We start from the raw sequence: 56357 nt of genomic DNA, 5'->3' as shown, positions 1-56357 counted from the left end.
GGCGAAGATCGCCGACCAGCCGCCGACGAAGGAGGCGACGGCCGTCATAAAGAGCGGCACGCCGGCGCGACCGGCCTTCGCCATTGGGTATCCGTCGAGCGCGACGACGGCGGATGCCGGCGTTCCCGGAAGGTTCAGAAGGATCGAGGCCGTCGAGCCGCCGAAAAGGCCGCCATAGAAAATGCCCGAGAGCATGATGATCGCGGGGATTGGATCGAGACCAAAGGTGAACGGCAAGAGCATGGAGATCGCCGTGACCGTGCCGAGGCCTGGTAGCACGCCGACGAAAGTGCCGAGCACCACGCCGACGAGGCAATAGAGCAGATTTTCGACCCCGAGCGCGACCTCAAAACCGTGGGCGAGATTGGCGAGCGACTCCATTCTACCACCATGTCCGGAACGGCAGGCCGAGAAGCAGCTTGAATACGATCACCGAGAAGGCCGACATGCCGATCGCGATCAGCGCGTTCTCGGTCCATTTCGTCTCGCTCGAGGCAACGCCAGCAACGATCACGGTCGCGATAGAGGTGAGCACGAGCCCCGCCTCCTCAATGAGGAAGGCGAAGGTGCAGATCGAGAGCGTCAGCCCAGCGAGGGGGCGTAGATAGAGCCGCTCGATCGGAACGGGCCTGCGCCGGATGATCGACTTGACCATGAGCGCCAGTCCGATCAGCGCCAAGAGGCTGCCGATCATCAGCGGGAAATAGCCTGGCCCCATGCGGCGCGCCGTGCCGATCGATAGATCGAGCGCGCCGAGGGAGAAACCACCACCGATGGCAAGGAAGAGGAGACCCGAGAGAAGATCGCGGTCCTTCAGCATTCCAGACATTCTCGGGATCTCCTATCGAACGTAGCAGGGTCCGTCGATGAGGGGATGGCGGGCGACGAAATCCTCGTCGACCTCGACACCCAGCCCCGGTCCTTCGGGCGCGACCAGATAGCCCTCCTTGTCGATCTCAAGCGACGCACCGGAGACGAGATCGGTCCGGAACGGATTGTAGCTCGTCGCGTCGGCTTCGAAATAGCCCGGATTGTCGATTGAGGAGAGAAGGTGCAGCGAGGCGAACATGTTGAGCGCCGTCATCGAGCTGTGCGGATTAACCCGCTGCTTGCGCGCCGATGCCATGGCCGCGATGCGATAGACCTCGGTCAGGCCACCAGCCTTGGAAAGATCCGGCTGGAGGACCGTGACGACATCGTCCTCCAGAAGGCGCTGGAATTCGTAGCGTGTGTAGTGGTTCTCGCCGGTCGCGAGCGGCGTGCGGCCGAGTTCGGAGGCCTTGCGATAAGCGTGATAATCGTAGGGCGGAAACGGTTCTTCCAGCCAGCCGACATTCGCCGCGTCGAGCGCCGGCATCAGCTGCCGAACTTCCTCAAGCCCGTAGGCGGCGTTCACGTCGGAGAGGATGTCGATGTCTTCGCCGAGGGCGTCGCGCACCGCTTCGACCCGCGCCGCGTCGAGCTTCGGCGTGTCGCCGAGCCTGAGCTTCAGGGCTTTGTAACCCATGGAAACGTAGCCCTGAGCCTCCTCGACGAGCGTCTCCGTCGACTGGTAGCCGAGGGTCAGCCCGCCCGCATAGGCCTTGATCCTCTTCGCTCCGCCGCCCGCGAGACGGAAGATCGGCCAGCCCGACGCCTTGCCGCGCAGGTCCCAGAGGGCCAGATCGATACCGCTCATGGCAATCGCGGTGCCCGCGCCGAAACCATGGGTCGCGAAATGGCCGAGATAGAGATGATGCCAGATGCCGATATTGTCGCGCGGGTCCATGCCGATGATCATCGGCGCCAGCGTCGTCTGGATGAGCTTGGCGATCGCGCCCGGCGAGCGGCCGTGATGGGCTTCGGCCCAGCCGGTGATACCGTCGTCACTGACAATCTTCACGAGAACGGCATCCCGCTTGACCATCCGCCCGACACCCATGCGGAAATCGGTTCCCTCCGGCACCCGGTAGGACACCGGATGGACGGTAATTGCGCTGATCTTCATGGTCCTCCTATCCACCGACCGACTCCCAGCCATTTCGGTGTCATGCTGACGTTGTGGTTTTCTGTAATATGAAGTAACAGAAATTCGCAAGCTGTATGCAAAAATTTCATCTGCCAGACTGACAGGAGCTTTCCTTGAGCCTCGACCTCCGCACCGGCACCGCCGATCCGCTTTGGGTTCCGATCCTCACGCACTACATGCCGGACAGCGGCATCGACGCCCAGAGAATGCTCGCACATTGGAACAGCCTGATCCCGCATGTGCGGCAGGTGATGCTGGCAGGCTCCACAGGAGATGGCTGGGAACTCGACGATGCCCGCTTCGACGCCCTGATCGATCTCGGCGATTCGCCCGATCTGCCGGAGGGTGCCGCCCTTCTCTTCGGTATTCTGCGGCCAACGACAGACGAGGTCATCGCCCGTCTCGAACATCTCGAAGACCGGCTCGAAGCCCATCCACGCCTTAAGTCCCGCCTGCGCGGCGTCGCGATCTGCCCGCCGGTCGATGCGAATGCGGATCAGGACCAGATCCGGAAGCATTTCGAGGACGCTTTCGCGGCGAGCACCCTTCCCGTTGCGGTTTACCAGTTGCCGCAGGTCACGCAGTGCGCGATCGCGCCGGATACGATGGCGGCTCTCGCGACAAGTCCGCGCGTGACAATGTTCAAGGACAGCAGCGGCGAGGATGTCGTCGCCAAGGACCGGGACGGCTATGACGGCGTCGTCATGGTGCGCGGCGCCGAGGGCGGCTATCTCGAAGCGCTGAAGCCTGCCGGGCCGTATCACGGCTGGCTTCTCAGCACCGGCAATGCGCTTGCCACGCCGCTCCGCCGGGTCCTCGATCTCAACGAAAGCGGCGACGGCGAGGCGGCTGCCAAGCTCTCCGGCGCACTCTCGGAGGTCGTCGAAAAGGTCTTCGCCGCGGCCGCGAATGAAGGCGGGGCGAATGCCTTCTCCAACGCCAACCGGGCAATGGATCACCTCCGCGCTTATGGTAAAGGCTGGCGCAGTGCCCCTCTTGCATTCAAGGTAGATGGCTCGGAACTTTCAGCCGACCTTGTTGCTGAGGTCGAATCCCATGCCGCTAGTCTCCTGGAGATTGGGGACACCGGATATCTCCACTCTTGATGCTGGCCCGGTCATGAATCGGATCTCGACGCAGCCCAAACGCTTCGATCTCAGCTCGATCGAACATGCGATCCGCCCGGCGCACCAGCGCAGCCTCAACGACGAGGTCTACAAGGCTCTGGCAAAGCTCATCGCCTCCGGCGAGATGCGCAGCGGCGACCGGCTGCCCGCCGAGGCCGAGCTCTGCCGGCTCTTCGCGGTCTCGCGCCCCGTGGTGCGCAAGGCCCTTACCCGGCTGCGGGACGAAGGGCTGATCGTCTCGCGCAAGGGCTCGGGCTCGTTCGTCGCCGATACCGGTTCACCCACAAAGCCGAAAGACGCGGAAAGCCGGCTGGCCGTGATGCTGCACGCGCTCGAATATCGCCGCAGCATCGAGCCGGACGCGGCGTATTATGCCGCGATTCGCAACGGTCCAACCGATCTCGCCGCCATCGAAGAGGCGCTCGAAGATTTCCGGCGGTTCGACGACAAGGACGCGCGGCCCAATGTTGATAAGGCTTTCCACCGAGCGATCGCGAAGGCCGGCGGCAACGAGCACTACGAGAAGGCGCTCGATATCATCGGCTACGACATCGATCTCGGCGTCTCGCTCGCTTACCATCTTTCGAAGCTCGGGCAGGCTGAGCGACGCGCCGCGATCTTCGCCGAACACCGGAGTATCTTCGAAGCGATCAAAGCTCAGGATCCAAAGGCTGCGCGCGAAGCGATGCTGACCCATCTCGAACGTTCGCAGGTTCGTGTCATCGCCCGCGGCCAAGAAATGATGCGGCGCTCGATCACGTGATTATGGTTCAGTTGGCTGACAACCCTTGACCGACAAAGCTGTAACATATTATGACAGATATGTCGGACCTGATAACCTGTGGGAGGCGTCGGGTTCAGCCGTTTTCTTGGGAGGACCTAAATCATGCTCAGAACACCCCGTATCCTCGCGTTCGCCGCCATGGCCGGCACGCTCGCATTCGCAGCGCCTGCAGTCGCGCAGGACAGCTATCCGTCCGACACGATCAACATCGTCGTCTCCTATCCACCCGGCGGCTTCAACGACACCGTCGCTCGCATGATCTCGGAAGATTTCAGCGAGCGCTGGGACCAGTCCGTCGTGGTCGACAACCGTCCTGGCGGAGGAACGGTCGTTGGCACCGAATATGTCGCAAGCTCCGATCCAGACGGGCACACAATGGGCATTTCGCCCTTCGCATTCGGCGTCAATCCAGGCCTCTTCCCCGAGCTGCCCTATGACACCGAAAAAGATCTGAAGCACGCTATTGTACTGGGCGAGGCCTTCAACGTGCTGGTCGCCCATCCCGACTTCGGACCCAACACCGTCGAGGAACTCATTGCCTACGCCAAGGAGAACCCGGGCGAGGTAAACTATGCCTCCGCCGGCAACGGCTCCTCAAACCATTTGTCGGGTGAGCTATTCAAGTCCCTCGCGGATGTTGACATGGTGCACATTCCCTATGGCGGCAGCGCACCGGCCCGGACTGACCTGATGGCTGGCCGCGTGGATATCCTGTTCGACAACTACACCAACGTCGCGGAGCTGGTTGATAGCGGAAAGGTGAAGGCACTCGCCGTCACGACAACCAAGGAAACCCAGCAGATGCCGGGCGTACCGACAGTCGCCGACTCGGTCGACGGCTACGAGGTGAGCACTTGGTGGGGCGTCTACGTTCCAGCCGAAACGCCAGACGAGGTCGTAACTAAACTCAACGAGGCGCTGAACGAATTTCTTCAGAAGGACTCTACCAAGAAGGTTTTCGAAGAGCAGGGCATCACGGCCGTCGGCGGCAGCGTGAGTGTGGCCGAGGCTTTCGTGAAACGCCAGCTGGAGCAGTGGATCCCGGTTGCCGAGAAGGCGCAGATGCAGGTCGACTAATCTTGATTCGAAACGTTCGATGATTCTATCAACACCACTGCCTCGCGTGCTGCTTACCGATCCGATCGATGCATGCGAGGCGGCCCGGCTCGGCGATCATGCCGAAGTCGTGACCTTCGATGAGGGAGGGCCTGTAAGCTTCGAGCACGAAATCGCAGGAGCCTCCTTCGTGGTTGTTCGGCGTGCCATCCCAGCGGCCGCACTTGAAAGAGCCACTCATCTTCGAGCCCTTGTCCGCCATGGCGCTGGGCTCGATTTCATTCCGGTCGAGGCAGCAACCCGTCTTGGCATAGCGGTAACGAACACGCCCTCCGTCAACGCCCGAAGCGTCGCCGAACACGTCTTCGGTCTCGTCATCAGCCTTGCGCGCCGGATCGCCGAAAACGATGCCGGTATCCGGAGCGGCAAATGGCAGACCCTACGCGCTGCCGCGCCACGCTCGGCGGAAATTTCAGGCAAAACTCTTGGCCTGGTCGGCTTTGGCGGCATCGGACAGGCGATCGCACAGATCGCGAAACATGGCTTTGGCATGAATGTCCTCGCAGCGACCCGCCGGCCGCGCGAGGACGAAAACGGCATCTTGTTCCGACCGCTCGTCGAAGTCGCCGCCAAAGCCGATATACTCGTCGTCGCTTGCCCGCTGAGTGAGCATACGCACAATCTCGTTTGCGAAGAGATCATCTCGGCGATGCCCCCCAATGCCATTCTAGTAAATGTTGCCCGCGGCCCGATCATTGACGAAGCCGCCGTCGCCGCTGCGCTCCACTCAGGCCAACTCGGCGGAGCCGCCCTTGATGTGTTTGCCAATCAGCCGCTTCCGGCAGACTCGCCACTGCGCTCAGCGCCAAACGCGCTTCTCTCCCCCCATGTCGCAGGGGTGACCGCCGAAGCCATGGCACGAATGAGCCGCACAGCGGTCGACGATATATTGAAAATGATACTCGGAGACGAGCCACGTCATTTGGTAAACAGAAAGGCGTGGCCGCTTATTGCGAAGCGCTGGGACCAGCTTGAACGGTACGACAGAGCTCCGGACTCTCGGCAGAGCTAAGCTGGGTAACAGATTATCAGACTGAGCTTTAAGGACGTTCGAGCAGTACTCGAAACCCCACCTCGCGTTTGATCGTATCGAGCTTAGCGCAACGCCTCTTCCATAAGAGCTTCCGCTTTCTCATGGAGCGCCCAGAAGTTGGGTACGCCTTCGCCCTTGATGCGGCTTTTGAGGGCGGCCAGATGGGAATGCCAACCACCGCCGAAATTGATCGCGTCGGCGCTACCGCGCAATCCCGTGTGCGTCAGGACAAGGAGAGTCTGTGCCCCCTGCTGGCTCAGTTCGAAGGTGACCTCGCCGGCCTCCCCGTCCTCCCATGTGAACGCAAGAAGGAACGGCGGCTCGAAGCGGGTGATGCGTTCTTTCCAGCTATGGCCGCTGTAAGCGCGGTATTGTTCAGGCGCCGGCACGTCTTGATCGGAAAGCCGTTCGTGATTCATGGTAAGACCCAGCGTTCCACCGGCCCTCATGTCGCTTGGCCCTGCCATGAACCATTGTGCCCTCAGGTCTGGCTCGGTCAGGTAGCGCCAGACTTTCTCGATGGGCGCATCAAGCAGTCGTTCGAAGCGCAGCGCATTCGGAGCAATCCGGTCTTGCATCGCATTCTCCTCCTCAGTCCAGGTTGAGCTGCCACGAAACACCGAAGCGGTCCTCGACCCACGCAAAACGTGTGCTGAACCCGTAGTTGCCGAGCGGCATGAGTAGCTTGCCACCTTCGCCAAGCCTGGCTGCGAGACTTTCGATCCCCGCCTCACCGGCACAGTCGATCCAGAATGAGATTGCGGGCGTGAACCCGAAATCATGAACAATCGGGCTATCAAGCGCTTTGATCGTCAGCCCTGCGATGGTCGCAGTCGCCGTGCGTACGGAACCGGCGGGAGCGATCCCCTCTTCGCCATACCTGTCGATGGTGTCGATGCGGCTCTCGGGAATGGTCGTCGCATAGAAGCCTAGCGCTTCCTCGCAACGTCCCGCGAACATCAGAACTGGCGTAGCGGTCAAGTTCCATCCCTCCTCACGGCCGCTTCAAGAGCATCGAGGCGGGTATTCCAGAAGCGTTCCCACTGGCGGAGCCAGTCGTTGGCTTCTTTCAGCCGCTCTGCACGCAGGCGGCAAAGCTGCTTGCGTCCCACCTTACGCCGATCAATCAGCCCCGCGCGCGCCAAGACAGCGACGTGCTTGGAGGCCCCCGCGAAGCTCATTCCGTATGGAGCAGCAAGTTCGCCCACGGACTTCTCACCTTGCATCAGGTCCGCCAGCATTCCGCGCCGCGTTGGATCCGAGAGGGCAGTGAACGTCGTGTCGAGATTATCTTCAACCATGCGGATTAATAATGTCGGTCGAGCCTATTGTCAACCACTGGGTTAAGTATGCAGGATCGGAGGGCCTCTACAGGAAGCTCTGTCCGGATAGCCGAACGCCTAGCCCTCTCAATCCAGCCCGGGGATGGCCGTCTGGGCGAACCGGTTCACAGCCCGGCGGCACCCGGACGCGATGTTTGCGGAAACAGGCGAACACGGACTTGCGTCCAGCATCGAAGATTCTCCTGAGGTCATGTCGATTATCGGCGGTCCCGTTCGTCGTTCTCATATCAGGCTATCGAGCCTGACCTGAATAAGGAGACAGACAATGCGTGTAGTAGTGTTCGTGAAAGCGACCACCGACAGCGAGGAAGGCCGAATGGCGCCGCCGGAGCTACTGGAGGCGATGGGCAGGTACAATGAGGAACTGGCTAACGCGGGCATCATGCTGGGCGGCGACGGGCTCAAGCCCTCCTCGCAGGGCAAGCGGATTGCCTTCGACGGACCCAGCCGCACGGTAATCGATGGGCCCTTTGCCGAGACGCGCGAACTGGTCGCCGGCTACTGGATATGGGAAGTAAAGGACATGGATGAGGCAGTTGCCTGGGTGAAGCGCTGCCCCAATCCAATGTTCGGACCGAGCGAGATCGAAATCCGGCCAGTGTACGAGATGTCCGATTTCGAAGAGATTATGACTCCGGAAGCCGAGGCCGTTCACGAGCGGGTGCGCCAGAAGCTTGAGGGTCGGTAGGTCGTCGGCTTGCGCGCTGTCGCGCTGCTTGCCTCCAACGACTATTGCCGCAAGAATGGACGCATGACGACATGCGAGACCCACTCGGCGATCGAGGCGGTGTTCCGGATCGAACGGGCGAGGCTCATAGGGAGCCTTGCCCGCATGGTTCGTGATGTAGATCGGGCAGAGGAGTTGGCGCAGGACGCATTGCTGACTGCGCTTGCCGAATGGCCCAGGACCGGCGTCCCGCGCAATCCCGGAGCTTGGTTGCTGGCAGCGGCAAAGCGACGCGCGATAGATCGCATGCGCCGCGAACGGATGCTCGAACGCAAGCACGCCGAACTGGCTCGCAGCCTCGACGACGCCGTCGACCCCGTAGAGGCGATCGAAGCGGCAATGGATGACGATCTCGGAGACGAACTGCTCGCGTTAATTTTCACGGCGTGCCACCCGGTTATCTCACGGGAAGCCCGAGCAGCGCTGACGCTACGTTTGGTCGGGGGACTGACGGTCCAACAGATCGCGCGGGCCTTTCTGGCGGGGGAGTCGACGGTTGCACAGCGGATCGTGCGCGCAAAGAAGACTATCGGCGAGGCCGGGCTCGCTTTCGAGGTGCCGCGCGGAGCAGAGCGTGCCGTACGGCTCGGCTCGGTTCTCGAAGTCGTCTACCTGATCTTCAACGAAGGTTACGCCGCCACCTCAGGCGGGGATCTGCTGCGCCCGGCGCTCTGCACTGAAGCGCAGCGGCTTGGCCGCGTCCTCGCCGCACTCCAACCGAACGAGCCCGAAGTGCTCGGCCTGCTTGCGCTGATGGAGTTGCAGGCCTCGCGACTGGCAGCACGGACCGGGCCTGACGGAGCGCTCGTAACACTTACAGAGCAAAACCGCGCGCGCTGGGACCAGTTGTTGATCCGCCGCGGGCTCCAAGCGCTGGAGCTTGCCGAAGGTATCGGCGGAACGGGTCCATATACCCTCCAGGCCGCACTTGCCGCCTGCCATGCGCGCGCACGGCACGCCGCCGACACCGACTGGAGCCGCATTGCAACATTGTACGACCGGCTGAGAGTGGTGATGCCATCGCCTGTGGTCGATCTCAACCGAGCAGTTGCCCACAGTATGGCGTTCGGACCCGAAGCAGGCCTGCGGTTGATTGACGAACTGGCAGACGCTGCGGCCCTTCGCAGTTATGCTCCGTTACCAGCGGCGAGAGGCGACTTTTTGTTTAGGGCCGGTCGCACGGACGAGGCTCGTTTGGAGTTTGAGGCAGCGGCCGTGCTTACCCGGAACCAACGGGAACGAGCTTTTCTCTGCGCTCGTGCAGCCGCGTGCAATTGACCCCTACCGCGGTCTGAACTGTCCTTCTAGAGGTCGGCGGAGAACCAAAGGACGCAGTAGGCTTGTCGAGAAGCCGGCCCGCTGGTTCGGAGCAGAAAAACGCACACGCCGAATGGACCCAGTTTAGATACAGGTACATGGATGTCAGGACGTCACCAGGCTCCTCGAAGCACGAACTGGGAGAGTTCGCGAGTTGGAGTGCCAGGGGATGAACACCTGGACCAGAATTAATTCCTGATTGCAGAAGCGGGCCGAAAGCGGACCGGCATCTTTCGAGCCTCCACGACGAGAAGGCTGCCCTCCGGCTCTCGACCCTTCTAGGGTCGATACTCGTTCATCCTGTTGAAGCTCCAGAGCAAGTCAGATTCCCTCGTGCGCAGAGGAGCCAAGGGAGGATCAGATGGCACGACTGTTCTGGCTGAACGACGAGGCTTGGGCCGCTCGTGATTGGGTCAGTTGCTAGCAGTCCGTTAGAACGAGTCGTCGGCCGCCTTCGTGTAGCGACACTGAGGAAGCGACTGGCGATCGAGGCGAAAGCGATTAGACGTCCAGCACAAATTGCGCTTCGCGCCAGTCTTGCTATGAATAAGCTGTCGTGGCTGCTGTCCTTCCAAGGCCAAACCTCCTAGCCGCGACAGGCCCGGCAGCTTCCCTTGGGTCGACAGCGTCGCTGTCGGGCCGCATCCATGATGATGCGGTTGCCATACGCGCGAATCCCAGCCATGGGACGAACAGGGCTTTGGCGTTGGACGCGTTCTTGCTATGAACGATCCGTCACGGTGGCCGTCCCTCCAGGGCGCCCCCACACGACCGTGACGGGCCCGGCGGCCTGTTTCCCAAAACTCCCCCGCCGGGCTGCCTTTCTCGACGAATGGACGCCACGCTATCGGTGTCGGCGATGCTTTTGGGTCCGTGACCCAACCGCGATCAGGCTCGGCAATGGTGGGTTTTCTGACGCCGCCTGCCGAGCCGCCGCGCGCTCCCTATCCGATGGCAATCCGGCGCCTCGCAGGCGCCGGTCATTATGTTACAATGGGTTAGTCGCGGTGGGGAGAGATATGAGCCGCGATCAGGCCCGGCAGCTCCCAACAGTGGACGTTGCCGGGCCGCCTTCAATTGGACATTTTGAGTATACTACCATCGCTCGGTCGTGGTGTTTTGAGACGCGCCATGATCAGGCCCGGCAGTGACCTTGCCCGCGATGCGATGCTGTCGGGCCGCCTGCAGAAAATACTGCAAGTATGAGCCTCGCACCCCCAATGGCGTGGTACTCTGGAACAGTCGCGTGCCGGACCATTCCCCGCTTGCGATTAGGCTCGGCGATGGACCACGTCCCGGCGCCATTTGCCGAGCCGCCTCAATGATCGCCGTATAAAAAAGCCGCCTCAGCGGGCGGCCGGGGCAGTCAAACAGAGGCTAGCGGCGCTACTCCGCAAAGGTCAGCACATCGATCGGCGGTGGTCGCCAGCATCTCGTTGATCATCTTGGCATTTGCAGTCTCGTCGACTGAAACCACGTACTGCGGGTGGCGCATAGCGCCCTACGTTCGGGATCGCCTTCACCGCGCCGTGCTGTCATTATTGGCATAGTACCAGATTTTGCTTTGAGAAAGCAGACAAACGGAGCTTGTACGGACAATCCGCCACCGCTCGCGTCTGTAGCGGTCAGGTCGGGATCGCGCAAAATACGCCTTTCAGGCGCGATTAAACGCGTCGGGCGCCAGCGTGATGCTCGACCTCGGAACCAGAGCGTGTGCCGAGCCTTCCTCGAACTGAAACAGGAAGAAGTCACGATGTCCGAGATCAGCAAGACAACGAAGGACGGTGCGGAGCATCGCAAGGACGGATCGAAGGTCGCCACCGACTCCGACGCGAACGGCGAGACGGAAACTGATCACGTAAATCGGGTAGTGAGCGAGCGGCTTAGCGGTGGGCCATCGCCGGATTATTACGAGTCTGCCGAAAGCGACATTGTAGCGCCGTCGCCTTCTACTGGAGCGAATTGCCCCTCGCCCTTTTGAACCAGATGGATCCGCAAAGCCATGCAGGCCCGTCCGCGAGGGCAAGCAGGGTTTCGCGCTTTGGAAGTCTGCCATCCATCATAATTGCATCCGACGCCGGATCATGGTCGGATCAGTAATGCCGGTAGCGGCGATCCCTATATCGATAATCGCGACCCCAGCGGTCGCGGGGGTGCCGTCTCCAGTCCCGATGACGGTAATAGTCGTGATGGCGATAGCGCGGCCGGTCATCGATCACGATCACCGGTTCGGCATAGACCGGCTCCTCGTAGATCACCCCCGAATAGGTCTCACTGTAGTAGCCGCTCCCGGCAACACAGCCGGTCAGCATCAGGGCGCCAAGGCCGATGGCGGCGTATTGTAGTAAGCGCTTGGTGGCTCTCATTTCCCGCATCCTGACAGGCTCCACGCGCAACGCGCTGCGAGTTCTGACAAACTCGTCAAGGGACGAAAATCAAGTATGCGCACGCAAAAGCAAATACCGTAGCGGCAGCGTAACAGCCATAAGTGACGACGTCGTGGGCACGGTCTGTCTTCAGCTCGCGAACGGGTCGGTCACGCATCGTCATTGCTCCTCTTGGTTGCCATGAGGAGTAAGCCCCGGACTGGGCGCAATTTCGACGGGCCAGGAAAAAGCGAACGACCTGGTTAGCGAAGCGTAAACGCTGCGCGCGGAGGCTCGCACAACCGACAGCTTATCTTATAACGCTCTGCCTGTGCCGAGTGCACGGTTTTCGGCAGCGCCAACGCGAGCGGAGCGCAGCGATGGTTATCGATGGTCGGCAGAACAAAGCGGCTCGGGCCATTCTCAGGTGGAGAGTGAGAGAAACGGCGGACGCTTCCGGGGCCCATTGTTATTCCGCCCTTTTATTGCGGCTCGCTGTCAACTCCCGCTTTGATGTCTGCGCGGGGGTCAGGGTCCTTCCGAGGTCGCTGCCTCATGATGGTTTTTGGGGGGAGCCTCGATGTGTGCAACGACATCAGATACCTGCGTCAGCCGAATGACCGAGGTCGAGATTCGTCCTGTGACCCAAATAAATCATGCGGCCTGAACGGGGGTGCGCTCGACACAGGCCGTTTGCCAATCATACTAATCTGGGATGTCGCCAGATTGCTGCTATGTTGGCTGTTTCTTTTCCGGGCTGATGCGCTGAGCTGCGACCACCTCGTCGAGCCGGGCAAGCTTTTCGGCGAAGATGTCCGGAGAACTGGACTCAATGTTCAAGCCAGCACGGGTCGTCAAGAAGCGGCGGACATCCGGGTTTGCTGCGAGGACCAAGACTGCGTTTCGTAGGGTCGCCATCGTATTTTCCTAGCGCATCGCGCTACACAATTTCTGTTCGCAGCTAATCAATGGCACGCGATCGCAACAGTTCCACGTATCTCTGATAATTCGCCAATAATTATACCCATTTGGGTCGTATGGCTTGCTCCGTATCAAGCGGCTCTTTGTTGGCGCCACCATCAGATGCATCGCCTGCACGAACAATATCTATAGCCGTCAAACTGCGGCATTCTCTTCGGCAATCGTCAGGTCACGAAGGATCTGATGGATACGATCACCGTCCATGCGACTGGGATCGAACGCCGTTGCTCGGGCAACATCCGCAAATCGCGCCGCATCGTCCAGCGATGAGCCTACGAAGGCCATCGACCAATTCTCGAAGGTGCGAGTGGTCGTCGGCTGGAAGGCCAGCAGCGAGACGTCGCCGTGCCTTTCGTCCTGTTGGATACGCTCAAACGTCTCTTCGAGAGCGTCCATCGGACCTTCTAGAATCTGGGCGAAGCAGCCCGAGTTGAACATCAGCGCGCCGGTGACCCCGGCTTGCAGATTGTTTTCCTGGCTGGTTGCAAGGATTTGCTGGACCGCGTCACGCAGTTCCGTATCGTCCGCCACCATACGGTTGCGGCTGTAATAGACCAACTTGTGGAGGTCGTTGCTCATGCGCAGAGGTCTTTCGTCAGCTTCTTTTCGAGGAACGAGTTGATGGCACCAGCGCCCATTGGACGTCCGGTGAGATAACCTTGGACCTGCGTGCAGCCCTCGTTCCGAATTCGGGTTAGTTGGTCTTCAGTCTCGACACCTTCAGCTGTTGTCTTCATACCTAGACTGGCGCCAATGCTTGCGATGGCTTTGAGGAGGGCTCCGCAATTGTTGCTCTCATCCGCGCCGCGGACGAAGGACTGATCGATCTTGATCTTATCGAACGGAAATTTCTGGAGGTAGCTGAGCGAGGAATATCCCGTGCCGAAATCGTCCATCGAAATCCGAACGCCGATTTCCTTGAGTTGCCGCAGGGTCGACAACACCATCTCCGTATTGTCGATCAGGGAGCTCTCGGTGATTTCCAGTTCGAGCAGCTCCGGCCTCAGACCGGATTGGGAAAGCGCGGACAGGACCGTCTCGACAAGGCCGCCGCCGCGGAACTGTACGGCGGAGATGTTGATGGCTATGGAGATGTCACCGGGCCAGGATGAAGCCTCGTGACACGCGGTTCGGATCACCCATTCGCCGATCGGCGTTATCAGGCCTGTTTCCTCGGCCAGCGGTATGAAGGCGAGCGGCGAGACGCGGCCACGTTTGGGGTGGTTCCACCGCAGGAGTGCTTCAAAGCCGACAGGGCAATCGGATGAGAGGTCGATCTGCGGCTGGTAATCGAGTTCGAACTCTCTCAGCGCCAGCGCCCTGCGCAGATCGATCTCGAGAGTCCGCCTCTCCTGCATTGCCATGTCCATTGACGGCTCGAAGACCGCGAAGCACCCTCGGCCCGCGCTCTTCGCCTGATAGAGAGCAAGGTCTCCACTTCGCATCAATGTGTCTGGATCCGATTCCCCATCGGACAACATGACACCGATACTCACACCGATATTCACCGTATGCCCACGCAGGACGTAGGTTCGACCGACGAGATCAACGAGACGCTTGGCCAACGCCTCTGCCGCTTCAACGGTTTGTACACCCTCTTGGACAATGACGAACTCGTCGCCTCCCACCCGCGCGATGAGATCACTCTTCCGGCATGCGGACTGCATCCGTTGGACGACCTTTCTGAGAAGCGCGTCACCGATGGGATGGCCTAAGGTATCGTTGACGATTTTGAAGCGGTCGAGGTCGAGACAATGCACGGCGACCTGAAGCTCGTCACGACGAGCATTCTCGAGAGCGGTGCTCAGCCTCGTCAAAAGTTCCTTGCGCCGTGGGAGTCCCGTCAGGTCGTCTGGAACCTGGTGCTCCTCCAGAATGGTCTGAGCCAATTCAGGGTCGATCGTAAGAAGGAACCCTGCTTCACCGAGAGGCTCGATGCGGACGGGCAGGACACTGCCAATGACTGTACGGATCCAGTCGTGCCGCGCCGGACCCGCTGTAGAGTAATCGCCGGCGGCGTTAGCGAGGAGAAGTGATCCGACATCGTCGCTGATGACATGCTTCCCGAGTACCGCCTCCGCTCCTGCACTGGCAGCGACAACGGTGCCGTCTTCGTCGAGAACGAGAACGGGTACCGTCAGCCGAGAGATTGCCGCGTCAAGAAGCCCTTCGCGTGCTGGGATAAATTGACGTGTTTGCATTACGGCGGAACCCCGGAATTCGCGATACCGCACCTTGCAGGGATAACAGTAAAAGCTCGGCTAAGATTACGACCGAAGCAGTGAGCTTCACTTCACCCACGGGGTTGCGCCTAGCCAGTCGTCAGATGTCGATGGCCGTCCATGAGTCCTCAGCCTTTGGCAGCCGTCCTTGCGTCCGGTTGCGCTTCGCCAAATCATCGAAGTACAGCTCGATGAGCCCTGAACGGGTGAAACGATCATTCAGCCTGGTTGAATGTCTTATATTTATTGCCACAGGATGCAGTCGAAACGTACTACTGCCCTTGCAGGTCGTACGTGACCGCATCCAGGCCGCATCTGGTTTAGGCTTCGGCTGCCTTTCGCAACCAACCATCGGATCGAAGCTGCCCCCTATCGGATTGTCACTCGGTTTCAAACCAACGTCCGCTTCTGGGATATTGTCAAGGTTCTTCGAACGACCGGAAAGGGCGCTTAGCTGCCGCCCCCGCCGCAATCGAGCCTTGGAACTCTACCCTTTACCGATTCAATAACCAGGCGCGGAACTGCGGCGTTCACGCACAAATTTTCCATCAGGCTGGCGGACGGAACGAGGCGGCTGCCGTACGAGTGCGAGGAGCCCCGGTACAGGGATTGCGCAGTTTATATGCGCAGCAAACCCCGTTCGGTGTCGGGCGTAATGCGTCATAGCGGTACGATCGGACGCATGACCTGCCAGTGCGGCGACCTCAACTGGCACCATGATCTGCTTTGCGGTTGCGAGCGCGATATGCCGCGTCGTGTAGAGGGCGATCCGCTTGATCGCGAGGACACGACAAGCTCTGGCAATTCGTGACGCGATCCGCGACCAGAGCGTGGGCCAGCCTCCTGCCGCCTTCTCGGCCAAGACAAGTCTGTTCAAAAGGCGCTGAACCGTCCTAACGAAGTCGCCCCTCTCAGGGGGAACGATGACCGGCTTCAAATCGAGTCCTCTGAACTCGGCAATCCCACGATCGTTTGTAAACTTCGCGCAGCGCACGACGAGGACTTTCCCCCGGAGAGTTACAGACTGCCATTCGATGGGGCGCAACCCGATGCGGATGTTACAGTCGAGGAACAGGCTTGCAAGCTGATCGAGTTCGTTCCCGGACTCCAGAACTCTCACCACGCGTTCGAACTCCGCAAATGGCACGTTCTTGCGCTTTCTCGCTGACGTCCGTCGAACTGAGCACTTCGTTTTTGGCGATGGGTCCTTCGTCAGCGCAGCAAGAAGCACTTCGGCATTGGCGACGAGACCGCGTCTGTACCCATGTTCTACGGCAAACCGAATTGCGGCCCGATACTGCCGCACCGTGCTCGCGGACCAGCGGTCCTCCTGACTGGTGAACCAATCGACCGTCTGAGCAAGCGTGAAGATGGTCGGCGCACACATCTCCCTCGCGCCCTGCATGCGGAGCTTATCCACGCGCCGCAAATACGCCTCTTCCGTTAGTGCAGTTCGTGTTGCCGGTGCATAATTTTTGGTCATCGTTCAGTGCCCCTGTTACTCGATATAAAAAAACGATTCATTGAAAGAGAAAAGTGTTTTGTTGTTTCACATCTGCGTTCCCGGAATTTGGGCGTTACCCTCCACTATTGGCTTTCGGGCGCGGTTAAGAACGGAGAAGTCACAAGCAGGGCATAAGCTTCGGCTGTGGCCTGGTCGGCATGCCACTTCGACCACCCGGTTCGCATCGAACCCCGCCGCCTCGTCGGCACGGCCAAGCGGGTTCGCGACTATCCGCGTTTCCGCAATCCTGTAGTCGCGGGCCGCATGGATATGCCCGTGGATCCAGATCGGTGGCCGCCACGTCTCGATCGCAGGCTCGAGGTCCGACGCGTAGCAATGGTCCAGCGGGTCATGCGGAAGCGCCAGGGAGCGCAGGCTCGGCGCATGATGCGTCACCACGACTGTACGGCGTGGATCGATGCCACGGGCGAACGCGTCGCCGAGGAACCGGCATGAGGCACGGTGCCAGGCGAGCGTGGTTGCGGGCGTGATCCGCCGCGAGCGCCGGGTTGACGAGGCGCGGTGGATGCAGCGGTAGTCGTTCATCCCACGTCTTGCTGCCGCATGGGCCTGCGCGCGGCTGACGTGGGAGTCCGACCGCAGATCGGTCCACAATGTTGCGCCGAGGAATGTCACGCCCCCGATCGTCGCGGCCTCGTCGGACAGGAGCGTGATCCCGAGCCTGGCTGCCAGATCGCGGCCCGCCTGAAGCTCGTCCTCGACGGTGAAGCCATACGCCGAGCCATCGCGGTACCAGTCGTGATTGCCGGGGACATAGATCGTCGGCACGCCGGCAAACCGCTCTCCCAGCCAGGTAAGCGAGGCCGTCAGCCTGCCAGCGCAGTCGCCCGCAACGACCGCAATGTCGAACGGCGTGGTGATCTCGGTTGCCGGATCGAAGGAGCGGCCGCCGTCATTCTGGTGAAGGTCGGACAGGACGAGCAGCCGGGTCATGCGGGCCCTCCATGGTCAGGATCCATGAAGCCGTGGCCCCTTGCGAACTCTGCGAGTGCCGCCCGTCCGAGAACACGCCGCTTGAGCGCAAGATGGGCCAGCGCCTCGATCGCGGCCCGGTGCCGGCGTACGAGAACGATCGTCTCGGCATAGAGCCGTGCCAGCCGACGGTGGACCGCCGCGCCGTCGATCTGTGCGCCATGCACGAGCGTGCCGCCGAACCCGAGGGAGGTCTCCGCGTTCGCAACGATGCGGGTCACCTGGGCAAGGTCGGAACTGGCAGAGCCACCGGCACCTGCTGAGGGCGAACCGAGGATAACCTCTTCGGCGGCACGACCGGCCAGCATGCAGACCGCTTCCTTGACGACATCACCGGGAAGGCCCTCGAACGACGCCTCGTCGACATCGAAGACAACGGCGCCGCCGCTGTGTTCCGTCTCGACGAGCGAAAGCGATGTCGGCACCTGCCCGAAGTTCATGCGGGCAACGGCGTGGCCAGCCTCATGGATGGCAATGCGCCGGCGGACAGCCGGCGCACGCTCGTCGCCGGGAACCGCAACCGCGATCAGATCCTCGGTCTGGAGGGGCCGGCCTGCAAGCCGCGCCCAACGCCGTGCATCGCGGGCAATGCGCACGACATCGGCGCCCGACAGCGTTCCGGCAAACAGCGTCGCGACCCGATCGATTGCGGACGGGTCGATGCCGTCGCCAAGATGGTGGCGGAAGATGCCGGCCAATGATGCTTCGTCCGGGAGGTCGATCCAGAACCGCCGGTCGAGACGTCCCGACCGGAGGAGCGCCGCATCGAGGTTCGCATCGTCATTGCAGGCCGCGATGACCACGACGCCTTCGCGACGGCCAATCCCGTCCAAACATTCCAGGAGGCAGGTAACGATCGCCGTGAACCAGGCGTCGGCGGACCTGTCGGATCCGCCGCGGCCCTGGACGGTGTCGATCTCGTCGATGAAGACGATCGCCGGCAGGTTCTTCGCGGCCGCCTCGAACACGGCACGAATGGCCTTGGTGACGTCCCCCAGATGACCGGACCTGTTCGACTGCCATTGGGCATATGAGGTGGCGATGAAGTGGACGCCGGCAGAGTTCGCGATGGCCTGGGCCAGCAGGGTCTTGCCCGTCCCGGGCGGCCCGACGAAGAGAGCACCGGCATCGACGTCCTCCCAGCCGATCGTGCCCTTACGATAGGCGGACAGGTCGGCAACGAGTTGCAGGGCCCATCGCCCGGCGTCGCCGTAGCCATGCAGGTCTTCGATGCGCGGCCGCGCTTCCACGCTTGCGCCAGAGCGTCCAGCACCCTCGCGTGCCTCATCCGCCAGCCGCAGTTCACGGATCTCCTGCAGCAGGCGCAGACGCTCGGCAGGGGAGCGGCCGCGCCCGACCGCAAAGTCGAGTTCGAGCGGCCGGTAGGCCGAGCCCATCGTGCCGTCCGGCAGATGGGGCAACGCGTCCCCCAGGCCGAGCAGGCGTTCGATATCTTCGCGTGCAGGATCGGCGATCTCGACCACAGCATCCGAGATGGCGCGCAGCATCTCTTGCGGTTCATGGTCAGGCGGAAAGAGGCAGAGGCAGGGTGACGCCTCGGCCAGCATCTCGGGCAGACGCTGAAGCTCGAACGGATAGCCGTGCTCGAGCCGGCTCTCGGACGTCGCCGTCAAAACGGTGATCGTCAGGTATTGATCGGGCCATGCGGCGCGGATCGACGCCTTCACCGCTTGCCGCGCCGTATCGAGCCACTCAGACGAGAACACCCTGACGGTGACGAGGAGCGTCCGCTCGCCTCGCGAGCGTGTGGCGGCCGCCACGTTGCCGTCGATGGCATCGAACAACAGGCGCGCGGACGGGCTCAGCGCCCCGACGATCCGATCCCTGTGCGAACCCGAATCCGCGATGTCTTCCAGTTCGCCTTGCATGACGTATTGTTCCCTTCGCGCGCGCTCGCGCAGCTGTTCGAAGCCTGTTCGCAGATCTGTCGGCATCGGGGCCTTCCTCGCGTCTTCGGGCCGGTCGGCACGGCACGCCGGTTGCTGTGATCGGAGAGGGAGGAGAGCGCTGAGGGCAGCGCCCTCCCCTTTGGTGTGACGGCACATCACGCAGTGCTATCCGGTGGCGCCTTTGGTCACGGCGTCTGCCTCATCCGGATGCGCCGCAACTGCTCGAGATGATCGGCAAGGACAGCGGCCGTTGGATCATCGACCTGGCGAAGTCGACCGATCAGCGACGCGATCTCGCCGCGCGCCGCACCGGCGCGGCTGCGGCGGATCGTGTAGGCCACCAGGGTGGACGCCGGCATGGCGCAGATCCGCGCCGAGACCGCAGCCGGATCGCGCCCCCGCCTCTCGCGCGAACCCTGCCGGTCGCCTCGGGCAAACGGCACCATGGTCATGTCCGACCCCGTTTCCGGGAGCGACTGCTGCTTCCAGACACCAGTGCCAGCCGACGGCGTTCATGCGGACCGATCAGGCGCTGCGGCAGACGGGGAGCGCAACCGACCGACCTGACCGTGAGCTCCCTCGATGTCTGGCCATCGCTCTCGGTCCATTCGTCCGCGCCGCCTTGTGTCACATCCGGCGTGTCAAACACTCGGCCGACCAATCGCTGCATCTCGGCCGAGTAACCCGTCGCGATCGTCTGGTTGAACAGCTCGATCAGGGGCGTGATGGGGACATCGAAGAACGTGTCGATCTTGGCGCCGGACACGCAGCGGTCCTCGGCAAAACCGGCAGCCCCTCCAAGGTCGATGATCCCCCATGACGCCGTGGCGATCGAGACGTTGATCCGGCGAAGGGCGGCAGGCGCGGTGAGCGCGCAGGCAGCCATGGCAGTGCAGAGATCGAGGCGCCCCCGCGAGGAATAGAGCGCACTGCCGCGCTTGACGTCGAGCAACGTCGCATGACCGGTGGTCCGGTCGATGACGATAAGATCGACCGCAAGGTACCGGACGGTGCGATCGTCATCGCCGAGGACGACATCCCTGGCCGTGTCCTGGTCGCCGATGGAGAGTGCGGTTGCTGTGATGGGCAGGCGCGTTTCCTGGAGCACCTTCAGCCGCGGATCGGCTTCAAGGCCGATGGCGATGACGCCCGGCAGCGCCTGCCCTGTGCGAGTCGTGACCGAAAGCCCGAAGGCCTGCAACGGCGTCCATGCACCGAAGCATGGATCTTCGGGGGTCGGACTTGCAGCGGCCTTCGCCGCCTTGGCGACGATGTCGAGCGCGAGCTTTTGCACGCGCGCTTCCGGTGTCGACGCGGTGCGGGGTTCATCCTTGGCCTGCCGTGAGCGGCGGCCGTCTGGTTTGCTGGTTCCAAGTTTGCTGGTTCTGGGCATAGCGGTTCCTCCGCATCCGCGATGACGATCGGCGGACGACGTGTCTGGAATGATGGGATGAGCGAGAGCAGCGCCGATCGACACGCGACACGTGACGATCGCGCGTCGGCCACCCCGCATGGCGGGATGGTCAGCGTCGGCTGTCTAGGCGGAGGTGACGAGGATGCCGAACGGGCCTGCGTCGACCCTGCAGATCACGCGGATCCGGGCGAGCCTGGTCAGCAGACCGTCGTCGATGACGCAGCCGGGGGCATTGATCCCCTCAGGCGGGACCAGAAACAGCTGCTCGTCGCTGAGCGTCTTCAGCAGCCACCGCGTCGCGGTGATCTCGTTGGCAGAGAACACCGGGCCGAACGGCGTGGAGACGGACGCGGTCGCTCGTGCGTCGGGGACGCGCTCATCAGGGACAGGACGCGGAGCGGCCGCCGGCGAGCGTTCCAGTTCGCAGGGAGCGTTGGGAGGGCCCGCCCTGCCCTTCGAGACGCTGGGCACCGCCGCGCCGGCAAATACTGCTGGGACGACCGGCGGCTCATCGCCGGGCTCGATGCGATTGTGCTGCGCGGAGGCGATGTCGGCGAGCAACACGGCATGGCGTGAAACGTCAGGCCTCGGCGCCAGGCTTGCCTGATGCTGAAGGAGCGGACGGATGGACGTGATAGGGGTATTGCAAGACGCACGGGTGCGCGGCATCACAGTGTGAGCCATTCTGATCTCCTTACCTGAGTCAGTGATGGTCAGGCTGCTGGGGGAGCTCCAACTCCTCCGGTAGCCGCTCTACCAGCTACCTGCATTCCGACCGATGTTGCGACCGCGTGATTGCGGACGTATCAGCGATATTGGCGCGAAATCGTGGATGACAAGTAAATGCCGGAAGCAGTCGAGATTCTACGGTAAACGCTCGGCATTTGAATATCATTTGAGGGAGCCGATGCCTCATAGCTGCTTGGATAGATGCCGCAACCACATCTTCGATCTGTCCGCGTCACTTCCAATTTATAACAAGCTTGGCCTGTTAAGATAAGACCGACACGGTACCGCCCAGACGTTGCGGTGCATGCGGTCTGCCGCCACTTATCTCCAGATCGGCGATTCTAGAATGTTCTAGAATCGCGATACGTGATGAGGACCAACAACTTGGCAACAGGCGATAAGGCGGCTGCTGCTGCTCCCACTGATCACACTGCAGGAGCGGTCTTGGGACGCTCGATCAGGAACAGGGACCTTCGGGCTGCTGGCCTCAAGGATGTACGCGCCTGGATCCGTGCTTCGCGGGACGCGCGCGTCCCCACCAATCAGAACGAAGCACCGCCCAAGAAGCGGCAGCTCAATCTCTATCTCACAAATGATGACGACACGCGCCGGACCGCCAAGGCGGCCGCAATGTTGGTCGACCGGTCGGCCGCCGGTCGCGAGATCATCGAGGCTGTTGTCACGGCTATGGAGCACTCAGTCGCAGACGCTGAGGGAAACGCCGCGGACGGCCCCGCGCAGACCATACGCCCGGAGACGCTGAGAGCACTCGCGGCGGATGAAAATCTCGCCGACATTGTCAATCGCCTGGCAGCTATGCCCGATAAACAACGGGCCGGTACGCTTGCGTTGGTTGCAAAGCTAGTGCGCCACGACCTCAAGGCCTCAGCTGGTCTCCGGTTCAGATTAAGGCTGGTCTGGAGCTTCATCGGAAGGAGGTGAGCTGTGCCGCGGGATCCGCTGTTTGCGGGCCAGGCTAAGTTTCCACCGAGGAAGGCGCTAGAGGCCCTTTTCCAACGTTGCTCTGATCGGGCGATCGATCCGCATGCAATAGGCATGCAGTCGCTCGAACGCCCCCTCACCAAAGCGCGGTTCAATTGTCGCGTCGGCGGCTGCCGTCTAAGGAATCCAGCGCCAAATCGCGCTCTTGCCGAACCTCCTGACTCGCGCCACGGCTAGCATCTGCTTGCTTAACATTACAGCGAAAGCGTCGCTGGCGCGGGTTCGGCAGAGTTCGCCGCGGGGATCTATCCGCTTAATACCCTTGTCTGCATCAACGGTTCTCATCGTCCTTCAAACGTCCCTCATGAAGACTAGGAACCGTAGTCGATGCAGCTAAGGAGCGGGCTGGTGCTACTGAACGGAAGTCGCCATGCCCAACACCGTTTGATGCCAGTCAGCAAAGGCATGGCGCTCCGTATTATCCTTCGCCGGACGCAGCAGCGGAACGATCCAGACGCGTGATGTCGGAGATTGCGCATCTCAACCCCTTCAAACGCTCGGCAACTTCCGACGTCACGTGCTGCGCGCATCACGCGCCGCTTTGCTCCAAGGCGCCATTTCATTGCGCATCACCCACGGAACAAGCTGCACAGGGGCGGGTGACAGATGCGACGTTACGACTGCCACTTTGGCCAGATCTTCCTGCTGCACACTTACGTCAATGGGGTTGCAATAACGTTCTGTCGTCTCGGTTGTTCCCCCGTGTCCCATAAGGTCCGCCCTAAACTCCGCAGAAACTCGCTTCTGCTTGAGATCATTGTTGAAGAAATGTCGGATTTGATGAGGGGTGACCCCGCTTTTTCGCATCGCAGGCGTAAGCTCATCATACATGCGGTCTCCGAGCGGGCTTTTGCTTGATGCTGAATACAGATCCGGAAACAACCTCACATAGCCAAGGCTTCTAATGGTTTGGAGATACTCAAGAAAATTCAAGCGAATGAGCTCAGGGTGCAGAGCGAGATTGCGAACCGATTGCGAATTTTTCAGGCGATGAAATCCGTTCTCGCAGACATGGATATACGGCACATCCCCGTTGTCGATGATGACGTCATCAACCGCCAGACCGCAATATTCCTCTCTTCTCATCCCCTGATAGTGCGCGATCATTGGACCGAAATAGGCCGCTCTATGGAATATATTTGCACCCGAATCCTCGAGGTTATCCCAATCCGCGCAGCCGGTGAAAACTGGTTGCTTGAAGAACGTCTCAACCTGTGAGATCCTAGGTATCGGCCGATCATTTCGACTACGCCCGTTCTTGGGAGAGCGCAATTCTGTGAGATCGAGCTGCGCATTGACTTCTATTCCGGAAGATTTTGCCCGACGAATCAACTGATTGATAAACGTGAGATGACGATTCCGCGTAGCGCCGGTAAGCCCACGATCAGATTTCGCCCGCATTTCACTGTCACGTCGCAACTCGTTTATTGAGCTCTTCCGATCCTTAGGGCTTTTTCCGTACGACTTATGGAGCTGACGGAGAAACTTCTCAAACGCGTCCAGGTGGTTCTGCTTGATATCGGATATCGAAGAGACGTTGGCTTCCTCCCTGAGGAATCGACCGAAGAGGTCGAATATCATCCGAGCTTGCCGGGCGGTCTTAGGGTCCCACCGCTGATCAGTGCATCGCTTTGCAATCAGCTCTGTGCCGACTGCTTCGATGGTCGATGCATTTATCCTCGCATCTGTAGCCGCGTAAGGATCTGTAACTGCAGCGCCGCCCCCCATGAAAGCCTTCCCTCCATCGGGGTCATCTCGGTTAGTGCGCTGCGTATCGCTGTTAACACCGTCTATTGAAAGTTGGCTTTCCGTCGCAACAACCAAGCTGGTAGCGGAAGAATCGCAGGAGGCTACTAGTGACGCGAAATCGAGAGGATCCTCTTGGTAGCGCTTTCTTGCGAGCAAGAGAGCTTCCCCCATTGCTTGCAGATAAATCGGCCTCGCGGTCGCCATCGTACCTGCAGTGACTTTAGCTCCAACCGCTTCGACGTTTCTCATCAGGCGGGCTTCTGAAGGTTTAGACTCGCCGTTCGAACTCATATCATCAACAGCTGCTTCGATACGCTCTATGGCATCCTCGGACAAACCTTTTTCGCGGAAGCGTTGCCGATCTTCGTCATCGATTGTCGCATGCGGTCCTTTCTTAGAGAAAATGCAGAAAGCCCAACCCTTCGCCTCTTCATCAGCAATATGTACTGCAGCGGAAAAGCTTCGTTCGTCGCGCGAGAAATTCGCTAGCATCGTGAGTTTTTGGCGGTGCTGCTCGAAAGTGATCCGAAAAATCTCTTTGAGCTCGTGCTCTGTGATGCTCATCAACTGGGTCATGAGAAGATCTGCAGCCTTGGCGTTCAAACACGCGCCAAGAAATCGCGCCGTCTGAACGTCTTTCGTTCGAAGGCTCAACCTAACATGTGTCAGCCCGATTCGCTCTGCGAGATATTCAGGCAACCGCTTTCGCCAGTAGTAAACTGCGCCGCGACGTTCGAGACCTGTCGCAATCCCCATTTCCCACACTCCGTGTCATACGGTTGTGCCACAGTCGTGTGTCCCAGCAGGGAAAACACTTTCCCAGCCCGGCTTTTCAGGTCAACGATTTCAACGGGTTAAATTGTTCTGGCTGGGGCGGCAGGATTCGAACCTGCGAATGGCGGCACCAAAAGCCGCTGCCTTACCACTTGGCGACGCCCCAAGGCGCATGGCGGTCCTATAGCCTCTGGCCAGCGTCCATGCAACGACCCGTGACGGGGTTCGCACGCGGTGCGGCGCGCCGGATTGTCGCCGGACGATCGGGGCGGTTTCGGCCGGCTGCGATGGCGGGTGTGGCGCCATGCCCGCGGCCCGGTGGCCGGGGCCGGCAGCCCCTTTGCCGACCGTCGTCCCACGCGATGATCGCCTGCGCCCTTGCTTGCGGCGCTCCCCGCGCGATGTCCTCGAGCATCCGCAACGACGAGACGCTGTCATGGCCAAGAACCGGCGCCCCCGCCTGCCCGCCGCCGAGGCAACCGCGATCGACAAGTCCATGGCCCTTGACCGGTCGCGGTCCGGCACCGTCGATCTCACCTTCCGCGCAATCGATGAGCTGGCCCATGTCCACGACCCGATCTGGGAGGACGTCTCGGCGCTGGCGGTCATCGGCCGGTCGATCTTCTGCACCTGCGACGAGACCGCGACGATCGAGCGCGTGGTGCTCGACGAGGCCGGGACGAACGCCGCCGGGCACGCGAATTTCCCGCTCGGCGAAGCCTTCGACCTGCCCGACGGGCCGTCCGGCGAGATGGACATCGAAGGCCTGGCGATCGCCGATGGCTATCTGTGGATCTGCGGCTCCCATTCGCTGAAGCGCGACGACCCCGAAGAGGGTGGCCTGGCGGACATGGAGGACATCGACTGGGACCCCAACCGGGGCTTTCTCGGCCGGGTGCCGCTGATCGATCGCGGCGACGGGGTCTTCGAGCCGGTCGCGGCCATCGATGCGCTGGACGGCGTGCCGGGCCGGCGCGCGGCGATGGTGAAGATGTCGAAATCGTCCAGGACGCCGATCCGCAAGATGTTGTCAAAGGATGCGCTGATCGGCCCCTTCGTCGACCATCCCTGCAAGGAGAACGGCCTCGACATCGAGGGTCTGGCCGTCCAGGGCGACACGGTGCTTCTCGGCCTGCGCGGGCCGGTGATCGGCGGCCATGCGATGATCGTGCGGCTGGAGATGAAGGAAACCGGATCCGGCGCCCTCAAGCCCCGCAAGCTGGAGAACGGCCAACGCTACCAGTTGCAGGCCGTCGATCTCGACGGACAGGCGATCCGCGACCTCGAATGGCGCGACGACCGGCTGCTGATCCTCACCGGCGCGACGACCGATCTGGAGGAGATGCAGTCGGTGGTGGTCATCGACGACTACGATCCGGGCCGGCCGGTCTACCAGGCCGGGCTCCTGGCGCGGATCCTCGACCTGCCGGTGATCCGCGGCTCCGATCATGCCGAGGGCCTTGCCACGATCGGGATCGACGGGCAGGACAGGCTGCTGGTGGCGTACGACTCGCCGCACGAAACGCGGACCGACGCCGCCCTTCGCCGCCTGACGACGGATCTGTTCGAGATCGCCGAAGCGGCGGCGCAATCCGATCGCCCTGCCCCGGCGGCGAAGAAGGGCGGCAAGAAGCGAAAGGCCCGATCGCGCCAACATGCCTGAGTTCCAGACGGATTTCGATCCCGCCTATGGCCGGCTGGTCCCGGTCGCCGCCCATATCGGTCGGGTAACGGCCAACAATCCCAGCGCCTTCACCTTTGCCGGCACCAACAGCTACGTCGCCGGGCGGGACGGTTGCTTCGTGGTCGATCCCGGACCGGACGACGACGCCCATCTGGACGCGCTGGTCGCGGCCATCGCCGGCCGGCCGGTCGAGGCGATCCTTCTCACCCATACCCATCGCGACCATACCGGCCTCGTGCGGCGACTGGCCGCCCTCACCGGAGCGCCGATCGTCGGCGGCGGACCGCACCGCGCCTCGCGCCCGCTGCGCGACGGCGAGGCTCACCGGCTGGAAGCGGCCGGCGACACCGATCTCGCCTTCGACCGGATCCTGTCCGACGGCGAGCAGCTGACGCTCGGCGGCCTGCCGGTTTCCGTCGTCGCGACGCCGGGCCATTGCGCCAATCATCTGGCCTTCGCCGTCGGCGAGGACGGCGTGCTTTTCTCCGGCGATCACGTCATGGGCTGGTCGACCTCCATCGTCGCGCCGCCGGACGGGGCGATGCGCGACTACATGGCGTCGCTCGAGCGCCTCACAGCGCGGGACGACCAGCTCTATCTGCCCGGTCATGGCGGCGTCATCGCCGCGCCCAAACCCTTCGTGCGCGGGCTGATCGGCCATCGCCGCATGCGCGAGACCGCGATCGTCAGGCGCCTCGCCGATGGCGACCGGACGATCCCGGAGATCGTCGCGGCGCTCTACAAGACGGTGGATATCCGCCTGCACGGGGCGGCCGGCCTGTCGGTGCTGGCGCACATGGAAGATCTGGTCGCGCGCGGCGTCGTCGCCTGCGACGGGCCGCCGACACTGGCGACGACCTACACCGCCGCCTGAGACCGCGGGGCCGCGGGGCCGCGTCTGCGACCTTGCTCAGCCGGCGTCGATGGTTTCCAGACCCGACATGGCGAGATCGAGATCGGCCAGGAACGCCTCGATGAAGCGGCGGTTCTGGCCGAGATCCAGCCCTGTGGCGCGCGAGACGGCGCGCAGGTCGACGAAGGTCTCCCCGCCCTCCTGCACCAGCCGGATCGTCACGTCGCTCGGCAGGGCGAACAGGCGGTCGCGCGCCACCGCCGCGACGCGGTACTGGTCGCTGTCGGGACGGTCGAGCCCGTCATCGGCGACCATCGCGTCGATGCCGGCCCGCGGCGTCGGCAGCGGGACCGCGCCGGTGCTGACGCCGAGATCGTCGGATTGCCGCTCCGCCTCCGCTCCCGCCAGTGCCGGGTCGCCGACGATGACCTCGCCAACCGTCCAGCCGTGATCGGCCAGAACCGTGCGCGCGGCCTGGTAGACCCGCGGGGCATCGGCGAGATAACGCCGGCCCGGCACCACGCTGGGCATCTCCGTCGGCGCGGCGAAGGCCGATGCCGGGGCGGTCGCCGGCGCCAGCGCCGGCGCGGCGGTGGCCTCGGGGGCGAAGCCGTCCGTATAGGCGGCATTGGCCTGCGGATTGACGCGGGCGAGATAGGCGCCGGTGGCGAAGGGGGACAGCGCGATCAGCGACAGGACGAAGCCGGCGAACACCTTGTGCCCACCGCGCACGCCGGCGAACCAGACGCGCAGCAGGCCGTAGCAGGCCACCACGAGAGCAAGCGCGGCAAGACCGCCGACCAGCAGCAGCAGGCCGATCAGCGCCTGGGGCACGATCCAGCCGAGGCGATAGAACACCACCGCCGCCACCATCAGCGCGATGGCGAAGGCGGCGAGCCCGCGGGCGAGCCCGGCGAAGCGCAGCCGCTTCTGAAGATAGTGGCCGGAAACCGGCAGGCGTCCGTAGATCGAATTCATGGGCGGGACCTTGGCAGGGGTTCCGCGAACATAGAGGAAAGCCCGGGCGGCAGAAAGACCGCCCGGGCGTCCGTCACCCGATCAGATGGTCGGCAGGCGATAGTCGCGGAACTGGTCGCGCAGCGTCATCTTCTGGATCTTGCCGGTCGCCGTATGCGGGATCTCGTCGACGAAGGCGACGTCGTCGGGCATCCACCATTTGGCGATCTTGCCTTCCAGATAGGCGAGGATGTCCTCCCGGGAGACATTGCGACCTTCCTTGCGCACAATGACCATCAGCGGGCGCTCGTCCCATTTGGGATGGGCGAGACCGATCACCGCGGCCTCGGCGACGTCCGGATGGCCGACGGCGAGGTTTTCCAGGTCGATGGTCGAGATCCATTCCCCGCCGGACTTGATCACGTCCTTGGCGCGGTCGGTGATCTGCATGTAGCCGTGCTGGTCCATATGGGCGACGTCGCCCGTGTCGAACCAGCCGTCCTCGTCGAAGGCCTCCGCGCCGGTGCCCTTGTAGTAGGACGAGGCGACCGCCGGGCCGCGCACCTTCAGCCGGCCGAAGGTCTTGCCGTCCCAGGGCCGCTCGACATTCTCGTCGTCGGTGACCTTCATCTCGACGGCGAAGGGCGGATGGCCCTGCTTCTCCTCGATGTCGAGCAGCGCGTCGCCGGTCAGGTCCTGATATTCCGGCTTGATGGTGCAGAGCGAGCCGAGCGGGCTCATCTCGGTCATGCCCCAGGCGTGGATGACCTGCACGCCGTAGACTTCCTGGAACTTCTGGGTCACGGCGCGCGGACAGGCCGACCCGCCGATGACGACCTTCTTGAGGTCCGGCAGTTCGCCGCCGACCTTCTCCAGATGCTGCAGCAGCATGAGCCAGACGGTCGGCACGGCGGCGCTGAAGGTCACCTTCTCGTTGGTCAGGATCTCGTAGACCGACGCGCCGTCCATCCTGGCGCCCGGCATGATCATCGCGGCGCCGGCCATCGGGCAGGAGAAGGCGAGACCCCAGCCATTGGCGTGGAACAGCGGCACGATCGGCAGCACCCGGTCGCGCGACGACAGGCCCATGGCGTCGGGCTGCTGGGCGATCATCGAATGCAAGAGGTTGGAGCGATGGGAGTAAAGGACGCCCTTCGGATTGCCCGTCGTGCCGGAGGTGTAGCACATGCCCGCGGCGGTGTTCTCGTCGAACTCCTTCCAGGCGAAGTCGCCGTCGGCCTCGGCCAGCCACTCCTCATAGGCAACGACATTGGCGAGTTTGGTCTCGGGCATGTTCGCGGCGTCGGTCAGGACGACGATCTTCTCGAGGCTCGGCACGTTCGGCGCGATGGCCTCGAGGATCGGCATGAAGGTGACGTCAGCAAAGATGATGCGGTCTTCGGCATCGTTCATGATCCAGGCGATCTGCTCGGGGAACAGCCGCGGATTCAGCGTGTGGTAGATCGCACCGATGCCGACGATGCCGTACCAGCATTCCAGATGGCGCCAGGTGTTCCAGGCCAGCGTCGCGACGCGGTCGCCGAGCTTGATCCCCTCGCGGTCGAGCCGCTGCGCCAGCTTCATGGCCCGGGCCCGCACCTCGCGGTAATTGGTCCGATGCATCGGCCCTTCGACCGAGCGGCTCACCACCTCGCGTAGCGGATGATAGGTCGCGGCGTGGTCGATCACCTTCGAACAAAGCAGCGGCCACTGCTGCATCAAACCCTGCATTCCGTCCTCCCTGACTGCGGGCCGAGACATGGCCCCGCGCGACAATCGGAAAAGCCGGGCCCGATGTCCAGCATGCAAAAGGCGCCCTGCCATAGTTCAGCCGTCTCGCCGCGTGACCATCGCCGGCAAGGGACGAACGGATTGAGTGGTGGTGCCATGCAGATTGCAGAACAGACCGTCGCAGTGCCGGACGTCGACGGCGACAGCTTCAGCGCCGTGGAGTTCGAGCTGGCCCTCGACATGCAGGACCTGACCGAGATCGACTTCGCCGACTGCGTGCGCGCGGCCGCCGGCAGCGTGGGCGGGGAATTCCTCTTCGACATGCCGGCCGACGGGACGCTCGACAATGTCTCGCGCATCGCCGCGGTCCGGGTCGAGAGCCAGAACCGCGACCGGATCGCCTTCGCGGTCCTCAACGACGAGGGCACCGAGATCCGGGTGCCGGACGACGACGAGGTGGACGAGCGCCTGCGCGGATTTGCCCGTGCCTTTGTCGGCGTCCTGACCCGCATCCGCGACGACCTGCCCTTCGGCTCGGTCAGGCCCGAAGGCACGGCCTGACCCGGCGCTCCGGCGACCGCCGCGGGGTCGCGCCGCGGCGTTTCGGGCGGGCCGGGGCCGATCATTGGCGGGCTTTGGGCGGGCCAGGATGAGCGCGTGATCAGTATATCGCCAGACTGATCATACGCGCCCCTTGCAAAAGCCTCGGGCTCCTGCAGATCAGCGTTCCTGAACCAATATTGCATGGGTTACATGGACGCCTTCCTGACGGATTATTCCGCATTCATCGCCCTTGCGATCGTCGCATTGGTCTTCGTGGCGTTCGCGCTCGAACTCTATCCGCCGGAGGTCATCGCCACGGGCGGGGCCGTGTCCTTCCTCGTCCTCGGCTACATCAAGGACGACGAGTTCACCTCGGTCTTCCAGAACCCGGCGCCGATCACCATCGCCGCGATGTTCGTCCTGTCCGGCGCACTGGTGCGAACCGGCACGCTCGAGGGGGCGGCCGGCTGGCTGGTCACCAGCGCGGAAAAGCGGCCGCGCATCACCCTGGCGATCATGGGCATCGGCGTCCTCGTCGCCTCCGCCTTCATGAACAACACGCCGGTGGTGATCGTCTTCATTCCGATCATGACCGAGCTGGCGCGCAAGATGGGCGTCGGCTCGACGAAGCTGCTGATCCCGCTGTCCTTCATGACCATTCTCGGCGGCACCTGCTCGCTGATCGGAACCTCGACCAACCTCCTGGTCGACGGCGTCGCGCGCGGTCAGGGGCTGGAGGCGTTCTCGATCTTCGAGATCACCCCGATCGGAATCGTGACCGCGATCACCGGCATCCTCTACCTTCTGTTCGTCGGTCCCAGGCTGCTGCCGGACCGCACCTCCGCCGAAGACGTTCTCGGCGGCTCCGATGCCGACATGTATTTCACCGAGATCGTCGTGCGCGAGGGCGCCAGCACCATCGGCAAGACGCTGGGCGAATCCACGTCCTTCTCGGCGCGGGGCATCCGCCCGGTGGCAATCCGGCGCGGCTCGGAGACCATCCGCAAGGGGATCGCCGAGGTGGTGATCCAGAAGGCCGACCGGGTGATCCTCTTCGCCTCGCCCGAGGAATTGCTGACCCTGCATTCCAACGAGAATTTCCGCGTCGCGCGGGTCACCGCCGCGGCGGCCGAAGACGAGGAACGGGTCGTCGTCGAGGCGACCGTTGCGCCGCATCGCCGCGGCATCGGCCGCAAGATTTCCGAGCTCGTCGATATCTCCGGCTCCGGCGTGCACATTCTCGGCGTGCAGCGCCATCGCCATGTGCCCGGCCCCTCGCTGCACGACACCAAGCTGCGCCCGGCCGACCGCCTGCTGCTGGAAGGCCGGCCCGACGCCATCGCCCGCATCGCCGAATCCAACGATCTGATCGGCGTCGATCTCAGCGAGGCACGGCCCTATCGCCGGCGCAAGGCGCCGCTGGCCATCGGCGCGCTCTTGGCGGTCGTCGTGCTGGCGGCCATGGGCATTGCCAGCATCCAGATCCTCGCCTTCGTCGCCATCGCGACGCTGCTGCTGGTCCGGGTGCTGGATGCCGACGAAGCCTGGCGCTCGATCCACGGCGACATCCTGATCCTGATTTTCGCCATGCTGGCGATCGGCCTCGGCATGCAGAACGCCGGTGCGGTCGAGCTTCTGGTCGAGCTGGTCGAGCCGCTGCTGCAGGGCGCCTCGCCCTTCCTGGTGCTGCTGATCATCTACGCGATCTCGTCCATCCTCACCGAGATCGTCACCAACAACGCCGTGGCCGTCGTCGTCACGCCGGTGGCGATCAGCCTGGCGACATCGCTGGGCATGGATCCGCGCGCGGCGGTGGTGGCGGTGATGTTCAGCGCCTCGGCGTCCTTCGCCACGCCGATCGGCTACCAGACCAACACGCTGGTCTATGCGGCCGGAAACTACCGCTTCACCGATTTCGTGAAGATCGGCGTGCCGATGAACGTCATCGTCGGCTTCGTCACCTGCGTGGCGATCTACTTCTACTACGGCGTCTAGCGGCGGGCCCGGCCGCGTCGCGAGCGCTCGTCGCGGATGGTCGCCTGCGCCGCGGCGAGCCGCGCGATCGGCACGCGGAAGGGCGAACAGGAGACGTAGTCGAGCCCGGTCTGCTCGAAGAAGGCGATGGAGGCCGGATCGCCGCCCTGCTCGCCGCAGACGCCGAGGGAGATGTCCGGCCGGGTGCGCCGCGCCTTCTCCACGGCCAGCGCGATCAGCTCGCCCACACCCTCGACGTCGATGGTCTGGAACGGATCGCGCTCGATGATGCCCTGGCGGACATAGGTCGACAGGAAATTGCCGGCGTCGTCGCGCGAGATGCCGTAGACCGTCTGGGTCAGATCGTTGGTGCCGAAGGAGAAGAAGTCGGCGATCTCCGCGATGGTGTCGGCGCGCACGATGGCGCGCGGCAGTTCGATCATCGTGCCGACCGAATAGGTGATCTCGCAGCCGCGCTCGTCCATGACCAGGGCCGCGACCTTGTCGATGCGCCCCTTCACGAAGTCGAGTTCCTTGCGAAGGCTCACCAGCGGCACCATGATTTCCGGCACCACCGCCTCGCCGGCCTTCTCGCCGGCCTCGATGGCCGCCTCGAAGATTGCCCGCGCCTGGGTCTCGACGATTTCCGGATAGGAGATCGCCAGCCGGCAGCCGCGATGGCCGAGCATCGGATTGAACTCCTGCAGGGCGGCGATGCGCTGGCGCACGACGGATTCGTCGACGCCCAGCATCGCGGCCGTCTCGGCGATCTCGCCGTCGCTCTGGGGCAGGAATTCGTGCAGTGGCGGATCGAGCAGGCGGATCGTCACCGGCAGGCCGGCCATGATCTCGAAGAGTTCGGTGAAATCGGAGCGCTGGATCGGCAGGAGCTTTTCCAGCGCCGCCCGCCGGCCGGTCTCGTCCGAGGCGAGGATCATCTCGCGCATCGAACGCACCCGGTCGCCCTCGAAGAACATGTGCTCGGTGCGGCAGAGCCCGATCCCCTCGGCCCCGAAAGCGCGCGCCGAGCGTGCCTCGATCGGGGTCTCGGTATTGGCCCTCACCCGCATGCGGCGGGCCCGGTCGGCATAGTCCATCAGCATGGCGAAATCGCCGGTCAGCGCCGGCCGCAACAGCGGCACGGCCCCCTCGATCACCTCGCCGGAGGTTCCGTCGATGGTGATGGTGTCGCCCTCGCGCAGCACCTTGCCGGCGGCATGCAGCGTGGCGGTGCCGGCATTGATGCGCAGCGCGCCGGCGCCGGTCACGCAGGGGCGGCCGATGCCGCGGGCGACGACCGCCGCGTGGCTGGTGGTGCCGCCGCGGATGGTCAGCACGCCCTCGGCCACATGCATGCCGTGGATGTCTTCCGGATAGGTCTCGTTGCGCACGAGGATCACCGGCCGTTCCTCGTTGGCCAGTTCCTGGGCGCGCTCGGAGGTGAAGACGATCTCGCCGGTCGCCGCGCCCGGCGAGGCCGGCATGCCGCGGCCCAGCACGACGAGGTCGGCGGTCCGCTCGAAGGTCGGATGCAGCAATTCGTCGAGCGAGTTCGGATTGATGCGCAGGATCGCCTCGGCCTCGTTGATCAGCCCCTCGTCGACGAACTGCACGGCGATGCGGATCGCCTCCCCCGCCGTGCGCCGCGCCACCCGCGACTGCATCAGGAAGAGTTCGCCGTCGCCGACCATGAAGTCGACCTCGACGACATCGCCGACATGCGCCTCGATGCGGCGCACATGCTCGGTCAGCTCGGCGAGATCCGCCGGAAAGCGGGCCGCGTCGCCATCCGACAGGGTTCCGAGATCGAGCACCGGCGGCTTCTCGCCGATCTCGCGCGCCCGCGGTGCCACCAGCCCGAATTCGCCCGACAGGCGGGATTCGCCGGTGGTCAGGTCGCGGGAGACGGCCCGCCCGGTGCCGGAATTGTGGTCATGCTCGTTGAAGATCATCGCATGGGCGGTGATCGCCAGGCCGGCATTTTCAGGAATGCCCTGGATCAGCCGGTGCGAGGTCGCCAGCGGACTGCGCCATGTCGCATAGGCGGCCTCGATGACGGCGGAGAGCTGTTCGAGCGGGGTCTGCGGCACGACGGCGCCGATCTCGGCGTCGAGATAGGTCTGGTAGCGCGCGATCAGCGCGCGCCAGCCGGCCCGGTCGCCCGGCTCCTCGGTCCAGCCCGCCTCGGCGGCTTCCGCGTCGGCAATGTCCTCGAACTCGGCCGGATCGACCGCCAGCACGAGATGGGCGTAGCTTTCGATGAAGCGACGATAGCTGCGATAGGCGAAGGCCGGGTCGTCCAGCTCGGCCGCGAGAATATCCACCGTGCGGTCGTTGAGGCCGACATCGAGAACCGATTCGGCAAGCCCCGGCATCTGGGCGCGGGCGCTGGTGCGCACCGCCAGCAGCAGCGGGCGCGTGTCGCCGTCGAAGCCGCGACCGGTGACGCCCTCGAGCCATTCGATCGCCATGCGCAGATCGGCGCGCAGTTCCTGCGGCAGGCCGTCGCCGCCGCTCTGCACCTCGCGCCAGACCGAGGTGGCGAGGGTGAAGCCCGGCGGCACCGGCACGTCCAGCGACGCCAGCAGCGCCAGATTGGCACCCTTCAGCCCCAGGGCCTCGGACGCGTCGGCCGTGCGATCGGCCGCTCCGCGCCGGAATGTGAAGATCCGTTTGGGCATCGAATGCGGTCGACCGTCCCCCTCGAGCTCGACGGGTCCTTTGCGGACCGCGTCATTTTTCTGGTCGGCGCGGCGTCTGCGCCTGCGGGGAGACTTCCGCCCCGCCATCGCGCGCCGCAAAGCGGGAGCGGCAATCCCGCCGGTTCGCACCCCTCCCGCGAACCTTCCTTCATGTCTAGAAGAAATCCAATGCCCCGCCAATTGCTGCGACGCAAAAAAGCCCGCCGCGGCAGGGATGCCGCGGCGGGCCGGTCAGGCGAGGGTCCAGCCAGGCTGGACGGCCCAGGACCTACATGCGGGCGCGGATGGCGGCGGCCATCTGCTCGGCGCTGAGCGCGCCGGAGAACTTGTCGCCATTGATGAAGAAGGTCGGGGTCGCGTTGACGCCGAATTCGTTCTGACCCTTCTGCTGGATCTCGACGATCTTCTCCTGCATCTCCTTGTCGTTCAGGCAGCTGGTGAACTCGTCCTGGCTCATGCCGGCGAGCTTGGCGATCTTCAAAAGCGCGGCCGAGGCGTTGTCGGCGCGGGCCCAGTCGTCCTGCTGGCTGAACAGGACATCGATCATCGCCGTGCGCTTGGCGTCGTCACCGGTGCAGCGGGCCAGCATGAAACCGGCGAGCGCGCGCGGATCGAAGGGGAATTCGCGGATGATCAGCTTGGCCTTGCCGGTGTCCAGGAAGTCCGTCTTGATCTGCGGATAGGAATTCTCGTGGAAGTCGGCGCAGTGGCTGCAGGTCATCGAGGCGTATTCGACGATCGTCACCGGCGCATCGGCATCGCCGATCACCACGTCGGGCAGCGGGCCCTCGGCCATCAGATCGGCGACATCCACCGAACCGCTGGATTCGGGCGCCTCGACGGCCGGCGTCGCGGGGGTTGCCGGCGCGGTGTCGGCCTGGGCCATCAGCACGGCACCCGAATTGGGCAGAACGGCGCTGGCCGCGGTGCTCTCCGCCTCGTCCGTGCAGCCGGCGATCGCAAGCAGCCCGGCTCCGGCGAGGAAGGCGGCAATTCGGGGCGCCTTCGCCAGGCGGGTACGGGCGGTCAGCGGATGAGTCATCGATGGAGCCTCGCTTGCAAAGAGAAACGCGTTCTCACCGGGATGTACGGGAGAAATGCGGCATTTCCAATGCCTGCGGGTCTCAGGCGGCCGCCGGGCAGCGGTGGCCGAACCGTGCGATGCTCAGCCTTTCGAGCGGCGCAGGGTGGTCTCGGCGAAGTCGCGCAACGCCTTCTGCAGCCGGGGATCCTCGATCCGGGCGACCATCTCGGCGACGCGCTGATGCTCGACGGGGGCGAGATCGCGCAGCTTCGGCTTGCGGTCCGGCCGGTGCTGGTTGACGGCTTTTTGAACGATCTTGATCCGGGCCACGGCGGCAAAGCCGAAGAAGGCGTTGACCCGCGCCAGCAATTCGCCGGTCTGGTGCTGCAGGCGCAGCGCCGCCGCTGCCTCGCAGGCGATGACCAGCGTCGCCGGCTCGAAGGGGTCGCCCTCGTCGCGCCGGGCCGGCCAGACCAGCTTCTCCGGCCGTGTCAGGTCGCGCAGGCCCGGCCCGGTGATCTCACCCCAGGCGGCGACCAGCCCGGTGGTCATGCCGGCCTTGCGGCGCAGGATCGGGTCCATCAGGCCGCCGACGAGATCGGCGACGGGTTGCGGGGTGCCGGTGCGGCGCCTGGCGCGCGGGTCATAGGGCGATGTCACGGGACGACCTTTCCGGATCGATGTCTGCGTGGGTCCGACACGCGGCAACAGGGCGTGTCGCGGCACCGGACCGCGCGCCGCACGGATAGCATGAAACGACGTGGACGTCGCCAGAGCGGACGCCGACCTGCTTGCGACAGACGGACGGCTCGCATTCGCCGCGCCGGGCCGTTACATCGCCCAGGACGCGGCCCGCATCGGGCCTCGCCGCCGATCCCCGGCCCGCCATCCAGACCGAGTGTTCAACCTGCCCATGCCCGCCGATCTCCGTCCGTTCGCGGATCATCTCCTTGCCTGGTACGATCGCCATGCGCGGGTGCTGCCCTGGCGCGTGTCGCCACAGGACCGGGCGCGTGGCATCCGGCCGGAGCCCTACCGGGTCTGGCTGTCGGAGATCATGCTGCAGCAAACGACGGTGGCGGCGGTGAAGGCCTATTTCGCCAAGTTCACGACGCGCTGGCCGCATGTCGCCGATCTCGCAGCCGCGCCGCAGCCGGCGGTTCTCGGCGAATGGGCCGGCCTTGGCTATTACGCCCGCGCCCGCAATCTGCATGCCTGCGCGATCCGCGTCACGGAGGAGTTCGGCGGCGCCTTTCCCCAGACGGCGACTGCGCTGCGGACCCTGCCCGGCATCGGCGATTATACCTCCGCGGCGATCGCCGCGATCGCCTTCGACGAGCCGGCGGCCGTCGTCGACGGCAATGTCGAGCGGGTCGTCACCCGGCTGTTTTCCATCGAAACGCCCCTGCCCCAGGCCCGCAAGGACATCCGGCTGCGCACCGCGGATCTCACCCCGCAGGAGCGACCCGGCGACTTTGCCCAGGCGATGATGGATCTCGGCGCGACGATCTGCACGCCGAAACGGCCGACCTGCATGGTCTGCCCGGTGCGTCCCATGTGCCGCGCCAGCGCCGAGGGGCGTGCGGAAGCCTTTCCGGTGAAGAAGCCGAAGGCGGCGGTCCCCGAGCGCAAGGGCGCGGCCTTTGTCGCGACGCGGCCGGCGGACGGCGCGGTCTGGCTGCGCCGGCGCGAGGCGCCCGGCATGCTGCAGGGCATGAGCGAACCGCCGGGCACCGGCTGGCACGCCAAGGCCGACGGCGCGACCGGCGCCGATGCCGCGCCGTTTGCCGCCGACTGGCGCTTCTGCGGCACGGTGGCGCACAGTTTCACGCATTTCCGGCTCGAACTTGAGGTCTACCGGGCCGAACTCACCGACGATCCGCCGGTCGAAGGCTGGTGGTGCCCGCCGGAGGCCCGCGGCGCCGAAGCCTTGCCGACCCTGATGCAGAAGGTGCTGGTGCGCGCCGAGGCCAGCCCGCCGGAACCCGCCGAGACACCGAAACGGAGACAGAGCCGATGACCCACCAGCATGTCGTCTTCGACATCGGCAAGGTGCTGATCCATTACGACCCGCACATCCCCTTCCGCGACATCATTCCGTCCGACGAACGCCGGCAGTTCTTCCTCGACCAGGTCTGCTCGCACGACTGGAACCTTGAGCAGGATCGCGGCCGGCCGTGGGAGGATGCGGAGGCCGAGGCGATCTCCCGCCATCCGCAGATGGCCGAGGAGATCCGCGCCTTCCGCCGCAACTGGCACCGCATGGTGCCGCATGCCTATGAGGGCAGCGTGGCGCTGCTCCATGGGCTGATCGATGCCGGCGTCGACGTGACGCTGCTGACCAATTTCGCCTCCGACACGTTTCGCGAGGCGCAGGCGAAGTTCCCGTTCCTGACCGCGACCCGCGGCGTGACCGTGTCCGGCGACATCCGCCTGATCAAGCCGGACCCGGCGATCTACGACCACCATGCCCGCAGCTTCGACCTGGCACCGGAGCGCACCCTGTTCATCGACGACAATCGCGCGAATGTCGACGCCGCCCGCGCGGCCGGCTGGAGCGCCATCCACTTCATCGACCCGGACCAGCTCGCCCGGGAACTGGCAGCAGAAGGCCTGCCGGTCGAAGCGGCCGGCAGGCCTTGAAACGTCAGACGTGAAGTAGAGGTCCGAAGGCGGTCAGACCGCCTCGACGGCCATCTGTTCGCGCATGGTCTGGCGCAGCGTGTCGATCGGGGTCAGGCCCTTCTTGGAATCGATGTGCCAGAAGGTCCAGCCATTGCAGGCGTCGAGCCCCTGCACCTTGGCGCCGATGCGGTGGATCGAGGCAGCGTCCTCGCCAATGGCGATGGTGCCGTCGGCCCGCACCCGCGCCGTCCAGCGGCGCTTGGCGTCGGTCAGCTCGGTGCCCGGCTTCACCAGGCCGGCTTCCAGAAGGCTGGCAAAGGGAATACGCGGCTCGGCACGCTTGCCGGCCGAGACCTTGAGCACCGTCGGGTCGAGCGCTTCCACAGCGGCGATGCGGGCTTCGGCCGCCTCGATATAGACGTCCTCGCGCTCGATGCCGACATAATGGCGGCCGAGACGCTTGGCGACGGCGCCGGTCGTGCCGGTGCCGAAGAACGGGTCGAGCACCACGTCGCCGGGCTTGGTCGACGACAGGAGCACGCGGGCGAGCAGCGCTTCCGGCTTCTGGGTCGGATGCGTCTTGCGACCCTCGGCGTCCTTCAGCCGCTCGCCGCCCGAGCAGATCGGGAACAGCCAGTCGGAGCGCATCTGCACGTCGTCATTGGCCGACTTCATGGCGTCGTAATTGAAGGTGTAGCCCTTGGCATTGGCGTCGCGCGACGCCCAGATCATCGTCTCGTGGGCGTTCTGGAACCGGCGGCCGCGGAAGTTCGGCATCGGGTTGGTCTTGCGCCACACGACGTCGTTCAGCATCCAGAAGCCCAGATCCTGCATCATCGCGCCGACGCGGAAGATGTTGTGATACGAGCCGATCACCCAGATCGTGCCGTTCGGCTTGAGCACCCGGCGCGCGGCCAGGAGCCAGGCGCGGGTGAAGGCGTCATAGGCCTGGAAGCTCTCGAACTGGTCCCAGTGATCGTCCACCGCATCGACCTTGGACTGGTCGGGCCGGTGCAGATCGCCGCCAAGCTGCAGATTGTAGGGCGGGTCGGCGAAGATCACGTCGACCGAATTCTCGGGCAGCGCGGCCATCTGCGACACGCAGTGCCCCTTGTGGATCCGGTCCAGCCAGGCGGGTTTTTCCGCTTCGCAATTAACCACCTTGAGGGACGCGGAACGCTTGTAAGCCATCTTCACCACCGGACTACGCAGGACATTGAACCGGCGTCATGGTTACCGAACGACGTAAACAATCGGTGAAATCCTGCCTTTGTCGCGCCCTCGTGCTCGTGCTACCGGACCCCTCGCACCATCTGCGCCCCGCGCAACCTTCGACGCAGTCGGCCTTCGCGCCGTCGCCCTTCGCCAAAAACTTTCTTCGGAGCCCCCCATGTCCGAACCCCTGCTCGTGATCTTCGACTGCGACGGTGTCCTCGTCGATTCGGAGGTGATCGCCGCGCAGGTGCAGGCCGAGATCCTCGCCGAGCACGGCGTCGAGATCGATGCCGGCGAACTCGCCATCCGCTTTGCCGGGCTGACCTGGCCGATGATCCTGAAGCGCCTGTCTGACGAGCTGGGCCGCAGCTTCCCCGAGGATCTCATCGCTCGCGTCAATGCCGAGGTGGACCAGCGGCTGGAATCCGACGTGGAAGAGATTGCCGGCGCCCGCATGGCGCTGGATCAGCTCACCCTGCCGCGCTGCATCTGCTCGAACTCGTCGTCGCAGCGTCTCGAGCTGGAGCTCGAGCATGTCGGGCTATGGGACTATTTCTTCCCGCATGTCTTCAGCGCGCCCGAGGTCGGCACGCAGAAGGTCAAGCCGGCGCCGGACGTGTTCGTCCATGCCTGCGAGCAGTTCGGCGTGGCGCCGCAGGCCGCCATCGTCATCGAGGATTCGGTCCATGGGGTGACCGCCGCCGTCGCCGCCGGCTGCCGCGTCGTCGGCTTCACCGGCGCCGGCCACAGCTTTCCGGGCCATGCCGACGCCCTGACAGAGGCGGGCGCCGAGACGGTGATCAGCCGGCTTGCGGACTTTCCCGCCGTCGTCGACGCCTTCGTCAGCTGGCAGGACGCCTGAACGGCAGGCGCGCTATTCCGGCGCGCCTTCGTCGAAGCCGGCGAAGATCACGATGCCGGCGGTCGGCGCCGGGTCGATGAGCACCGACTCGTCGACATAGGTGAAGGTCTGGGCGCCGCCATTGCGGGTGATCGCGACGGTCTGCTGGCCAAGCTCGGAGTAGACCACGTCGTTGCCGCGCAGCACCGCGACGCGGATCGGCAGGCGCACGCTGCGGTCCTGGGCCACGGCCCCGGGGGTGATGCGGCCGAGGACGCCGATCTTCATCAGGAGCTTGCCGTCGACGATGCGGCAGTCGCGGGTCGTCTCGGCGATGTTGGCGACGTAGTCGACCTCGGAGCCGATGGTCTTGCGCAGGATCGCGGTGCCTTCGCGAAGGGTCACCGTCGGGCAGTAGCGGGCCTCGCCGCCCTGGTCGAACTGGCTCGATGCGGTGACCGAGGACGGCGGAATGGCCAGCGCCCCGGCATCGCCGAGATCGGCCTTGGGGGTGGTGGAATTGCAGGCGGCGAGCAGCGCCAGCGCACCGCCGAGGGCGAGGCCACCGGCCAGCCGGCGCAGCGCGGGAAGACGGCGGCTGATCGCGGTGCCGGGACCCTGCACGGAAATGCCCTCGTCGATGGCGTTGCGTTCACCATTGGTCGCTATGGGGGGCACTACCATATGCATCGCTCGGTCCTTCCGTTATCGTGGCGCGCCGTTCTATATCAGCCGCCCGTCGGTTAGGCGACCGACAGCGGAACATGGCGGAGCGCCGACCGGCACACGGTGCGCTCGCGGCCGAACAGAATGCCGGGAGCGATCCCGGTCCGAAGCGAAGTGGAGACGAAGTGAGATATGTGAGTTCGCGGGGAGAGGCTCCTGTCCTCGGTTTTGCCGACACACTTCTGGCAGGTCTCGCGAATGACGGCGGGCTGTATCTCCCGGAGACCTGGCCGCAGATCTCGGCGGAAACGATCCGCGGATTCGCCGGCCGGCCCTATGCCGAAGTCGCCTTCGAGGTCCTCCTGCCCTATGTCGGCGAGGACATCGCCCCGGACGATCTGAAGCGCATGGTCGACGAGGCCTATGCGACCTTCCCGCATCCGGCCGTCGCGCCCCTCGTCCAGCTCGGCCCGTCGCATTTCGTGCTGGAGCTCTTCCACGGCCCGACCCTGGCCTTCAAGGACGTGGCGATGCAGCTCATCGCGCGGCTGATGGACCATGTGCTCGCCCAGCGCGGCCGCCGCGCCACCATCGTCGGCGCCACCTCGGGCGACACCGGCGGCGCCGCCATCGCGGCCTTCGCCGCCAGCCAGCGCACCGACATGTTCATCCTGTTCCCGCATGGCCGCGTCTCGCCGGTGCAGCAGCGCCAGATGACGACCTCGGGGGCGGACAACGTCCACGCGGTGGCCGTCGACGGCACCTTCGACGACTGCCAGGCCTTGGTGAAGGCGATGTTCAATCACGCCGCCTTCCGCCAGAAGGCGGCGCTGTCGGGCGTGAACTCGATCAACTGGGGCCGGATCATGGCCCAGATCGTCTATTACTTCACCGCCGCCGCCAGCCTCGGCGCGCCGGAGCGGGCCGTCTCCTTCACCGTGCCGACCGGCAATTTCGGCGACATCTTCGCCGGCTACGCCGCCAAGCGCATGGGCCTGCCGGTCGAGCGGCTGGTGATCGCCACCAACGAGAACGACATTCTCGTGCGCACGCTCGATCGCGGCCGCTACGAGACCACCGGCGTCCACGCCACCACCTCGCCCTCGATGGACATCCAGGTGTCGTCGAATTTCGAGCGGCTGATCTTCGAGGCGAGCGGACGCGACGGCGACATGGTGCGCGGCCTGATGCAGCAGCTGGCCCAGTCCGGCTCCTTCACCCTGCCCGAGGCGGTTCTGGCGGCGATCCGGGCCGAATTCGATGCCGGCGCGACGGACCAGGCCGAGACCGCCGACATCATCCGCCGCACCCTCACCGGCACGGCCTATCTCCTCGATCCGCACACCGCCGTCGGCGTCGGCGTGGCGGGGAGCCGGCTCGGCCGCGAGGCGATGATCACGCTCGGCACCGCCCATCCGGCGAAGTTCCCGGACGCGATCGAGAAGGCCGTCCAGATCACCCCCGCATTGCCGCCCAGCCACGGCGACCTGATGCAGAAGCGCGAGACCATGGATCGCCTGCCGAACGAGATCGGCGCCGTGGAATCCTACATCCTCGCGCGCACGCGCGCCGTCGACCAGGGAGCCGAAGCATGAGCGTCGAGGTCACCAAGCTTTCGAACGGACTGACCATTGCGACCGAGACGATGCCGCATCTGGAGAGCGCCTGTCTCGGCATCTGGGTAAAGGCTGGCGCCCGCGACGAGGCGCCCCGGGAGCATGGCATCGCCCATCTTCTGGAGCATATGGCGTTCAAGGGGACGAGCCGGCGCAGCGCCCGGCAGATCGCCGAGGAGATCGAGGATGTCGGCGGCGAGATGAACGCCGCGACCAGCGTCGAGACCACCTCCTACTATGCCCGCGTCCTCAAGAACGACGTGCCGCTGGCGCTCGACATCCTGACCGACATCCTGATCGATTCGCGCTTCGACGAGCAGGAGCTGGAACGCGAGCAGCAGGTCATCCTGCAGGAGATCGGCGCGGCGGAAGACACGCCCGACGACATCGTCTTCGACCATTTCCAGGAAGCCGCCTTTCACAAGCAGATCATCGGCCGGCCGATCCTGGGCACCCGCGAGACGGTGAAATCCTTCTCGCCCGACGATCTGCGCGGCTATCTCGCCCGGCACTATTCGCCCGACAAGATGATCGTCTCGGCGGCCGGCGCCGTGTCGCACCGCGCCATCGTCGACCAGATCGAGGCGGCCTTCGGCGGAACGGCCTCGGTGTCGCCGCTACCGCTGGAATCCTCGCCGCGCCAGGCGGCGTCCTATACGGGCGGCGAGTTCCGCCAGGAGCGCGACCTGATGGACGCGCAGATGGTGCTCGGCTTCGAGGGCCGCGCCTATTACGCCCGCGACTTCTACGCCTCGCAGGTGCTGTCGCTGATCCTCGGCGGCGGCATGTCCTCGCGCCTGTTCCAGGAGATCCGCGAGCGCCGGGGCCTGTGCTACGCGATCTACGCCTTCCACTGGAGCTTCTCCGATTCCGGCATCTTCGGCATCCATGCCGCGACCGGCGAGGAGGAGCTGGCGGAACTGGCGCCGGTCATCGCCGACGAGCTGACCCGGGCCGCGGCCGGCATCTCCGAGCCTGAGGTCAACCGGGCCCGGGCGCAGATGCGCGCCAGCCTGCTGATGTCGCAGGAAAGCCCGGCCGCCCGCGCGGCGCAGATCGCCCGGCAGATGCTGTTCAACGGCGCGACGATCACCAACGAGGAACTCATCGCGCGGCTCGAGGCGATCACCGCGCCGCGGCTCGCTGATCTCGCCGAGCGCACGTTCGTGGGCACCGTGCCCACCCTTGCCGCCATCGGACCGGTGTCCCGTCTGCCGAGCCGCGACGTCCTTGCCGAACGGCTTGCCGGCGCGTCGTCCGGCGCCGAGGCGAGGCTCGCGACCAGCCACTGATCCGCCGATGAGGATCCTGGAGCATCTCGCCGGGCCGCCCGTCCCCGCGCTGCACGGCGAGGGCATCCTTCTGCGCATGCCCCGGCGCAGCGACTATGCGGCGTGGCGGGACCTGCGCGGCGAAAGCCGCAACTTCCTGAAACCCTGGGAGCCGCTCTGGGCCGCGGACGAACTGTCCTGGGAGGCCTATCGCCAGCGCCTGCGCCGCTATGCGCACGATGCGCGCGACGGCGTCAGCTACACCTTCTTCCTGTTCGACGCCTCCGGCCGCACGCTCTATGGCGGCACGACGCTCAGCCAGATCCGGCGCGGCGTCGCCCAGTCGGGCACGCTCGGCTACTGGATGGGCGAGCGCCATGCCGGCGCCGGCCTGATGGCGCGGGCGGTTGAGCAGATGAAGCTGTTCGCCTTCGACGTGCACCGCCTGCACCGGATCGAGGCGGCCTGCCTGCCGCGCAACCGGCGCTCCATCGGGCTCCTGGAGAAATGCGGTTTCGTCCGCGAGGGTCATCTGCGAAGCTATCTGAAGATCGCCGGACGCTGGGAAGACCATTATCTCTATTCGCTTCTGGCCGAAGAATGGTCGTCTTCGCAGCCCAGGGCTCGCATGGGCGCGGCCGTGGTGCAATAAACGCGAAGCGCGGGCGGGGGTGAGTCGGAATGCAAGGTCGGGGCACAACGTGAAGGCGAAAGCCATCAGCAATCGGAAAAGCGGCGTCGGGCCGATCGGTCTGGCCGCGCGGTGGTTCTTGTCGCTGGCCTTCGTCCTCGTTGCGCTCGTCGTCTCGGCGCCGCCGTCCCTCGCGCTTGAAGCCGTCAGCATCTCGCGCGGCGACACCGCCATCGACATGCTGCCCGCCGTCGACGTCTATCGTGGCAAGGGCCGTGCCTTCCAGGTTGCGACCGTCCCCGGCGCCGACGGCATCGTGCGCCGCATCGAGATCGAGGCGCAGTCGGCGCAGGCCTCCGGCGACTGGGCGGTCTTCGCGCTCGCCAACAACACCGACAAGCAGATCGACCGGCTCGTCGTCGCCCCGCATTTCCGGCTGGTGGGCTCCGGCGTCGTCTGGCCCGATCTCGGCTCCCAGCGCATCGCCTCGATTACGCCCAGCCAGGGCTTTGCACTGGAGCGCCAGCCGAGCACCGATGCCGACGTCTTCCTGGTGACCCTCGATCCCGGCGCGATCGTCACCTTCGTCGCCGAACTGGCCTCGCCGAACCTGCCGGACCTGCGCCTGTGGGAGCCGAACGCCTACAAGGATACGGTGAACGCCTTCACGCTCTATCGCGGCATCGTCCTCGGCATTGCCGGCCTGCTGGCGGTGTTCCTGACCATCCTGTTCGTCGTGAAGGGATCGGCGATGTTCCCCGCCACCGCGTCGCTGGCCTGGGCGGTGCTGGCCTATATCTGCATCGACTTCGACTTCTGGCAAAAACTGGTGCCGATCCTTCCCGGGCAGGAACGGGTCTGGCGGGCCGGCACCGAAGTGTCGCTCGCTTTCACCCTCGTCCTGTTCCTCTTCGCCTATCTCAATCTCAATCGCTGGCACGGCGTGCTGTCGATCTTCACCATCATGTGGCTGGCGGCGCTGGGCACGGTCGGCGTCGTCGCCGCCTTCGACCCGGTGGTCGCCTCGGGCATTGCCCGCATCTCGCTGGCCGCGACGGCCGCGCTCGGCCTCGGCATCATCGGTACGCTCGCCGTGCAGCGCTCCGACCGGGCGATCATGCTGATCCCCACCTGGTGCCTCGTCATCCTCTGGGTGTTCGCCGGCTGGTCCACCGTGACCGGCCGCATCGACAACGACATAATTCAGCCGGCGCTGGGCGGCGGCTTGGTGCTTATCGTCCTCCTGATCGGCTTCACCGTCATGCAGCACGCCTTTGCCGGCGGCGGCTTCGCGCAGGGGCTGCTGTCGGACCTGGAGCGTCGCTCGCTGGCGCTCGCCGGCACCGGCGACGCGATCTTCGACTGGGACGTCAGCCGCGACCGCATCTTCGCCGGCGCCGACGGCGACACGCTGGCCGGCATGCCGGTCGGCACCATGAACGGGCCGGCGCGCGACTGGCTGCCGGTCCTGCATCCGGACGACCGCGACCGCTTCAAGGTCACGCTCGATACCATCCTCGAACATCGCCGCGGCCGCATCATCCAGGATTTCCGCCTGCGCGACGAGGACGGCCATTATCACTGGGTCTCGCTGCGCGCCCGCCCGGTGCTCGGCAGCGATGGCGAGGTGGTGCGCTGCGTCGGCACGCTCAAGGACGTCACCGATGCCAAGAAGGCCGAGGAACGGCTGCTGCACGACGCGCTGCACGACCAACTGACCGGCCTGCCGAACCGCGAATTGTTCCGCGACCGGCTGGAGGCCATCGGCGTCCTTGCCATGACGCGGGCCGACGTGCAGCCGACGATCATCGTCATCGACCTCGACCGCTTCAAACAGGTCAACGACGATTTCGGCATCGCCACCGGCGACACCATCCTCCTGACCATCGGACGCCGCCTGAAGCGCCTCCTGAAGCCGCAGGATTCGCTGGCCCGGCTCGGCAGCGACCAGTTCGGACTGATCCTCCTGTCGGAGACCGAAGTCACCGCGGTGGCCGATTTCGCCGAGGGCCTGCGCAACGCCATCAAGGCGCCGATCGCCTTCGCCAATCGCGAGATCGTCCTGACCGGTTCGATCGGTCTCACCGGCTGGACCGATGCCTCGACCTCGGACGAGGCGCTCAAGGAAGCCGAGCTGGCCATGTACCAGGCCAAGCGCAATGGCGGGGACAGCATCGAGCCGTTCCGGCCGGCCTATCGCAGCGTCGGCTATGGCCGCCTGGAGCTGGAATCGGATCTGCGCCGGGCATTCGAGCGCAACGAGCTGTCGCTTGCCTTCCAGCCGATCGTCACGCTGGAAACCGAAGACATCGCCGGCTTCGAGGCGCTGTTGCGCTGGGAGCATCCGCGGCGCGGCGCGATCTCGCCGGCGGAATTCGTGCCCATCGCCGAGAGCACCGGCCTGATCGTCCAGCTCGGCCAGTTTGCGCTGGAGGAGGCCTGCCGCCGGCTCGGCGACTGGCAGCGCATGACCGGCGACGAGAACCTGTTCGTCTCGGTCAACATCTCCAGCCGGCAGCTCATCCGCCAAGATCTGATCGGCGACGTGAAGACCGTCATCGAGCGCTACCGGATCTCGCCGAACAGCCTCAAGCTGGAGCTGACGGAATCGCTGGTGATGGACAATCCGGAGCGTTCCGCCCAGCTGCTGACCCGCCTGAAGGCGCTCGGTGTCGGCCTGTCGCTGGACGATTTCGGCACCGGCTATTCGTCGCTCGCCTATCTGATGGGCTTTCCCTTCGACACGCTGAAGATCGACCAGTCCTTCCTGAAGAACAACAGCCAGCCGCAGCGGCCGATCATCCTGCATTCGATCGTCACCATGGCCCACGATCTGGGACTGAAGGTCGTGGCGGAAGGTATCGAGAGCGATGCCGACGTCATGCAGCTGCGCCAGCTCGGCTGCGAATTCGCCCAGAGCTTCAAGTTCTCGCCGCCGCTCGGCTCCGATCAGGTGCGCAAGATCCTCGACGACCGGGCGGTGGGCCTGAAGCGCGCCAGCTAGGACGCGCCCGGCTCAGGCGTGGCCGGCCTCGCTGGCCAGGAACGCCGGCTCGATGCCTAGCAGGCCCAGCGCACGGTCGTATTTGCTGTCCAGTTCGACGTCGAAGACGATGTCGAGATCGGCCTTGCAGGTCAGCCAGCCATTGGCCGCGATCTCGCTCTCGAGCTGGCCCGGCGACCAGCCGGCATAGCCGAGCGCCATGATCGCCGTCGTCGGCCCGACGCCCCTGGAGATCGCCTTGAGGATGTCGATGGTCGGGGTCAGCGAGATGTTGTCGGCCACGGCCACGGTGGATTCGGAATCATAGTCGTCCGAATGCAGGACGAAGCCCCGCCCCTTCTCGACCGGCCCGCCCATGCAGACGCAGATCTCCTGTCCTGATCTCGGCATCCGGATATCGCGCTCGCTGGCGACGATGCCGAGCTGGGTCATGAGTTCGCCGAAGCCGACCGGCTGCGGCTTGTTGATGATAAAGCCCATCGCGCCGCTCGGCGAATGGGCGCAGACATAGATCACGGCGCGCGCGAAGCGCTCGTCGCCCATGCCCGGCATGGCGATGAGGAAATGCCCTTCCAGGGAAGAGTCCGTCGAATTTCTGCCGATTTCGGTTTCGAGATCCATGGCATCCAGATGCTTGCGGGGCTTTCACGATAGATGGCATCGCGGCGATGTCAAAACCAGAGCGCGCGGCGCGGCCCGATTTGCCGGTCGGCGTCGCGGCTTGTTGAATGGCCAGCGGCCCTTGACCGCGCTAACCACGAGGTCGGGCGGGCCATGCGCCGCAGATCGTTTCAGGGCAGAGGACACCGCAGATGAGATGGATTGCGCGGATCGCCGGCGGCATCGCCGCGATGGCGATGGGAACGGCAACGGCCGAGGCAGGCTCCACATCGACCTATGCCAGCGAGCAGGTGACGCTGCGGCTCGTTGCCGGTGAAGCCGCGCCGGACGGCACGGTTCGCGGCGCGCTGCTGGTCGATCTCGCGCCGGGCTGGCACACCTACTGGCTCGATCCGGGCGCCTCGGGCATCCCGCCGCACATCGACTTCACGGCCACGGACAATCTGGCGGCCGCCGATCTGAAATTTCCGGCGCCGCTGCGCTTCGGCGAAGGCATCGCCCGCGCCAATGGCTACGAGAACGCCGTCGCCATCGGCTACGCGCTGACCCCGCGGCCCGGCACCACGCTCGACACGGTGACCGCCAGCCTCGCCATCGGCGTGTGCCAGGACATCTGCATTCCGGTGCAGGCGGAGCTCGCGGCCGAAGCCGGCGACGCGGCGGCGGCCGAGACCGTCGCGGCGACCTTCGCCGCCCTGCCCACCCGCGACGGCCCGCTCGGGCGGATCAGCTCGGCCGTTCTGCCCGCCGGCGGCGACGTGCTGACCGTCGCCGTGGAGACGGTGCTCGACGCGCAGGACGCCGATCTCTTCGTGCGCGGGCCGGAGGGCTGGTATTTCGACGAGCCGGCAACGCCGGTGCGCAATGGCGACAGTCTCGAATTCCGCGTACCCGTCGTCGGGCGCCCGCGCGGTGCGACGGACGGGCCGGCAACGGTCGACATGGTGGTCACCGGCGCGCGCGGCGACTTTGCCGCCGATGCGGTGCCGGTCACCACATACACGCCCGGCTGAACGGCTCGACAAAGCCCTCCACCTCGCCTCATATGGCGCCGGGCCGTAACGCCACGCATTTCACGAAGGGAACGACCAGATGACCATCGGTATCGGCGACAAGCTTCCGAACGCGACACTGAAGACCAAGACCTCCGACGGTCCGGCAGACCTGTCCACCGACGAGATCTTCGCCGGCAAGAAGGTCGTGCTGTTCGCCGTGCCCGGCGCCTTCACGCCGACCTGCTCGATGAATCACCTGCCGGGCTTCCTGACCCACAATGACGAGATCCGCGCCAAGGGCGTCGACACCATCGCCGTCGTCGCGGTCAACGACATCTTCGTCATGGGCGCCTGGGAGAAGGCCAACGACGCGGCCGGCAAGATCCTGTTCCTGTCCGACGGCAATGGCGAGTTCACCAAGGCCCTCGGCCTCGACATCGACCTCTCGGTCGCCGGTCTCGGCCTGCGCTCCAAGCGCTATTCGATGATCGTCGAGGACGGCGTCGTGAAGTCGCTGAACGTCGAGGAATCGCCGGGCCAGGCCGAGCGCTCGACCGCCGAGGCCGTTCTCGAGCAGCTCTGATCCGGATAATTCCGTCCCCGCGGCCTGTGCTGCGGGGACGGGCGCGGACTTTCCAAGTCGCGCCTATGCGCTGCGCTTGCGGCGCTTGAACGGCTCCATGCCGTCGCGGGCAAGCTGGTCGGCGCGCTCGTTCATCTCGTCGCCGGCATGGCCTTTCACCCAGTGGAAGGTGACGTCGTGACGCCCCTTCTCCTCCTCCAGCTTCTGCCAGAGCTCGGCGTTCTTCACCGGCTTCTTGTCGGCGGTCTTCCAGCCGTTGCGCTTCCAGCCGTGGATCCACTTGGTGATGCCGTCGCGCATATATTGCGAGTCGGAATAGATATCGACCGGGCAGGACCGCTTCAGGGCCGTCAGCGCCTGGATCACCGCGAGCAGCTCCATCCGGTTGTTGGTGGTGTGCTCCTCGCCGCCCTTCAGTTCCTTCTCATTGCCGTTGAAGCGCAGGATCGCGCCCCAGCCGCCGGGTCCCGGATTGCCCGAACAGGCACCGTCGGTGTGGATCTCGACCCGTCCCTCGGCGCTCATGCCGTCACCCGCTCGTCGTCATAGCCATAGTCCGAGACGCTCTTCACCGACCGGTGGAAGCGCAGCTTGCCGAGATATTCCATCGGATCCTTCTTGGTCACGAAGGAATCGTCGGGCACCGTCAGCCAGTCGTAGAGCCGGGTCAGCAGGAAGCGCAGCGCCGCGCCCCGGCACAGCACCGGCAAGGCCGCCAGCTCCGCCGCGCTCAGCGGCCGCACGCTGGCATAGCCGCCGATCAGCGCCCGGCCCTTGGTGATGTTGAAGCTGCCGTCCTGCTCGAAGCACCAGGCGCAGACGGCGATCGCCAGATCGTAGGCGAGAAGGTCGTTGCAGGCGAAATAGAAGTCGATCAGGCCGGACAATTCGCCCGACAGGAAGAAGACGTTGTCGGGGAAGAGATCGGCGTGGATGACGCCCTTCGGCAGATCGGCCGGCCAGTTCGCCTCGACGAAATCGAGCTCCGCGCCGATCTCTGCGGCAAGCCCCGCCTCGATGCCGTCGACCCGGTCGCCGCAGCTTTCGAACAGCGGCCGCCAGTCGGCAACGGCAAGGCCGTTGCGCCGGTGCAGCGGGAAGTCGGCGGCCTTGCCGTGCATGCCGGCCAGCGCTGCGCCGACGGCGCGGCAATGCTGGGGCGCGGGACGGCGGGTCCACATGCCTTCGAGAAAGGTGAAGATTGCCGCCGGGCGGCCCGACAATTCGCCGAGGGACTCGCCGCCGCGCGTGTGCACCGGCAGCGGACAGGACAGGCCCCGCTCGGCCAGATGCTCCATCAGCCCGACGAAGAACGGCAAGTCCGACCGGTTCACCCGCTTCTCGTAAAGCGTGAGGATGTAGGTGCCCACCGTGGTGCGCAGCAGGAAGTTGGAATTCTCCACCCCCTCGGCGATGCCCTTGTAGCTCAGCAGTTCGCCGATGTCGTAGGCGCCGATGAACTCGGCGAGCTGCGGCTCGGAGACGTCCGTATAGACAGCCATGGTCAGCCCTGCCCGTTGACGAAGGCCATGTCGACGGGCGTCAGCGGCGTCTGGCGCAGGCTGCGCATCACGGGGAAGTTCTCGTTCTCCTCCGCCGTGCGCACGAGCTCGATGGTCACGTCGTAGCGGTCGCGGAAGGAATCGACGATGGCGTCGACGAGGATCTCCGGCGCCGAGGCTCCGGCCGACATCGCCACCACCCCGCCGGGCTTCACGCAGTCCCAGGGCAGGTCCTGCGACCCCTCCACCAGCGCACCCTGCATCGCGCCGGAGCGCTCGGCGACCTCGACGAGGCGGAGCGAGTTCGACGAGTTCGGCGCGCCGACGATCAGGAACAGGTCGGCGCCGGGAGCTGCCGCCTTCACTGCGTCCTGGCGGTTGGTCGTGGCGTAGCAGATCGATTCCGACGAGGGCGCCTGCATCTGCGGGAAACGCGCCTGCAACACCGCGATGATCCCCGCGGTGTCGCCGACCGAGAGGGTGGTCTGGGTCACGAAGCCCAGCGCCTCCGGATCGGCCGGCACATATTCGGCTGCGTCGGCCTCGGTCTCGATCAGCGTGACGCTGCCCTCGGGCAACTGGCCCATCGTGCCGATGACCTCCGGATGGCCGCGATGGCCGATCAGCAGCACATGGCGACCGAGCCGCGTGTGGCGCATGGCCTGCTTGTGGACCTTGGAGACCAGCGGACAGGTGGCGTCGAGATAGAGCAGGTCGCGGGCTTCGGCGGCGGCCGGCACCGATTTCGGCACGCCATGGGCGGAGAACACCACCGGCTGGCCGTCATCGGGGACCGAATCCAGCTCCTCGACGAAGACCGCGCCCTTGCTGCGCAGCCCTTCCACGACATAGCGGTTGTGGACAATCTCATGCCGCACATAGACCGGCGCGCCGTATTTCTTCAGCGCCAGCACGACGATCTGGATGGCCCGGTCGACGCCGGCGCAGAAGCCGCGCGGCTCACACATGCGGATCGTCAGCTTCGGTTTGGTGGCTGTTGCGGACAAGAAGAGCTCCGGGCTGTTCGGCAGGGCGAATGTCGCGCCGAATGAAGGGATGCGACGCATGGGTGTCAAGCCTCGCGGCGCTTGTGGCGCAGCATTGCGGCACGCAGACGATGGCCCGCGAAGGACGGCGCCGGCACATCGCCGCCGGCGGCGCGCCTCAGCTGGCTTCGCGTCTCGCGGCGCGGCGGTCGCCGACGATCAGCATCCCGGTCATGACGATCAGCACCAGCGCCAGCCCGTACCAGGTGATGGCGTATTGCAGATGATTGTTGGGGATGTCGATGACGGTCGTGCCGCCGATGGGCCCACCGTCCGGCGTCTCGGCCCGCCCGGCATCGACGAAGAACGGCAGCACCGTGACGCCGGCATCCAGCGCCAGCCCCCCGGCCATGGCGTCGATGTCGCGCCAGAAGAAGGTGGCGTTGCCCGGCTCGTTGTCCGGCACGAAATAGCCCGGCGTCTCGCGCGGTGCGTCGCGGGCAAGCCCCGTGACGGACACCACGCCCTCGCTTTGCCCCTCGGCGCGGCTGGCCGGATCACGCATCTCGTAGGGCACGTAGCCGCGATTGACGAAGACGACGGCGTCGGCATCGGTGAGCAACGGCGTAAAGACGTTCCAGCCGGGTTTGCCCTCGAAGGTGGTCAGCATGAAGCGCTCGCCGGCATGCAAGAACCGCCCGGTGACGGTCACCGGCGTGTAGTCCACGTCGCCGGTGTCGGCGAAGCGGGCGCGCAGGGCGGCCAGATCAATCGGCTCGGCATGGATGCGGGCGTCGATGCGCTCCAGCATCGCCTGCTTCCACTGCATCCGCTCGACCTGCCACGAGCCCAGCCCGAGGAGGATCACGATCCCAACGAGGCAGGCGAGAAGCGCGAACCAGAACTTGCCGCGCGACATGCGGCGGGGAACGTATCCGGCGCCGCCTGCGCCGATGGACGAAGCGGAATCAGACGTCATCGCGAAGCCGCCCTTCCGAGGCGTTGTGGCGATACTGCATGGCGATCATCAGTCCCTTCAGCGCGCGCAGAAGCGGCAGGGCCAGCCCGAGGATCAGCGGCAGCCACAGGAGGAAATGCACCCAGAGCGGCGGATCGTAGGCGACCTCCACCCACAGGGCCATGCCGACGACGATGAAGCCGACGATCAGGATCACGAAGACCGCGGGGCCGTCGCCTGAATCGATGAAGCCGTAGTCGAGGTCGCAGTTCGCGCAGCGCGGCGCCACCGTCAGGAAGCCGGCGAACAGCTTGCCCTCGCCGCAACGCGGGCAGCGACCGAGGACACCGGCCTTCACCGGGTCGGCTGCTCTCTGAGGGCGTCCGCCTGTGTCGCTCAAATGCTCACTCCGTCATGGCTGGCCCGGACCCATTGTGCAGCCCGCGGCGCGCATGGTCCTGAAACGAAGAAGGCGGCACATCGCTGCGCCGCCTTCGCAATTTCCGTTTGTCCGCCGCCTATTCGACGTGGATCGCGGCGCCCCAGCTGCCCCAGATATAGATGCAGAAGAAGAGGAACAGCCAGACGACGTCGACGAAGTGCCAGTACCAGGCCGCCGCCTCGAAGCCGAAATGCTTCTGCGGGGTGAACTGGCCCTTCATGGCGCGCAGCAGGCAGACCGCCAGGAAGATCGTGCCGACCAGGACGTGGAAGCCGTGGAAGCCGGTCGCCATGTAGAAGGTCGAGCCGTAGATCGAGCCGCCGAAGGCGAAGGGCGCGTGGGCGTATTCGTAATACTGGACGTAGGAGAAGATCACGCCGAGCACGACGGTGAGCGTGAGGCCCCAGATCAGGCCCTTGCGGTCGTTGTGCAGCAGCGCATGGTGCGCCCAGGTAACGGTCGTGCCGGACAGGAGCAGCGTGACCGTGTTGAACAGCGGCAGATGCAGCGGGTCGAGAACCTCGATGCCCTGCGGGGGCCACTGACCGCCCAGCACCTCGGTGCGGGCAGCCTGGATCGCCTCGTTCGGGAACAGGCTGGCGTCGAAGAAGGCCCAGAACCATGCCACGAAGAACATCACCTCCGAGGCGATGAACATGATCATGCCGTAGCGCAGATGCAGCGAGACGACGCGGGTATGCGCGCCCTCCTGGCCTTCCTTGATGGTGTCAGACCACCACGCATACATGACGTAGAGAACCAGCGCGAGGCCGAGATAGAAGATCCACGGGCCCGCGAGATCGACGCCGAACATGACGAACTGGCCGCCCGCCGCATAGCGCATGAAGCCGACGAGACCGATCATCATGATGAAGGCCCCGGCCGAGGCTAGGAACGGCCACGGGCTCGGATCGATGATGTGATAGTCATGCTTGGCGTGCGTGTCGGCCATCGCGGGTCCCCGGTCTCTTCTGAATGCCCTGCGGTCTGCTTAGCGAAACTCGCTCGGCAACTCCAGCATCTGATTGGTGTTTTCGACAGTCACCGCGATCGCTCGCGGCTCTCTAGAGTTGATCGGTCGTCGGTGTTCTCGTCGTCTCGCCCTTGCTGGCGGCCACCGGGGCCTCCGCTTCGTCGAGCGGGAAGAAGGTGTAGGATAGGGTGATCCCCGGCGCGTCCTTGAGCTCCTCGGCCTCCAGCATGTCGGCATCGACATAGAAGACGATCGGCATGTCGATCTCCTCGCCCGGCTGCAGGGTCTGGTTGTCGAAGCAGAAGCAGGCGATCTTGTTGAAGTAGACGCCGGCGGCCACCGGGGTAACGTTGAAGGTCGCCTGGGCCCGCACCGGCTTGTCCGACAGGTTCTTGACGTGGAAGCTGGTCTCGCGGGTCTCGCCCAGCTTGACGGTGACCTCGCGGTCGTTCGGGCCGAACTTCCACGGCAGCCCCGGCGCGACATTGCCGTCGAAGCGCACCAGCACCGTCCGGTCGATCACCTGGCTCGGTGCGGTCTCGGCGCGCTGGGTGGTGCCGCCATAGCCGGTGACCTGGCAGAACAAATAGTAGAGCGGCACCGAGGCGTAGGCGGCGCCGACCATGCCCACAGCGAAGGCCGCGCAGGCAACGGCGATGACGAGGCCGCGGCGCCGTGCCGGCTGCGCGGATGCGTTGGGCTGGGTGTCGGTCATGTCGACAGCTTCGCGAGAGTGACGAAATAGAAGATCACCACCAGCGCGATCAGAACGAGGCCGATGGCGATGGAGCGATTGCGCCGGGCACGCTGCTGCGCCTCGGTCAGGCGGATGCGATCATCGTCCATCTCAGTACCACCCCG

General features: G+C 64.8%; 55 protein-coding genes and 1 tRNA gene (2 of these 56 running past the window's edge). 21 read left to right on the top strand and 35 right to left on the bottom strand.

What is annotated here, in order from left to right:
* The 3 genes in view from H536_RS0108380 to H536_RS0108370 are tightly spaced (at most 12 nt apart) and all read right to left on the bottom strand, a layout consistent with a single transcriptional unit that may run on beyond the window.
* Positions 1-381 carry the start of a tripartite tricarboxylate transporter permease gene (locus H536_RS0108380; RefSeq protein WP_024350042.1) on the bottom strand. The gene continues 1131 nt to the left of window position 1, outside the view, so only the first 381 of its 1512 coding nucleotides appear in the window; its start codon is at positions 379-381; its stop codon lies off the left edge, out of view.
* A 1-nt stretch (position 382) separates the two neighbouring features.
* Positions 383-829, bottom strand: coding sequence for a tripartite tricarboxylate transporter TctB family protein (locus tag H536_RS0108375; protein WP_081651858.1), 447 nt, complete (start codon positions 827-829; stop codon positions 383-385).
* Between the two features lie 12 nt (positions 830-841).
* Positions 842-1987, bottom strand: a complete 1146-nt coding sequence (locus tag H536_RS0108370) for a mandelate racemase/muconate lactonizing enzyme family protein (RefSeq protein ID WP_024350040.1) — start codon at positions 1985-1987, stop codon at positions 842-844.
* Positions 1988-2121: 134 nt separating this feature from the next.
* Here H536_RS0108370 and H536_RS0108365 point away from each other — a divergent pair, with 134 nt between their 5' ends.
* The 4 genes from H536_RS0108365 to H536_RS23665 all read left to right on the top strand — a co-directional run bounded on the left by H536_RS0108365 (position 2122) and on the right by H536_RS23665 (position 6047).
* Positions 2122-3114 (top strand): dihydrodipicolinate synthase family protein, encoded by a 993-nt coding sequence (locus tag H536_RS0108365; RefSeq protein ID WP_024350039.1) that lies wholly within the window; start codon positions 2122-2124, stop codon positions 3112-3114.
* 13 nt (positions 3115-3127) lie between these two features.
* Positions 3128-3898: a FadR/GntR family transcriptional regulator gene (locus tag H536_RS0108360; RefSeq protein WP_024350038.1), complete on the top strand. Its 771-nt coding sequence runs from the start codon at positions 3128-3130 to the stop codon at positions 3896-3898.
* Between the two features lie 123 nt (positions 3899-4021).
* Positions 4022-4996 carry a Bug family tripartite tricarboxylate transporter substrate binding protein gene (locus H536_RS0108355; protein WP_024350037.1) on the top strand — a complete coding sequence of 325 codons (975 nt, stop codon included), beginning with the start codon at positions 4022-4024 and terminating at the stop codon, positions 4994-4996.
* Between the two features lie 19 nt (positions 4997-5015).
* Positions 5016-6047: an NAD(P)-dependent oxidoreductase gene (locus H536_RS23665; protein WP_081651856.1), complete on the top strand. Its 1032-nt coding sequence runs from the start codon at positions 5016-5018 to the stop codon at positions 6045-6047.
* Between the two features lie 83 nt (positions 6048-6130).
* On the opposite strand, the gene H536_RS0108340 is transcribed toward H536_RS23665, so the two are convergent.
* The 3 genes from H536_RS0108340 to H536_RS0108330 are packed head-to-tail and all read right to left on the bottom strand — an operon-like array spanning position 6131 to position 7369.
* Complete coding sequence (locus H536_RS0108340; protein ID WP_024350034.1) at positions 6131-6646, bottom strand: SRPBCC family protein; 516 nt, start codon at positions 6644-6646, stop codon at positions 6131-6133.
* A gap of 13 nt (positions 6647-6659) precedes the next feature.
* On the bottom strand, positions 6660-7049 hold the full coding sequence (locus H536_RS0108335) for a VOC family protein (RefSeq protein WP_024350033.1): 390 nt from the start codon (positions 7047-7049) through the stop codon (positions 6660-6662).
* Positions 7046-7369 (bottom strand): ArsR/SmtB family transcription factor, encoded by a 324-nt coding sequence (locus tag H536_RS0108330; protein ID WP_024350032.1) that lies wholly within the window; start codon positions 7367-7369, stop codon positions 7046-7048. The genes H536_RS0108335 and H536_RS0108330 overlap by 4 nt, the downstream gene beginning before the upstream one ends.
* Positions 7370-7676: 307 nt before the next feature.
* On the opposite strand from H536_RS0108330, the gene H536_RS0108325 reads away from it, so the two are divergent.
* From H536_RS0108325 to H536_RS24305, 3 genes are all read left to right on the top strand, one after another.
* On the top strand, positions 7677-8099 hold the full coding sequence (locus H536_RS0108325) for a YciI family protein (protein WP_024350031.1): 423 nt from the start codon (positions 7677-7679) through the stop codon (positions 8097-8099).
* Between the two features lie 63 nt (positions 8100-8162).
* The gene (locus H536_RS0108320) at positions 8163-9416 is read left to right on the top strand and encodes an RNA polymerase sigma factor (RefSeq protein WP_024350030.1); all 1254 of its coding nucleotides are present in this window, start codon (positions 8163-8165) and stop codon (positions 9414-9416) included.
* A gap of 1792 nt (positions 9417-11208) precedes the next feature.
* Positions 11209-11436: a hypothetical protein gene (locus tag H536_RS24305; protein ID WP_155898425.1), complete on the top strand. Its 228-nt coding sequence runs from the start codon at positions 11209-11211 to the stop codon at positions 11434-11436.
* Positions 11437-11548: 112 nt separating this feature from the next.
* Here H536_RS24305 and H536_RS0108315 read toward each other — a convergent pair whose 3' ends face one another.
* From H536_RS0108315 to H536_RS24295, 10 genes are all read right to left on the bottom strand, one after another.
* The gene (locus tag H536_RS0108315) at positions 11549-11821 is read right to left on the bottom strand and encodes a hypothetical protein (protein ID WP_024350029.1); all 273 of its coding nucleotides are present in this window, start codon (positions 11819-11821) and stop codon (positions 11549-11551) included.
* Positions 11822-12553: 732 nt separating this feature from the next.
* On the bottom strand, positions 12554-12739 hold the full coding sequence (locus H536_RS0108310; RefSeq protein ID WP_024350028.1) for a hypothetical protein: 186 nt from the start codon (positions 12737-12739) through the stop codon (positions 12554-12556).
* 198 nt (positions 12740-12937) lie between these two features.
* Positions 12938-13381, bottom strand: coding sequence for a BLUF domain-containing protein (locus tag H536_RS0108305; protein ID WP_024350027.1), 444 nt, complete (start codon positions 13379-13381; stop codon positions 12938-12940).
* Positions 13378-15003 carry a putative bifunctional diguanylate cyclase/phosphodiesterase gene (locus H536_RS0108300; RefSeq protein WP_024350026.1) on the bottom strand — a complete coding sequence of 542 codons (1626 nt, stop codon included), beginning with the start codon at positions 15001-15003 and terminating at the stop codon, positions 13378-13380. Before H536_RS0108300 ends, H536_RS0108305 begins: the two co-directional genes overlap by 4 nt.
* Positions 15004-15526: 523 nt before the next feature.
* Positions 15527-16507, bottom strand: coding sequence for a hypothetical protein (locus H536_RS24760; RefSeq protein ID WP_162142650.1), 981 nt, complete (start codon positions 16505-16507; stop codon positions 15527-15529).
* A 66-nt stretch (positions 16508-16573) separates the two neighbouring features.
* Positions 16574-17482, bottom strand: coding sequence for a metallophosphoesterase (locus tag H536_RS0108290; protein WP_024350024.1), 909 nt, complete (start codon positions 17480-17482; stop codon positions 16574-16576).
* Positions 17479-19476: an ATP-binding protein gene (locus H536_RS0108285; protein ID WP_244495384.1), complete on the bottom strand. Its 1998-nt coding sequence runs from the start codon at positions 19474-19476 to the stop codon at positions 17479-17481. Before H536_RS0108285 ends, H536_RS0108290 begins: the two co-directional genes overlap by 4 nt.
* 140 nt (positions 19477-19616) lie before the next feature.
* Positions 19617-19877 (bottom strand): hypothetical protein, encoded by a 261-nt coding sequence (locus tag H536_RS0108280; protein ID WP_155898423.1) that lies wholly within the window; start codon positions 19875-19877, stop codon positions 19617-19619.
* A gap of 2 nt (positions 19878-19879) precedes the next feature.
* A complete protein-coding gene (locus H536_RS0108275) occupies positions 19880-20824 on the bottom strand; it encodes a hypothetical protein (RefSeq protein WP_155898422.1) in 945 nt (314 codons plus the stop codon).
* Positions 20825-20968: 144 nt separating this feature from the next.
* The gene (locus H536_RS24295; RefSeq protein WP_205620011.1) at positions 20969-21406 is read right to left on the bottom strand and encodes a hypothetical protein; all 438 of its coding nucleotides are present in this window, start codon (positions 21404-21406) and stop codon (positions 20969-20971) included.
* Positions 21407-22018: 612 nt separating this feature from the next.
* On the opposite strand from H536_RS24295, the gene H536_RS0108265 reads away from it, so the two are divergent.
* Positions 22019-22516, top strand: coding sequence for a hypothetical protein (locus tag H536_RS0108265; protein WP_024350019.1), 498 nt, complete (start codon positions 22019-22021; stop codon positions 22514-22516).
* Positions 22517-23089: 573 nt separating this feature from the next.
* On the opposite strand, the gene H536_RS23660 is transcribed toward H536_RS0108265, so the two are convergent.
* Entirely contained in the window at positions 23090-25081 is a 1992-nt protein-coding gene (locus tag H536_RS23660) for a DUF6538 domain-containing protein (RefSeq protein ID WP_081651855.1), read from the bottom strand.
* A gap of 109 nt (positions 25082-25190) precedes the next feature.
* Positions 25191-25265 (bottom strand) — tRNA-Gln (locus H536_RS0108255).
* A 270-nt stretch (positions 25266-25535) separates the two neighbouring features.
* Between H536_RS0108255 and H536_RS0108250 the strand changes: the two genes are divergently transcribed.
* Together H536_RS0108250 and H536_RS0108245 are read left to right on the top strand one after the other, a co-directional pair.
* Entirely contained in the window at positions 25536-26762 is a 1227-nt protein-coding gene (locus H536_RS0108250; protein ID WP_024350017.1) for a DUF3616 domain-containing protein, read from the top strand.
* Positions 26755-27657 carry an MBL fold metallo-hydrolase gene (locus tag H536_RS0108245; protein ID WP_024350016.1) on the top strand — a complete coding sequence of 301 codons (903 nt, stop codon included), beginning with the start codon at positions 26755-26757 and terminating at the stop codon, positions 27655-27657. Before H536_RS0108250 ends, H536_RS0108245 begins: the two co-directional genes overlap by 8 nt.
* Positions 27658-27693: 36 nt before the next feature.
* Here H536_RS0108245 and H536_RS0108240 read toward each other — a convergent pair whose 3' ends face one another.
* Together H536_RS0108240 and H536_RS0108235 are read right to left on the bottom strand one after the other, a co-directional pair.
* Entirely contained in the window at positions 27694-28614 is a 921-nt protein-coding gene (locus H536_RS0108240) for a DUF1499 domain-containing protein (RefSeq protein WP_024350015.1), read from the bottom strand.
* A gap of 81 nt (positions 28615-28695) precedes the next feature.
* Entirely contained in the window at positions 28696-30324 is a 1629-nt protein-coding gene (locus H536_RS0108235; protein ID WP_024350014.1) for a fatty-acid--CoA ligase, read from the bottom strand.
* Between the two features lie 156 nt (positions 30325-30480).
* On the opposite strand from H536_RS0108235, the gene H536_RS0108230 reads away from it, so the two are divergent.
* Both H536_RS0108230 and H536_RS0108225 read left to right on the top strand, forming a co-directional pair.
* Complete coding sequence (locus tag H536_RS0108230; RefSeq protein WP_024350013.1) at positions 30481-30885, top strand: hypothetical protein; 405 nt, start codon at positions 30481-30483, stop codon at positions 30883-30885.
* Between the two features lie 183 nt (positions 30886-31068).
* Positions 31069-32862: an SLC13 family permease gene (locus H536_RS0108225; RefSeq protein WP_081651854.1), complete on the top strand. Its 1794-nt coding sequence runs from the start codon at positions 31069-31071 to the stop codon at positions 32860-32862.
* Here H536_RS0108225 and ppdK read toward each other — a convergent pair.
* From ppdK to H536_RS0108210, 3 genes are all read right to left on the bottom strand, one after another.
* A complete protein-coding gene (ppdK, locus tag H536_RS0108220; RefSeq protein WP_024350011.1) occupies positions 32859-35522 on the bottom strand; it encodes a pyruvate, phosphate dikinase in 2664 nt (887 codons plus the stop codon). The two genes, H536_RS0108225 and ppdK, sit on opposite strands and share 4 nt — an antisense overlap.
* 289 nt (positions 35523-35811) lie before the next feature.
* Complete coding sequence (locus H536_RS0108215) at positions 35812-36585, bottom strand: DsbA family protein (protein WP_024350010.1); 774 nt, start codon at positions 36583-36585, stop codon at positions 35812-35814.
* Positions 36586-36708: 123 nt separating this feature from the next.
* A complete protein-coding gene (locus H536_RS0108210; RefSeq protein ID WP_024350009.1) occupies positions 36709-37227 on the bottom strand; it encodes a DUF721 domain-containing protein in 519 nt (172 codons plus the stop codon).
* Between the two features lie 253 nt (positions 37228-37480).
* On the opposite strand from H536_RS0108210, the gene mutY reads away from it, so the two are divergent.
* Positions 37481-38587 (top strand): A/G-specific adenine glycosylase, encoded by a 1107-nt coding sequence (gene mutY / locus H536_RS0108205; protein WP_024350008.1) that lies wholly within the window; start codon positions 37481-37483, stop codon positions 38585-38587.
* Positions 38584-39210, top strand: coding sequence for an HAD family hydrolase (locus H536_RS0108200; RefSeq protein ID WP_024350007.1), 627 nt, complete (start codon positions 38584-38586; stop codon positions 39208-39210). Before mutY ends, H536_RS0108200 begins: the two co-directional genes overlap by 4 nt.
* Positions 39211-39243: 33 nt before the next feature.
* Here the strand turns inward: H536_RS0108200 and H536_RS0108195 are convergent, their stop codons facing one another.
* Complete coding sequence (locus tag H536_RS0108195; protein WP_024350006.1) at positions 39244-40383, bottom strand: site-specific DNA-methyltransferase; 1140 nt, start codon at positions 40381-40383, stop codon at positions 39244-39246.
* 199 nt (positions 40384-40582) lie between these two features.
* Here H536_RS0108195 and H536_RS0108190 point away from each other — a divergent pair, with 199 nt between their 5' ends.
* Positions 40583-41269, top strand: coding sequence for an HAD family hydrolase (locus tag H536_RS0108190; protein WP_024350005.1), 687 nt, complete (start codon positions 40583-40585; stop codon positions 41267-41269).
* Positions 41270-41281: 12 nt separating this feature from the next.
* On the opposite strand, the gene H536_RS23175 is transcribed toward H536_RS0108190, so the two are convergent.
* Positions 41282-41938 carry a hypothetical protein gene (locus H536_RS23175; protein WP_024350004.1) on the bottom strand — a complete coding sequence of 219 codons (657 nt, stop codon included), beginning with the start codon at positions 41936-41938 and terminating at the stop codon, positions 41282-41284.
* Positions 41939-42099: 161 nt separating this feature from the next.
* On the opposite strand from H536_RS23175, the gene thrC reads away from it, so the two are divergent.
* The 4 genes from thrC to H536_RS0108165 all read left to right on the top strand — a co-directional run bounded on the left by thrC (position 42100) and on the right by H536_RS0108165 (position 48436).
* Positions 42100-43509: a threonine synthase gene (thrC, locus tag H536_RS0108180; RefSeq protein WP_024350003.1), complete on the top strand. Its 1410-nt coding sequence runs from the start codon at positions 42100-42102 to the stop codon at positions 43507-43509.
* On the top strand, positions 43506-44822 hold the full coding sequence (locus H536_RS0108175) for a M16 family metallopeptidase (RefSeq protein ID WP_024350002.1): 1317 nt from the start codon (positions 43506-43508) through the stop codon (positions 44820-44822). Before thrC ends, H536_RS0108175 begins: the two co-directional genes overlap by 4 nt.
* 7 nt (positions 44823-44829) lie before the next feature.
* A complete protein-coding gene (locus H536_RS0108170) occupies positions 44830-45453 on the top strand; it encodes a GNAT family N-acetyltransferase (RefSeq protein ID WP_024350001.1) in 624 nt (207 codons plus the stop codon).
* A 94-nt stretch (positions 45454-45547) separates the two neighbouring features.
* A complete protein-coding gene (locus H536_RS0108165) occupies positions 45548-48436 on the top strand; it encodes an EAL domain-containing protein (RefSeq protein WP_035694765.1) in 2889 nt (962 codons plus the stop codon).
* A 12-nt stretch (positions 48437-48448) separates the two neighbouring features.
* On the opposite strand, the gene H536_RS0108160 is transcribed toward H536_RS0108165, so the two are convergent.
* A complete protein-coding gene (locus H536_RS0108160; protein WP_024349999.1) occupies positions 48449-49057 on the bottom strand; it encodes a YqgE/AlgH family protein in 609 nt (202 codons plus the stop codon).
* A 191-nt stretch (positions 49058-49248) separates the two neighbouring features.
* On the opposite strand from H536_RS0108160, the gene H536_RS23170 reads away from it, so the two are divergent.
* Entirely contained in the window at positions 49249-50070 is an 822-nt protein-coding gene (locus H536_RS23170; protein WP_024349998.1) for a protein-disulfide reductase DsbD domain-containing protein, read from the top strand.
* Between the two features lie 79 nt (positions 50071-50149).
* Positions 50150-50635 carry a peroxiredoxin gene (locus H536_RS0108150; RefSeq protein ID WP_024349997.1) on the top strand — a complete coding sequence of 162 codons (486 nt, stop codon included), beginning with the start codon at positions 50150-50152 and terminating at the stop codon, positions 50633-50635.
* Between the two features lie 63 nt (positions 50636-50698).
* On the opposite strand, the gene rnhA is transcribed toward H536_RS0108150, so the two are convergent.
* The 9 genes from rnhA to H536_RS0108105 form a co-directional block, all read right to left on the bottom strand.
* Positions 50699-51160 (bottom strand): ribonuclease HI, encoded by a 462-nt coding sequence (rnhA, locus tag H536_RS0108145; protein ID WP_024349996.1) that lies wholly within the window; start codon positions 51158-51160, stop codon positions 50699-50701.
* Complete coding sequence (locus tag H536_RS0108140) at positions 51157-52137, bottom strand: homoserine kinase (protein WP_024349995.1); 981 nt, start codon at positions 52135-52137, stop codon at positions 51157-51159. Before H536_RS0108140 ends, rnhA begins: the two co-directional genes overlap by 4 nt.
* Positions 52138-52139: 2 nt before the next feature.
* On the bottom strand, positions 52140-53105 hold the full coding sequence (ispH, locus tag H536_RS0108135) for a 4-hydroxy-3-methylbut-2-enyl diphosphate reductase (protein WP_051141556.1): 966 nt from the start codon (positions 53103-53105) through the stop codon (positions 52140-52142).
* A 196-nt stretch (positions 53106-53301) separates the two neighbouring features.
* Entirely contained in the window at positions 53302-54102 is an 801-nt protein-coding gene (locus H536_RS0108130) for an SURF1 family protein (protein WP_024349993.1), read from the bottom strand.
* Complete coding sequence (locus H536_RS0108125; RefSeq protein ID WP_024349992.1) at positions 54092-54481, bottom strand: DUF983 domain-containing protein; 390 nt, start codon at positions 54479-54481, stop codon at positions 54092-54094. The genes H536_RS0108130 and H536_RS0108125 overlap by 11 nt, the downstream gene beginning before the upstream one ends.
* Positions 54482-54599: 118 nt before the next feature.
* Positions 54600-55475, bottom strand: coding sequence for a cytochrome c oxidase subunit 3 (locus H536_RS0108120; RefSeq protein WP_024349991.1), 876 nt, complete (start codon positions 55473-55475; stop codon positions 54600-54602).
* Between the two features lie 112 nt (positions 55476-55587).
* Entirely contained in the window at positions 55588-56211 is a 624-nt protein-coding gene (locus H536_RS0108115; RefSeq protein WP_024349990.1) for a cytochrome c oxidase assembly protein, read from the bottom strand.
* Entirely contained in the window at positions 56208-56342 is a 135-nt protein-coding gene (locus H536_RS25330) for a hypothetical protein (RefSeq protein WP_024349989.1), read from the bottom strand. The genes H536_RS0108115 and H536_RS25330 overlap by 4 nt, the downstream gene beginning before the upstream one ends.
* Position 56343: 1 nt before the next feature.
* Positions 56344-56357: the 3' end of a heme o synthase gene (locus H536_RS0108105; RefSeq protein ID WP_051141555.1), read on the bottom strand. The gene runs 895 nt beyond the window's last position; only the last 14 of its 909 coding nucleotides appear in the window; the start codon falls outside the window, past its right edge — the gene reads right to left on this strand; it ends in the stop codon at positions 56344-56346.

The sequence above is a fragment of the Aurantimonas coralicida DSM 14790 genome (assembly GCF_000421645.1).
GTDB classification, from domain to species: Bacteria; Pseudomonadota; Alphaproteobacteria; order Rhizobiales; family Rhizobiaceae; genus Aurantimonas; species Aurantimonas coralicida.
This window is presented reverse-complemented; position numbering and strand designations above follow the sequence as displayed.

What these genes read in the sequence shown, in the direction of transcription:
- H536_RS0108375 (WP_081651858.1), bottom strand. Translation starts at nt 829, where the DNA reads ATGTCTGGAATGCTGAAGGACCGCGATCTTCTCTCGGGTCTCCTCTTC.
- H536_RS0108370 (WP_024350040.1), bottom strand. Translation starts at nt 1,987, where the DNA reads ATGAAGATCAGCGCAATTACCGTCCATCCGGTGTCCTACCGGGTGCCG.
- H536_RS0108360 (WP_024350038.1), top strand. Translation starts at nt 3,128, where the DNA reads ATGAATCGGATCTCGACGCAGCCCAAACGCTTCGATCTCAGCTCGATC.
- H536_RS0108355 (WP_024350037.1), top strand. Translation starts at nt 4,022, where the DNA reads ATGCTCAGAACACCCCGTATCCTCGCGTTCGCCGCCATGGCCGGCACG.
- H536_RS23665 (WP_081651856.1), top strand. Translation starts at nt 5,016, where the DNA reads ATGATTCTATCAACACCACTGCCTCGCGTGCTGCTTACCGATCCGATC.
- H536_RS0108340 (WP_024350034.1), bottom strand. Translation starts at nt 6,646, where the DNA reads ATGCAAGACCGGATTGCTCCGAATGCGCTGCGCTTCGAACGACTGCTT.
- H536_RS0108330 (WP_024350032.1), bottom strand. Translation starts at nt 7,369, where the DNA reads ATGGTTGAAGATAATCTCGACACGACGTTCACTGCCCTCTCGGATCCA.
- H536_RS0108325 (WP_024350031.1), top strand. Translation starts at nt 7,677, where the DNA reads ATGCGTGTAGTAGTGTTCGTGAAAGCGACCACCGACAGCGAGGAAGGC.
- H536_RS0108320 (WP_024350030.1), top strand. Translation starts at nt 8,163, where the DNA reads ATGACGACATGCGAGACCCACTCGGCGATCGAGGCGGTGTTCCGGATC.
- H536_RS24305 (WP_155898425.1), top strand. Translation starts at nt 11,209, where the DNA reads ATGTCCGAGATCAGCAAGACAACGAAGGACGGTGCGGAGCATCGCAAG.
- H536_RS0108315 (WP_024350029.1), bottom strand. Translation starts at nt 11,821, where the DNA reads ATGAGAGCCACCAAGCGCTTACTACAATACGCCGCCATCGGCCTTGGC.
- H536_RS0108310 (WP_024350028.1), bottom strand. Translation starts at nt 12,739, where the DNA reads ATGGCGACCCTACGAAACGCAGTCTTGGTCCTCGCAGCAAACCCGGAT.
- H536_RS0108305 (WP_024350027.1), bottom strand. Translation starts at nt 13,381, where the DNA reads ATGAGCAACGACCTCCACAAGTTGGTCTATTACAGCCGCAACCGTATG.
- H536_RS0108300 (WP_024350026.1), bottom strand. Translation starts at nt 15,003, where the DNA reads ATGCAAACACGTCAATTTATCCCAGCACGCGAAGGGCTTCTTGACGCG.
- H536_RS24760 (WP_162142650.1), bottom strand. Translation starts at nt 16,507, where the DNA reads ATGACCAAAAATTATGCACCGGCAACACGAACTGCACTAACGGAAGAG.
- H536_RS0108290 (WP_024350024.1), bottom strand. Translation starts at nt 17,482, where the DNA reads ATGACCCGGCTGCTCGTCCTGTCCGACCTTCACCAGAATGACGGCGGC.
- H536_RS0108285 (WP_244495384.1), bottom strand. Translation starts at nt 19,476, where the DNA reads ATGCCGACAGATCTGCGAACAGGCTTCGAACAGCTGCGCGAGCGCGCG.
- H536_RS0108280 (WP_155898423.1), bottom strand. Translation starts at nt 19,877, where the DNA reads ATGGTGCCGTTTGCCCGAGGCGACCGGCAGGGTTCGCGCGAGAGGCGG.
- H536_RS0108275 (WP_155898422.1), bottom strand. Translation starts at nt 20,824, where the DNA reads ATGCCCAGAACCAGCAAACTTGGAACCAGCAAACCAGACGGCCGCCGC.
- H536_RS23660 (WP_081651855.1), bottom strand. Translation starts at nt 25,081, where the DNA reads ATGGGGATTGCGACAGGTCTCGAACGTCGCGGCGCAGTTTACTACTGG.
- H536_RS0108250 (WP_024350017.1), top strand. Translation starts at nt 25,536, where the DNA reads ATGGCCAAGAACCGGCGCCCCCGCCTGCCCGCCGCCGAGGCAACCGCG.
- H536_RS0108245 (WP_024350016.1), top strand. Translation starts at nt 26,755, where the DNA reads ATGCCTGAGTTCCAGACGGATTTCGATCCCGCCTATGGCCGGCTGGTC.
- H536_RS0108240 (WP_024350015.1), bottom strand. Translation starts at nt 28,614, where the DNA reads ATGAATTCGATCTACGGACGCCTGCCGGTTTCCGGCCACTATCTTCAG.
- H536_RS0108235 (WP_024350014.1), bottom strand. Translation starts at nt 30,324, where the DNA reads ATGCAGGGTTTGATGCAGCAGTGGCCGCTGCTTTGTTCGAAGGTGATC.
- H536_RS0108230 (WP_024350013.1), top strand. Translation starts at nt 30,481, where the DNA reads ATGCAGATTGCAGAACAGACCGTCGCAGTGCCGGACGTCGACGGCGAC.
- H536_RS0108225 (WP_081651854.1), top strand. Translation starts at nt 31,069, where the DNA reads ATGGGTTACATGGACGCCTTCCTGACGGATTATTCCGCATTCATCGCC.
- ppdK (WP_024350011.1), bottom strand. Translation starts at nt 35,522, where the DNA reads ATGCCCAAACGGATCTTCACATTCCGGCGCGGAGCGGCCGATCGCACG.
- H536_RS0108215 (WP_024350010.1), bottom strand. Translation starts at nt 36,585, where the DNA reads ATGACTCATCCGCTGACCGCCCGTACCCGCCTGGCGAAGGCGCCCCGA.
- mutY (WP_024350008.1), top strand. Translation starts at nt 37,481, where the DNA reads ATGCCCGCCGATCTCCGTCCGTTCGCGGATCATCTCCTTGCCTGGTAC.
- H536_RS0108200 (WP_024350007.1), top strand. Translation starts at nt 38,584, where the DNA reads ATGACCCACCAGCATGTCGTCTTCGACATCGGCAAGGTGCTGATCCAT.
- H536_RS0108195 (WP_024350006.1), bottom strand. Translation starts at nt 40,383, where the DNA reads ATGGCTTACAAGCGTTCCGCGTCCCTCAAGGTGGTTAATTGCGAAGCG.
- H536_RS0108190 (WP_024350005.1), top strand. Translation starts at nt 40,583, where the DNA reads ATGTCCGAACCCCTGCTCGTGATCTTCGACTGCGACGGTGTCCTCGTC.
- H536_RS23175 (WP_024350004.1), bottom strand. Translation starts at nt 41,938, where the DNA reads ATGCATATGGTAGTGCCCCCCATAGCGACCAATGGTGAACGCAACGCC.
- H536_RS0108175 (WP_024350002.1), top strand. Translation starts at nt 43,506, where the DNA reads ATGAGCGTCGAGGTCACCAAGCTTTCGAACGGACTGACCATTGCGACC.
- H536_RS0108170 (WP_024350001.1), top strand. Translation starts at nt 44,830, where the DNA reads ATGAGGATCCTGGAGCATCTCGCCGGGCCGCCCGTCCCCGCGCTGCAC.
- H536_RS0108160 (WP_024349999.1), bottom strand. Translation starts at nt 49,057, where the DNA reads ATGGATCTCGAAACCGAAATCGGCAGAAATTCGACGGACTCTTCCCTG.
- H536_RS23170 (WP_024349998.1), top strand. Translation starts at nt 49,249, where the DNA reads ATGAGATGGATTGCGCGGATCGCCGGCGGCATCGCCGCGATGGCGATG.
- H536_RS0108150 (WP_024349997.1), top strand. Translation starts at nt 50,150, where the DNA reads ATGACCATCGGTATCGGCGACAAGCTTCCGAACGCGACACTGAAGACC.
- rnhA (WP_024349996.1), bottom strand. Translation starts at nt 51,160, where the DNA reads ATGAGCGCCGAGGGACGGGTCGAGATCCACACCGACGGTGCCTGTTCG.
- H536_RS0108140 (WP_024349995.1), bottom strand. Translation starts at nt 52,137, where the DNA reads ATGGCTGTCTATACGGACGTCTCCGAGCCGCAGCTCGCCGAGTTCATC.
- ispH (WP_051141556.1), bottom strand. Translation starts at nt 53,105, where the DNA reads ATGTGTGAGCCGCGCGGCTTCTGCGCCGGCGTCGACCGGGCCATCCAG.
- H536_RS0108130 (WP_024349993.1), bottom strand. Translation starts at nt 54,102, where the DNA reads ATGACGTCTGATTCCGCTTCGTCCATCGGCGCAGGCGGCGCCGGATAC.
- H536_RS0108120 (WP_024349991.1), bottom strand. Translation starts at nt 55,475, where the DNA reads ATGGCCGACACGCACGCCAAGCATGACTATCACATCATCGATCCGAGC.
- H536_RS0108115 (WP_024349990.1), bottom strand. Translation starts at nt 56,211, where the DNA reads ATGACCGACACCCAGCCCAACGCATCCGCGCAGCCGGCACGGCGCCGC.
- H536_RS25330 (WP_024349989.1), bottom strand. Translation starts at nt 56,342, where the DNA reads ATGGACGATGATCGCATCCGCCTGACCGAGGCGCAGCAGCGTGCCCGG.